Annotated in this window: 59 protein-coding genes and 1 tRNA gene (1 of these 60 only partly in view); 38 read left to right on the forward strand and 22 right to left on the reverse strand. The window is 62.9% G+C overall.

The annotated features are described in order from the left end of the window. Positions 1 to 86: 86 nt before the first annotated feature. On the reverse strand, positions 87 to 551 hold the full coding sequence (locus tag ACX80C_RS14325; RefSeq protein WP_459327216.1) for a trypsin-like serine protease: 465 nt from the start codon (positions 549 to 551) through the stop codon (positions 87 to 89). Between the two features lie 487 nt (positions 552 to 1038). Between ACX80C_RS14325 and ACX80C_RS14330 the strand changes: the two genes are divergently transcribed. Together ACX80C_RS14330 and ACX80C_RS14335 are read left to right on the forward strand one after the other, a co-directional pair. Then, positions 1039 to 2202 carry a hypothetical protein gene (locus tag ACX80C_RS14330; RefSeq protein ID WP_459327128.1) on the forward strand — a complete coding sequence of 388 codons (1164 nt, stop codon included), beginning with the start codon at positions 1039 to 1041 and terminating at the stop codon, positions 2200 to 2202. A 158-nt stretch (positions 2203 to 2360) separates the two neighbouring features. After that, positions 2361 to 2744, forward strand: coding sequence for a hypothetical protein (locus ACX80C_RS14335; RefSeq protein WP_459327129.1), 384 nt, complete (start codon positions 2361 to 2363; stop codon positions 2742 to 2744). A 919-nt stretch (positions 2745 to 3663) separates the two neighbouring features. On the opposite strand, the gene ACX80C_RS14340 is transcribed toward ACX80C_RS14335, so the two are convergent. Both ACX80C_RS14340 and ACX80C_RS14345 read right to left on the reverse strand, forming a co-directional pair. Continuing rightward, positions 3664 to 4326 (reverse strand): polysaccharide deacetylase family protein, encoded by a 663-nt coding sequence (locus ACX80C_RS14340; protein ID WP_459327130.1) that lies wholly within the window; start codon positions 4324 to 4326, stop codon positions 3664 to 3666. Between the two features lie 441 nt (positions 4327 to 4767). Further along, entirely contained in the window at positions 4768 to 5463 is a 696-nt protein-coding gene (locus ACX80C_RS14345) for a lipid II:glycine glycyltransferase FemX (RefSeq protein ID WP_459327131.1), read from the reverse strand. A gap of 526 nt (positions 5464 to 5989) precedes the next feature. On the opposite strand from ACX80C_RS14345, the gene ACX80C_RS14350 reads away from it, so the two are divergent. The 3 genes from ACX80C_RS14350 to ACX80C_RS14360 all read left to right on the forward strand — a co-directional run bounded on the left by ACX80C_RS14350 (position 5990) and on the right by ACX80C_RS14360 (position 9122). Continuing rightward, on the forward strand, positions 5990 to 6916 hold the full coding sequence (locus ACX80C_RS14350; protein ID WP_459327132.1) for a hypothetical protein: 927 nt from the start codon (positions 5990 to 5992) through the stop codon (positions 6914 to 6916). A 296-nt stretch (positions 6917 to 7212) separates the two neighbouring features. Beyond that, positions 7213 to 7614: a hypothetical protein gene (locus ACX80C_RS14355; protein WP_459327133.1), complete on the forward strand. Its 402-nt coding sequence runs from the start codon at positions 7213 to 7215 to the stop codon at positions 7612 to 7614. Positions 7615 to 7697: 83 nt separating this feature from the next. After that, complete coding sequence (locus ACX80C_RS14360) at positions 7698 to 9122, forward strand: class II fumarate hydratase (protein WP_459327134.1); 1425 nt, start codon at positions 7698 to 7700, stop codon at positions 9120 to 9122. Between the two features lie 129 nt (positions 9123 to 9251). Here the strand turns inward: ACX80C_RS14360 and ACX80C_RS14365 are convergent, their stop codons facing one another. After that, positions 9252 to 14717: a rhamnogalacturonan lyase family protein gene (locus tag ACX80C_RS14365; protein ID WP_459327135.1), complete on the reverse strand. Its 5466-nt coding sequence runs from the start codon at positions 14715 to 14717 to the stop codon at positions 9252 to 9254. A 231-nt stretch (positions 14718 to 14948) separates the two neighbouring features. Here ACX80C_RS14365 and ACX80C_RS14370 point away from each other — a divergent pair, with 231 nt between their 5' ends. Both ACX80C_RS14370 and ACX80C_RS14375 read left to right on the forward strand, forming a co-directional pair. Continuing rightward, positions 14949 to 15599: a TetR/AcrR family transcriptional regulator gene (locus tag ACX80C_RS14370; RefSeq protein ID WP_459327136.1), complete on the forward strand. Its 651-nt coding sequence runs from the start codon at positions 14949 to 14951 to the stop codon at positions 15597 to 15599. Continuing rightward, entirely contained in the window at positions 15596 to 17230 is a 1635-nt protein-coding gene (locus ACX80C_RS14375) for an MDR family MFS transporter (RefSeq protein WP_459327137.1), read from the forward strand. The genes ACX80C_RS14370 and ACX80C_RS14375 overlap by 4 nt, the downstream gene beginning before the upstream one ends. Before the next feature lie 99 nt (positions 17231 to 17329). Here ACX80C_RS14375 and ACX80C_RS14380 read toward each other — a convergent pair whose 3' ends face one another. Continuing rightward, entirely contained in the window at positions 17330 to 17800 is a 471-nt protein-coding gene (locus ACX80C_RS14380; RefSeq protein WP_459327138.1) for an NUDIX hydrolase, read from the reverse strand. Between the two features lie 5 nt (positions 17801 to 17805). After that, complete coding sequence (locus ACX80C_RS14385; RefSeq protein ID WP_459327139.1) at positions 17806 to 18309, reverse strand: prepilin peptidase; 504 nt, start codon at positions 18307 to 18309, stop codon at positions 17806 to 17808. Between the two features lie 59 nt (positions 18310 to 18368). On the opposite strand from ACX80C_RS14385, the gene ACX80C_RS14390 reads away from it, so the two are divergent. After that, a complete protein-coding gene (locus ACX80C_RS14390) occupies positions 18369 to 19112 on the forward strand; it encodes a hypothetical protein (RefSeq protein WP_459327140.1) in 744 nt (247 codons plus the stop codon). A gap of 1 nt (position 19113) precedes the next feature. On the opposite strand, the gene ACX80C_RS14395 is transcribed toward ACX80C_RS14390, so the two are convergent. After that, complete coding sequence (locus ACX80C_RS14395; protein ID WP_459327141.1) at positions 19114 to 20526, reverse strand: PhoH family protein; 1413 nt, start codon at positions 20524 to 20526, stop codon at positions 19114 to 19116. Positions 20527 to 20595: 69 nt separating this feature from the next. Here ACX80C_RS14395 and ACX80C_RS14400 point away from each other — a divergent pair, with 69 nt between their 5' ends. Next, the gene (locus tag ACX80C_RS14400; protein WP_459327142.1) at positions 20596 to 20754 is read left to right on the forward strand and encodes a hypothetical protein; all 159 of its coding nucleotides are present in this window, start codon (positions 20596 to 20598) and stop codon (positions 20752 to 20754) included. A 25-nt stretch (positions 20755 to 20779) separates the two neighbouring features. Here ACX80C_RS14400 and ACX80C_RS14405 read toward each other — a convergent pair whose 3' ends face one another. Beyond that, positions 20780 to 21541: an isoprenyl transferase gene (locus ACX80C_RS14405; RefSeq protein WP_459327143.1), complete on the reverse strand. Its 762-nt coding sequence runs from the start codon at positions 21539 to 21541 to the stop codon at positions 20780 to 20782. A gap of 144 nt (positions 21542 to 21685) precedes the next feature. Here ACX80C_RS14405 and trhA point away from each other — a divergent pair, with 144 nt between their 5' ends. Then, complete coding sequence (gene trhA, locus ACX80C_RS14410) at positions 21686 to 22441, forward strand: PAQR family membrane homeostasis protein TrhA (RefSeq protein ID WP_459327144.1); 756 nt, start codon at positions 21686 to 21688, stop codon at positions 22439 to 22441. Here trhA and ACX80C_RS14415 read toward each other — a convergent pair. From ACX80C_RS14415 to mca, 3 genes are all read right to left on the reverse strand, one after another. Beyond that, positions 22438 to 24525: a thioredoxin domain-containing protein gene (locus ACX80C_RS14415; RefSeq protein ID WP_459327145.1), complete on the reverse strand. Its 2088-nt coding sequence runs from the start codon at positions 24523 to 24525 to the stop codon at positions 22438 to 22440. The genes trhA and ACX80C_RS14415 overlap by 4 nt on opposite strands. Before the next feature lie 3 nt (positions 24526 to 24528). Next, positions 24529 to 24873 carry a hypothetical protein gene (locus ACX80C_RS14420; protein WP_459327146.1) on the reverse strand — a complete coding sequence of 115 codons (345 nt, stop codon included), beginning with the start codon at positions 24871 to 24873 and terminating at the stop codon, positions 24529 to 24531. Positions 24874 to 24937: 64 nt separating this feature from the next. After that, on the reverse strand, positions 24938 to 25840 hold the full coding sequence (gene mca, locus ACX80C_RS14425) for a mycothiol conjugate amidase Mca (RefSeq protein ID WP_459327217.1): 903 nt from the start codon (positions 25838 to 25840) through the stop codon (positions 24938 to 24940). A gap of 119 nt (positions 25841 to 25959) precedes the next feature. Between mca and ACX80C_RS14430 the strand changes: the two genes are divergently transcribed. After that, a complete protein-coding gene (locus ACX80C_RS14430) occupies positions 25960 to 26400 on the forward strand; it encodes a DUF4307 domain-containing protein (protein WP_459327147.1) in 441 nt (146 codons plus the stop codon). 218 nt (positions 26401 to 26618) lie between these two features. After that, complete coding sequence (gene greA / locus ACX80C_RS14435) at positions 26619 to 27110, forward strand: transcription elongation factor GreA (RefSeq protein ID WP_459327148.1); 492 nt, start codon at positions 26619 to 26621, stop codon at positions 27108 to 27110. Here greA and ACX80C_RS14440 read toward each other — a convergent pair. The 3 genes from ACX80C_RS14440 to ACX80C_RS14450 are packed head-to-tail and all read right to left on the reverse strand — an operon-like array spanning position 27107 to position 30187. Continuing rightward, positions 27107 to 27718: a rhomboid family intramembrane serine protease gene (locus tag ACX80C_RS14440; protein ID WP_459327149.1), complete on the reverse strand. Its 612-nt coding sequence runs from the start codon at positions 27716 to 27718 to the stop codon at positions 27107 to 27109. The genes greA and ACX80C_RS14440 overlap by 4 nt on opposite strands. Further along, on the reverse strand, positions 27702 to 28898 hold the full coding sequence (gene ilvA, locus ACX80C_RS14445) for a threonine ammonia-lyase (protein WP_459327218.1): 1197 nt from the start codon (positions 28896 to 28898) through the stop codon (positions 27702 to 27704). The genes ACX80C_RS14440 and ilvA overlap by 17 nt, the downstream gene beginning before the upstream one ends. Positions 28899 to 28954: 56 nt before the next feature. Beyond that, positions 28955 to 30187: an AI-2E family transporter gene (locus ACX80C_RS14450; protein WP_459327150.1), complete on the reverse strand. Its 1233-nt coding sequence runs from the start codon at positions 30185 to 30187 to the stop codon at positions 28955 to 28957. A gap of 117 nt (positions 30188 to 30304) precedes the next feature. On the opposite strand from ACX80C_RS14450, the gene ACX80C_RS14455 reads away from it, so the two are divergent. From ACX80C_RS14455 to galK, 3 genes are read left to right on the forward strand one after another with little or no spacing between them, the layout of a single operon-like run. Then, entirely contained in the window at positions 30305 to 31099 is a 795-nt protein-coding gene (locus ACX80C_RS14455) for a DeoR/GlpR family DNA-binding transcription regulator (RefSeq protein WP_459327151.1), read from the forward strand. Beyond that, on the forward strand, positions 31096 to 32232 hold the full coding sequence (galT, locus tag ACX80C_RS14460; protein ID WP_459327152.1) for a galactose-1-phosphate uridylyltransferase: 1137 nt from the start codon (positions 31096 to 31098) through the stop codon (positions 32230 to 32232). The genes ACX80C_RS14455 and galT overlap by 4 nt, the downstream gene beginning before the upstream one ends. Then, entirely contained in the window at positions 32229 to 33371 is a 1143-nt protein-coding gene (gene galK / locus ACX80C_RS14465; RefSeq protein WP_459327153.1) for a galactokinase, read from the forward strand. Before galT ends, galK begins: the two co-directional genes overlap by 4 nt. Before the next feature lie 171 nt (positions 33372 to 33542). Here galK and ACX80C_RS14470 read toward each other — a convergent pair whose 3' ends face one another. Continuing rightward, positions 33543 to 34394, reverse strand: a complete 852-nt coding sequence (locus ACX80C_RS14470) for a Bax inhibitor-1/YccA family protein (protein WP_459327219.1) — start codon at positions 34392 to 34394, stop codon at positions 33543 to 33545. Between the two features lie 187 nt (positions 34395 to 34581). On the opposite strand from ACX80C_RS14470, the gene ACX80C_RS14475 reads away from it, so the two are divergent. The 5 genes from ACX80C_RS14475 (at position 34582) to ACX80C_RS14495 (ending at position 39204) form a co-directional block, all read left to right on the forward strand. After that, entirely contained in the window at positions 34582 to 34878 is a 297-nt protein-coding gene (locus tag ACX80C_RS14475) for a GroES family chaperonin (protein ID WP_459327154.1), read from the forward strand. A 259-nt stretch (positions 34879 to 35137) separates the two neighbouring features. Next, entirely contained in the window at positions 35138 to 36394 is a 1257-nt protein-coding gene (locus ACX80C_RS14480; RefSeq protein WP_459327155.1) for a branched-chain amino acid ABC transporter permease, read from the forward strand. A gap of 10 nt (positions 36395 to 36404) precedes the next feature. Beyond that, positions 36405 to 37388 carry a branched-chain amino acid ABC transporter permease gene (locus ACX80C_RS14485; RefSeq protein WP_167991688.1) on the forward strand — a complete coding sequence of 328 codons (984 nt, stop codon included), beginning with the start codon at positions 36405 to 36407 and terminating at the stop codon, positions 37386 to 37388. Positions 37389 to 37456: 68 nt separating this feature from the next. Then, positions 37457 to 38431 carry an ABC transporter ATP-binding protein gene (locus tag ACX80C_RS14490; protein WP_459327220.1) on the forward strand — a complete coding sequence of 325 codons (975 nt, stop codon included), beginning with the start codon at positions 37457 to 37459 and terminating at the stop codon, positions 38429 to 38431. Continuing rightward, positions 38428 to 39204 (forward strand): ABC transporter ATP-binding protein, encoded by a 777-nt coding sequence (locus ACX80C_RS14495; RefSeq protein WP_459327156.1) that lies wholly within the window; start codon positions 38428 to 38430, stop codon positions 39202 to 39204. The genes ACX80C_RS14490 and ACX80C_RS14495 overlap by 4 nt, the downstream gene beginning before the upstream one ends. Before the next feature lie 81 nt (positions 39205 to 39285). Here the strand turns inward: ACX80C_RS14495 and ACX80C_RS14500 are convergent, their stop codons facing one another. Then, positions 39286 to 40668, reverse strand: coding sequence for an ABC transporter substrate-binding protein (locus ACX80C_RS14500; protein ID WP_459327157.1), 1383 nt, complete (start codon positions 40666 to 40668; stop codon positions 39286 to 39288). A 233-nt stretch (positions 40669 to 40901) separates the two neighbouring features. Here ACX80C_RS14500 and ACX80C_RS14505 point away from each other — a divergent pair. Further along, positions 40902 to 40977, forward strand: a tRNA-Leu gene (locus tag ACX80C_RS14505). A 94-nt stretch (positions 40978 to 41071) separates the two neighbouring features. Here the strand turns inward: ACX80C_RS14505 and ACX80C_RS14510 are convergent. Together ACX80C_RS14510 and ACX80C_RS14515 are read right to left on the reverse strand one after the other, a co-directional pair. Continuing rightward, on the reverse strand, positions 41072 to 42298 hold the full coding sequence (locus tag ACX80C_RS14510; protein ID WP_459327158.1) for a tyrosine-type recombinase/integrase: 1227 nt from the start codon (positions 42296 to 42298) through the stop codon (positions 41072 to 41074). Further along, the gene (locus ACX80C_RS14515) at positions 42291 to 42755 is read right to left on the reverse strand and encodes a helix-turn-helix domain-containing protein (RefSeq protein ID WP_459327159.1); all 465 of its coding nucleotides are present in this window, start codon (positions 42753 to 42755) and stop codon (positions 42291 to 42293) included. The genes ACX80C_RS14510 and ACX80C_RS14515 overlap by 8 nt, the downstream gene beginning before the upstream one ends. Before the next feature lie 134 nt (positions 42756 to 42889). On the opposite strand from ACX80C_RS14515, the gene ACX80C_RS14520 reads away from it, so the two are divergent. From ACX80C_RS14520 to ACX80C_RS14600, 17 genes are all read left to right on the forward strand, one after another. Beyond that, complete coding sequence (locus ACX80C_RS14520; RefSeq protein ID WP_459327160.1) at positions 42890 to 43099, forward strand: helix-turn-helix transcriptional regulator; 210 nt, start codon at positions 42890 to 42892, stop codon at positions 43097 to 43099. Continuing rightward, positions 43059 to 43319: a helix-turn-helix domain-containing protein gene (locus tag ACX80C_RS14525; RefSeq protein WP_459327161.1), complete on the forward strand. Its 261-nt coding sequence runs from the start codon at positions 43059 to 43061 to the stop codon at positions 43317 to 43319. Before ACX80C_RS14520 ends, ACX80C_RS14525 begins: the two co-directional genes overlap by 41 nt. A 74-nt stretch (positions 43320 to 43393) precedes the next feature. Continuing rightward, positions 43394 to 43714 carry a hypothetical protein gene (locus tag ACX80C_RS14530; RefSeq protein ID WP_459327162.1) on the forward strand — a complete coding sequence of 107 codons (321 nt, stop codon included), beginning with the start codon at positions 43394 to 43396 and terminating at the stop codon, positions 43712 to 43714. After that, positions 43711 to 43908 (forward strand): hypothetical protein, encoded by a 198-nt coding sequence (locus ACX80C_RS14535; RefSeq protein ID WP_459327163.1) that lies wholly within the window; start codon positions 43711 to 43713, stop codon positions 43906 to 43908. The genes ACX80C_RS14530 and ACX80C_RS14535 overlap by 4 nt, the downstream gene beginning before the upstream one ends. Beyond that, the gene (locus ACX80C_RS14540) at positions 43908 to 44186 is read left to right on the forward strand and encodes a hypothetical protein (RefSeq protein ID WP_459327164.1); all 279 of its coding nucleotides are present in this window, start codon (positions 43908 to 43910) and stop codon (positions 44184 to 44186) included. The genes ACX80C_RS14535 and ACX80C_RS14540 overlap by 1 nt, the downstream gene beginning before the upstream one ends. Before the next feature lie 79 nt (positions 44187 to 44265). Continuing rightward, a complete protein-coding gene (locus tag ACX80C_RS14545) occupies positions 44266 to 44463 on the forward strand; it encodes a hypothetical protein (protein WP_459327165.1) in 198 nt (65 codons plus the stop codon). A gap of 150 nt (positions 44464 to 44613) precedes the next feature. Next, positions 44614 to 44958, forward strand: a complete 345-nt coding sequence (locus ACX80C_RS14550) for a hypothetical protein (RefSeq protein WP_459327166.1) — start codon at positions 44614 to 44616, stop codon at positions 44956 to 44958. Next, positions 44955 to 46013 carry an AAA family ATPase gene (locus ACX80C_RS14555; protein WP_459327167.1) on the forward strand — a complete coding sequence of 353 codons (1059 nt, stop codon included), beginning with the start codon at positions 44955 to 44957 and terminating at the stop codon, positions 46011 to 46013. The genes ACX80C_RS14550 and ACX80C_RS14555 overlap by 4 nt, the downstream gene beginning before the upstream one ends. A 439-nt stretch (positions 46014 to 46452) precedes the next feature. After that, entirely contained in the window at positions 46453 to 46992 is a 540-nt protein-coding gene (locus tag ACX80C_RS14560; protein ID WP_459327168.1) for a hypothetical protein, read from the forward strand. Further along, entirely contained in the window at positions 46989 to 47144 is a 156-nt protein-coding gene (locus tag ACX80C_RS14565) for a ribbon-helix-helix domain-containing protein (RefSeq protein WP_459327169.1), read from the forward strand. The genes ACX80C_RS14560 and ACX80C_RS14565 overlap by 4 nt, the downstream gene beginning before the upstream one ends. Beyond that, a complete protein-coding gene (locus ACX80C_RS14570) occupies positions 47128 to 47742 on the forward strand; it encodes a hypothetical protein (protein ID WP_459327170.1) in 615 nt (204 codons plus the stop codon). The genes ACX80C_RS14565 and ACX80C_RS14570 overlap by 17 nt, the downstream gene beginning before the upstream one ends. 14 nt (positions 47743 to 47756) lie before the next feature. Next, positions 47757 to 48143, forward strand: coding sequence for a hypothetical protein (locus tag ACX80C_RS14575; protein ID WP_459327171.1), 387 nt, complete (start codon positions 47757 to 47759; stop codon positions 48141 to 48143). Further along, complete coding sequence (locus ACX80C_RS14580) at positions 48140 to 48511, forward strand: hypothetical protein (protein WP_459327172.1); 372 nt, start codon at positions 48140 to 48142, stop codon at positions 48509 to 48511. The genes ACX80C_RS14575 and ACX80C_RS14580 overlap by 4 nt, the downstream gene beginning before the upstream one ends. Then, positions 48508 to 48975 carry a phage virion morphogenesis protein gene (locus ACX80C_RS14585; RefSeq protein WP_459327173.1) on the forward strand — a complete coding sequence of 156 codons (468 nt, stop codon included), beginning with the start codon at positions 48508 to 48510 and terminating at the stop codon, positions 48973 to 48975. The genes ACX80C_RS14580 and ACX80C_RS14585 overlap by 4 nt, the downstream gene beginning before the upstream one ends. A gap of 156 nt (positions 48976 to 49131) precedes the next feature. Next, positions 49132 to 49320, forward strand: coding sequence for a hypothetical protein (locus ACX80C_RS14590; RefSeq protein WP_459327174.1), 189 nt, complete (start codon positions 49132 to 49134; stop codon positions 49318 to 49320). 145 nt (positions 49321 to 49465) lie between these two features. Then, entirely contained in the window at positions 49466 to 50128 is a 663-nt protein-coding gene (locus ACX80C_RS14595; protein ID WP_459327175.1) for a recombinase family protein, read from the forward strand. Between the two features lie 151 nt (positions 50129 to 50279). Then, positions 50280 to 53561 (forward strand): hypothetical protein, encoded by a 3282-nt coding sequence (locus tag ACX80C_RS14600; protein ID WP_459327176.1) that lies wholly within the window; start codon positions 50280 to 50282, stop codon positions 53559 to 53561. On the opposite strand, the gene ACX80C_RS14605 is transcribed toward ACX80C_RS14600, so the two are convergent. From ACX80C_RS14605 to ACX80C_RS14620, 4 genes are all read right to left on the reverse strand, one after another. Next, complete coding sequence (locus ACX80C_RS14605) at positions 53555 to 53788, reverse strand: hypothetical protein (RefSeq protein ID WP_459327177.1); 234 nt, start codon at positions 53786 to 53788, stop codon at positions 53555 to 53557. The two genes, ACX80C_RS14600 and ACX80C_RS14605, sit on opposite strands and share 7 nt — an antisense overlap. 56 nt (positions 53789 to 53844) lie before the next feature. Next, complete coding sequence (locus ACX80C_RS14610) at positions 53845 to 54144, reverse strand: hypothetical protein (RefSeq protein ID WP_459327178.1); 300 nt, start codon at positions 54142 to 54144, stop codon at positions 53845 to 53847. Positions 54145 to 54474: 330 nt separating this feature from the next. Next, a complete protein-coding gene (locus ACX80C_RS14615) occupies positions 54475 to 54753 on the reverse strand; it encodes a hypothetical protein (protein WP_459327179.1) in 279 nt (92 codons plus the stop codon). A 229-nt stretch (positions 54754 to 54982) separates the two neighbouring features. Continuing rightward, on the reverse strand, positions 54983 to 55287 hold the 3' portion of the coding sequence (locus ACX80C_RS14620) for a CHY zinc finger protein (protein ID WP_459327180.1). 10 nt of this gene lie beyond the right edge of the window; 305 of the gene's 315 nt are visible here — the last part of the coding sequence; its start codon lies beyond the right edge, outside the window; the stop codon is at positions 54983 to 54985.

A 55287-nucleotide genomic window follows, 5' to 3' on the forward strand; every position in this document is an offset into this window, starting at 1 on the left:
CGCACGAGAGGAGGAACCCGAACCCGCCACACCATCCGAGAACCACAACTTCTAAACCTCAACAACCTCGAAAAGCCACAGAACGGCTACACCACTCCACGGGACTTGACCACATAATCAGTACAGCGAGCCATATCGACTGTTTCGAGCGGTAGTTGCTTGACCCTGCACGGCGGCACCCCTCCGTCCGTTTGTTGCCCCCAACCCAGAGCTACAACTTCCCTCCCGCTTTCCATGGACCTAGAAGCCAAATCCAGTGCCTGATCCTTTGCGTCACTTGTGAGACGAAGCAGGGAAAGTTGCTCGTTCGGTGGTTCCGCGGTGATGATCTCCGCAACTTGGAGCCGTTCGCCCTGCACCGTTGCCGTGTTGCAGAGGTTGTCGGCACCTATCACCACGTCGACGATCTGGGTGTTCAAGGTAGCTACGCAGTGGGTGACTGTGGCAACAAGGTCCGGTGCGATGAGCACACCACCACAGAACTGAGCGCTGAATAGATCATCCGTCGGCGCAGAACGGTTAATTAGGGCCACCCGCGAACCGGCTGGCATTGAAGGCGCGGCGCAGGAAGAAAGGAAAACCGACAGACACGAGAAGACTACGAACACAGCGAAGAATCGGAATAATGCTTGCGGGATCCTTCTCAATGCACTCCTTCATAAAAAGGTAAGCTAAGTTACTTTTTCTGACCACCATCCCGCTTGTGACGGGACGATTTGAAAAGTGAAAAATTTCGTTCTGCAGCTATTGACTACTTCGATTCAGGCGTGTTCTACTTCACCTACATCTCATCAGAGGTGGGGACTGTGAGATGGAAGACCTAGGCTATTGATGAGTCTATGCCATCTGCGTTCCTATGGACTGAACCTTTCGGAGACCATCAATGCGTTCTACCAGAATTCGCGTTTTTTTGGCCTTAGCCACAACTGCTTGTTTATCGGCAAGCGGCCTGCCGGCATTAGCAACTGGGGAAGCAGAGCCCCTGGCAGAGATAACTGATTCAAGCCAGCTTAGTTCACCACCGGTTGCTTCAGAGTCATGACCGACGAAACCGGAGCAACGGTTGGGGCTGGTGAATTGGTCGTTCTTTACGGCTGGCCCAGCAGCGATATCCTCAGTGCCATGCAGGTGGAAGAGTCAGTCAAACTGTTGCCCGTTGCGAAAGCCTATACACGAACCGACGGTAGTTTTGATTTGCGGGTTGAAGACCCCGCCGTGGTCGAACCTATCGCCTCTTCCACGGACCAAGTGGATTTCGAGATCAGCTCAGATCAAGCTGAAGCCTCATACGTCTACCATTTCGACCGGACTCTATCCCAAACCTCAACCGGTAGCTTTGTTCTGACTGGTACGACTAACAGCGGCAGCGGATATGACACCGGTGGCGGGGGCGGTCATACGCTACCTGTGGAGCCGACACCTACACCACTCAGAGCCGGTACAACTTCCAGTCAGACACAAACTGATGAAGGCGCTACTGCTGAACCTGCAACCGAGACGGTGCATGTCAAACTCGCTCCGATGAGTACCGGCAAGACTCGAGACACTGAGTCAACTGGCGCTTCCGCGGTAGCGGACTTCAAAAACAAGGCCTGCTACTCAAAGAAATTGGTTACTTACTCACCGACTTGGGTCACCGTGGGACAATCATTCGTCAACACCACGAATGTGATTTCGGACTTTCAGTATTCTCACGGAGCAACCTCCTCACTAGGTATAGCCGTTTCCGCTAGCGGTAAGGCTGGATCGTATTCCAGCGGTGGGACTAATTCGATAACATCGTCGGCCACGATTGACTTTCCGCAACAAGGTTCAAACACCGCGAAGCGATTCGAGTCAAGCTTCGTATATGCCAAATTCCAATCGTACTGCCATACCGTTCAACGCGGGAATTACAACTTCAAATACACCATAAAGCCAATTGCATTTGCTGGTGGATCCCGTGTAGTCAACCAGCCATTTCCTAGTGCAAACTATTGCCGCCCACACGCAAGTGGAACGAAGTTCACCAAGGAAACCTCAAGCTCGATCACCTGGTCCAACGGAGTGACTTTGGGTTCGACGGTCGGTGTTCAACTGAGCTCACAGACGGGATACACCGGGAAGGCTAGAGCATTCTTCGACTTCAGGTCCTCCAGGCAGCTGTGCGGCAGTCACGGCTACCCAGCTGACACGCCACGCTTTCTCGTAGCAAAGGGATGACACTAAGGCAACGGCCGCGCTACACCTACCGTTTGGTGTTTGCAATTGCCGTTACATCAGCGCTAGCGGGGTGTACCCCACCCATTCTAGATGGCCCCCTGAGCACGGGGAGCGGGTCTAACGAACTGTGCTTCATCCCAGCTCCAGAGGGCGAAGGAATGAGGGCAGTCGGTGAAGTCGTACGGAACGAGGGTGACGCGCCTGTCACGATTCAGCAGATCGGGTTAACGGATCCCAACGACCTCGTGCTCGAGGATACCTACGTAGTTCCACTCACCGAAGACGACCGATTCTCGTTCGGCGTTATTTCAACTGAAGCCGAAGACCAGCAGATACAAGCGCACTGGGCTAAAGCCGTCGAACCGAAGGACTTTGTACTCGAGCCTGGCGCGTCAGTGAACATCGTCGCCGCAGTGTCAATCAATCCGGACATCACAGAAGGAACGGCGTCCTCGCTTGAAGTGCGCTACACAGATGGTCGTTCTGACTTTCTGAGCAAAACAACCACAACGCTACTCATGACGAACGGGTCTTGCTTTTGAGCTGTCCTGCAAATCATGAATGGTCTCAGTGGCCGAAGCTGAGAACCGCTCGGCTAGGGTGAAGGTGGCCGACCCAGACGAGGGTCGGTCACCTTTGTTGGCTCTTCGTGGTTCGTGGGGAAACGGCCTGCTGAGGTGAGTGTCATGCCGCCGTCCGGGAGGCACTGGTCAACAGAATACGCGATCGGTAGTTGTGCGGGTTGCGGTATCCGCGGCCGGTTCATTCGTTTGTCCGGAGTCGTTTGTATCCAACGGCGCTACCGGCAGTGTCAGTTGGGAGTCGCCGAATGGGATGAGGTGGCGGCCGCGGCAGCAGTGTCACTTGGGTTTGGTCTTGCGGGGCAGCAACTGCCCTCGGCGTAGTTCTGTTGGCGGGCGTTTGGATTGTTGTTGCTTGCCGGAAGTCGTGTGGATACAGCTAGGGCGATGAGCAGCACTGCGATCGCTGTGCAGAGTCCGGTGGTTAGGGCCAGATCGTGTTGGCTTCGTCGAACTCAATGTAGCGCCAAGATCATTATGGCCAATGCCCGGCCCGAGCCCGTAGGCGGGCGTTAAAGTCAGGGCGGAGTTCTTGGGCCGAAGCGTCCCTGGCAGCGGCCGGGAGGTCCCAAGTCACTGTCAGAGGTGTTGGTGGTTCCTGAATCCGACGGCTACGAGAGTGAAGCTTCGCGCCAAACAGGCGGGAGTTCGCTGAGCGGCGCGAAGCCAATGACCGGAAGAATCTCTTTTCCGAACAGCCCTTCGCGCACGCTGGTTACTGTTGCCGTAATGTTCGTCTGAGGGTATTTGCCGATGCTGGGGACGTGATCAACGCGTAAGTCTCGGCAAGATCGTCTGAACGCCAGCGGGGTCCGCTTTTCCGCCTAATGCCCGAGTCCGCCGGCAGCCTTGTCCGGACGGCGACTATGGGTGGTGGTTGCTAAGAGAAGACGTCGTTGAGGGTCACGGTGGCCAGTGCGCGTTCCTGGAGCATGGCTAGCAGCTCTGTGTAGACGCGGGTGACTGGATCGAAGTTGAGGTGGCCGATGATGATGTGTTGAGGCTGAAACCATTGTCTGGCATTGTCGATGATCTGCTGCTCCGTAAGAAGTGCCGAGTCAGCCAGTGATCCGTACCAAAGGGTGGGGCTGGTGTAACCGATCGAGGCGGCGGCTTCGAGCACGAGCGAGCTGTAGTACCCGTATGGTGGGCGGAAGTAGGGGCGTGCGTCTACGCCGTACAGCTCGCCGATTAGGTCGTGGGTGCGTTGCAGCTCATCGACGATGCCTTGAAAGGTTAGCGATGTGAGATCGGGGTGAGTCCAGGTGTGGTTGCCGAGCTGAATTTGTCCGCTGGTGACGAGGGGTTTGAGTGCGTCCGCGTTTGCCGTCCACGCAGGATATGACCCGGTTGCGAACAACGTCAGCCGGGTTCCTGTATCGGCCGCGAAGTCCGCGTAGGCGGCGACGACTGAGGAATCAGTGCCATCATCGACCGTCCAAGCCAGTAGGTTACCCGTTCCGGGTAAACCCGTGATGACTCCCTCCGGTACCGGTATCCGCGCGTTTCCCGGCACGGGCGACAACGACAAAGGGGCCGGCATTGGCGTTGGGGTGGGCATCGGTGTTACGGGCGGTGGCATGCTCGATGGCTTCAGCGGTGGGGTCGGGGCAGCGGGTGAGGAGGCTGATTCTGGTCGTGTGGTGCACCCGGTAAGCCATACGGACGCGGAAGCGATGGTGGCGGCCAGAGCGGTCCGGCGGGTAACAATGGAACCTGGGAACGGGCGCGACAACGGGGATGGGTTGGATGGTTGACCTTCAGTCACAATTCGCCTCCTCGGGTGCTCGCGCCATAGTGAACGATATATCCGCGTTGTTCGATGGCCGCGGCTGGTCGTGGTAATCGCTGCTTTGGGTCGTGTTTCACATATTCAGCACGCACCAGAGTGGTGCTGACTGATAGCGAAAAATGCTGGTCGCCGCCGCAAGGTGCGGGGTTGTAGGTCAAGGAATCAGCACATCATCTAGCCGGCTCAAGGGAGTTAGTAGTAGTTCTCTCCGGTGCGACGTCGGTGCAGGCCAAGAGTGATGCGTTCTGCTGCCCGGGTCCACAGGGCGTAGCGTGCGGGTTGGATGGGGTAGTCCCAGGTTCCCACGTAGTCGGTGATGGCGGGTTGGAAGCCTCTCATGAATGCTCCGACGCCGTATAGTGCGTGGGATCGATCGTCCGCTTCTGCGGCCGGTGGTGTTCCGCAGAGATCATATTCGGTCGCGTTTTGCTGCTTCAGCCAGGTGATCACTTCGATCTCAAGTAGGGCGCTGGCGCCGCGTACCGGCCGTTCGCGTACGCTGGCGGCGTCCTTCCGGCTGGCTTTTCTGCCCAGCAATAGCACGAAGACCGCCGCAACCACCCGGTCTCCGGAGTAGGCGAAGAACATTTGACCGGATCCAACGCTTTGGTGGTCCTGCCAGAACGCGCGGTAGTACTCTTCGCTTCTGATTTGGAACTGGCCGGCTGCGGTTTCCGCCAGCAGCCGGTAGAACAGGCGACAGTTCTCGTCGGTGGATGCCACTTTCGACGTGGTGGCTCCCTGGCGGCGTGCAGCGCGGATGTGGGAGCGGGTCTTGGCGGAGAAACTATCTTCGATGCTCTCTGTGTCCGCATCTCCGCCGCGGCAGGGCCGACATCGACCATCAACAGGGAGGAACAAGCGATGGTCGTAACGAACATCGTCCAACGCAGTGAAGCTTTACCAGCAGCGGTTTCAGGCGCAGCAAAGAACATGAGGAACCCCAAGGGAGGCGAAGGGACCACCGCCAGAGCGACGGCAGAAGTGAACGGTAAGAGGAAACGGATTACCTGCCGCTCAGCGAGTTCCGGAAGTCTTCTTGAGAGGTAAGTCACATGAAGATAACTGATGAAGATGAGAGACAGGAACTCTTCAAGACGAAGGAGTACCACAAGATCGACGCAGGAAAACATAACAGTCGTCTGGACGCGACCCTAGGAGAGCCGGCGGGAGACCTTGCATGGTCTCTTTAAACTACGCAAGGCGGCGTTTAGTCGTTTAGTCGAGCTTTATTGCCGCCACTATAATGGTCGGACGCCGAAGGTCTGCCCGGCTCGGGTGATGTTATTTGGTCTTGAGGGGTTGAGAGTTCGCGCGGGCGATGCGGACTAGTGTTGGATAATGGCGAGATGGTCGAGGACAAGACCGGCGCGATGTCGTAGGTGATCTTGAGAAGCTGATTCACAGCGAGCTATTGAGCAAGCTGCCGCCCTGTGCCAGCGGTGAACTGGCGGCGATGGGCATGGCAGACCTTCTGATTGTCTACCTTAATTGGCGTGGTCGGTTCGTTGAAGCAGTACCTCGTCGCGTACATGTGGCGCCCGAGTTGGTAGCGTCTGCCGGCTATGCAAACCACAAGGGTGTCGTCGACGAGCTTGCGAGCAGAATTGTGGCAGGGAATGACCTCACGCCCCAGTTGAGCCGGGGTGTAGCTGTCGTGCGCACTCCGAAGGAGGTCAGAAACCGACGAGCGACAAGACGGGATCTGGATCGATTGCTCGCCGAGTGGGACGTTCACCATCTGCACCTCTCGCTCGAGCTGGAGTCGGGGGGCTTCGCTCGCCGCACTGGCCATCTCCTATTCGCTGTGTTTCAGCCGGTCGACGCATACCTTATCGGTGTGTTTCCCCACGGTGCGTGGACGAAGAGGGCGTTGGCGGAGACGTGCGTCCGAAACTGGCCATCCGCAGGAATATTCCAGCCAGCGCAGGGCTTGGCCAAGCTGGCCCACCAGGTGGATGAGGCGGATCAATCAGCGCTCCGCGCCGCGGGCATCACGACGCTCTTGGAGATCGACGGGCGGATCTGGATGCCACAGGGACAGACCATAGCAGGCACTCCGCTCAGAGCAGCTCAGCATGCGGGCGTACTGATGCGCGCCTTGAACGAACTGAATGAGCTAGTCAGTGACGCCTCGGACAGATTGGTGGAGGTTATTCACAAAGAAGGTGGTGATCTCGCTGGACGATCACCTCAGGTAACTGCTGAGGTTAAGGATGGTTGGTTTGGGATCAGAGAGACGCAAACGCGCGTCTTCATTCCTTGGGTCCGAGTCAACGGTGACCGCAGAACTGTCTTCAACAGGGACGAGATGAGGCGATGGTTCTGCGACGGGCAGTAAGGCTTTCGGCGCGCCCTTTACCTGACTTTCAGTCTAAGATCTCTGGAGCCAGGGGGCACTTCCGCACACACGCACGACAATTGGGTGAGGCGTACCAATGAGTCCCGCTCTTCCACGTTTCGCCATTGGACCACTTCTACTGGCACCTCTGCGTATCAAGGTTGGACGTATTTTCAGCAACGAAGCGGGCAGAAGGGCGGCATGATCAATGTCCTGACCCTGGCAGAGCGTCGCGTTCCGGGGATCACTGGAAGAGGCGGCTGCTGTTTTTTCGGCGTGCCGAGGAGACCGTCGAGGTGCACCTTGACTTCGTTATCGACGGCAAGTCGCTGCGTACCTGGATTCAAGAATGGGAAGGCACAGATTGGGCACCGGAGGAAGTTTCCCTCCTCACCCCAGCTCGGCCGGATCTTGCAGTCGAACAGATTGACCGGCTTCTCGGGCGTCTTCCGCACCAGTATTGGAACCGGGGCTGGCTGCTGTTCTGCCCTGGCTGCTGGGATGAAGGCTGCGGTGGGGTCACCGCCGACATTCGCCGCGCGGACGGAAACGTCCACTGGTCGGGCATCGGCTGGGATGACTCCCTCGATGAGGACACTGACCGAATCGAGAACGCAGTCGACTTTGTGTTCGACGAAGCCGACTACGAACACGTCCTGCTGAAGGCGCGGGAGCAGTTCACCGGGAAGCTGGCGTAGCGTTCTCCCTCTGGCCGGGTTAGGGCTGGAGCGCATGTGCCGGCAATTTGTAGCGCAATAGGGCTACAGACGAGAATTGGCGCATGACGACTGATTCCCAGGACCTCGAATACCGCATCGAACACGACACCATGGGCGAGGTGCGGGTGCCCGCGAACGCTCTCTACCGTGCCCAGACACAGCGTGCCGTGGAGAACTTCCCCATCTCCGGCAAGACGCTCGAGCGCGCCCACATCGAGGCCCTCGCACGGATCAAGAAGGCGGCAGCCACCGCCAACGCCGAACTCGGTGTGCTCGATGCCGAGCTGGCACGCGCCATCGAGACCGCTGCTGACCTGGTGGCCACCGGACAGTACGACGGCGATTTCCCGATCGACGTGTTCCAGACCGGTTCCGGAACGTCCTCCAACATGAACACCAACGAGGTCATCGCCGAACTCGCCTCACGGGCGCTCAAGGACGGCGGCAGCGACAAGGTGGTTCACCCCAATGACCACGTCAACGCCTCGCAGTCATCGAATGATGTCTTCCCCACCTCAGTCCACGTCGCGGCTACCTCCGCGCTGATCAACGAGTTGATCCCGGCGCTCGAGTACCTCGCCGCGTCACTGGAGCGTAAGGCCGAGGAATTCAAGGGCGTCGTCAAGTCCGGCCGCACCCACCTGATGGACGCCACACCGGTCACCCTGGGCCAGGAATTCGGCGGGTACGCCGCACAGGTCCGCTACGGCATTGAGCGCATCAACGCCTCGCTCCCCCGCGTCGCCGAAGTTCCCCTCGGCGGGACGGCCGTTGGCACGGGGATCAACACCCCGGCCGGTTTCTCCGCCAGGGTCATTGAACTGCTAGCCGGAGACACCGGCCTGCCGCTGACCGAGGCCCGCAACCACTTCGAGGCGCAGGCAAACCGTGACGGCCTCATCGAGGCTTCTGGACAGCTGCGCAACATCGCTTACTCGTTCATGAAGATCAACAACGACCTTCGCTGGATGGGCTCCGGGCCCAACACAGGCCTTGGCGAGATTGCCATTCCCGACTTGCAGCCCGGCTCCTCCATCATGCCCGGCAAGGTGAACCCCGTGATCTGCGAGGCGGCCATCATGGTTGCAGCGCAGGTTATCGGCAACGACACCACCATCGCGCTGTCCTCCACCAACGGGGCGTTCGAGCTGAACGTGGGCATTCCGGTCATGGCAGCGAACCTGCTCGAGTCCATCCGGCTGCTCGCCAACACCAGCCGGGTGATGGCCGACAAGATGATCGACGGCCTGACCGCCAACGAAGAGCGCGCGCGCTTCCTCGCCGAGGCATCGCCGTCGATCGTGACTCCGCTGAACAAATACATCGGCTACGAGAACGCCGCGAAGATCGCGAAGAAGGCCGTCGCGGAGGGACTGACGGTCCGGGAGGCCGTCGTCGCGCTCGGTTACGTTGATCGCGGCGAGTTGACCGAAGCGCAGCTCGATGAGGCGCTCGACGTCCTGTCGATGACGCGTCCGCCGCAGTAAACGCTCAATCGAGTCAGCAGGAAAGACCTACTTTCGGCTCAATTCCTAGCCATTTCTGTTGACTCGATCTGGGAATGGCAGAGCCCGGACGGTTCGCAACCGTCCGGGCTCTGTGTGTTCCAGCTGCCGTCAGCGCCTGACCGGCGGCCCGACCACTTTCAACCGGTCCCAGCCGTGCAGGTCACCTGCGGCGGTGTGGATAACAAGCCGGTTGTCACCAGGCCGGGTGTCCTCCGGCGTCGTCACTGTGACTGTGCCGTCGTCGTTCGCCAGATGCCAACCCAGTGCGGTCCCGCCGAGGTAAACGTGAAACCACTGACCTGCCGGCAGGTTGGATAGGACAACTTCCGACGCCCCGCGCGTGAACTTCTCCTTGCCGAGCCCGAGATTTACCTGGTTCTTCTTCGTCAGCTCCTTCTTATCCGCCGGTTCCGGAACGAAGGACGGCTTCACAAGCTCGCCCGGCGCCGGTTCCTCACCCGTATAGGCGATGCTCGGCGCCTCCGGCTGTTCCATTCCTGCTCCCAGGAAGTAGGAGGTGTGCGGCGGCTGGTTGTAAGCGGTGTTCTGCCATGCCACGCCGAGACGGTACACCGGATCGGACTGCAGCGTGCGGAGCCGGTGGTCGGTTACATTCACCGTCGTGGCGATGCGCAGGGCCGTGGAATCATCAGTGCGCGTGACAATTTCTTCGCGCCAGTCACCGAACATATCTGCCTGCAGTGCCGGGGTCCCCTTGGTGTCGTTGTTCGTCAGGGTGCCCGTTGCCCGGTAGATTTCCTCCTCCGTGCTGGTCTCGGCGTTCCACTTTGAGATGGTTGGCACGCCAGTGCGGGTGGCCTCCGTCCAGTCGTGATCGGTGATCTCCCGAAGCAGGTCACCGTCCCACCAGGTGAGGAAGTTCGCCGCCGGAATCTGCTCGGAAAGCAGCTCACCGGTTGCCGACTTCAGCTGGCCCACGGGTGAGTTCCACGCAGCGTCGCCGCCGATGGCCCACCCCTCCGAGCCTGCATGCCTCGGATCGATGTCGCCCATGACGGCCCGCCCGGTATCCCTTGTTGCCGGAATGGACCAGATGACCTCACCGGTCGCAGCGTCACGGTACGTCGCACCCGCGCCGCCGGAGGCACCGAGGTCCTCATGCGCAGCGAACACTTCAAGTCCCGGGCGGGCCGGGTCGAAGTCCGAGACATGCAGCGCGTCACCGTGGCCGAGGCCCGTGTTGTAGAGCGGCGTCCCGTCGTCGTCGATCGTCATGGAGCCAAAGACAATCTCGTCCTTTTGATCCCCGTCAACATCCGCCACCGACAATCCGTGGTTACCCTGGCCGCGGTACTCATCGCCGGACTCGTTGGAATCGAAGGTCCATCGCGAGGTGAGCGACGTGCCGTCGAAATCGTAAGCTGCGATTACGGTCCGGGTGTAGTAGCCGCGGCTGAAGACCAGGCTCGGCTTCTCGCCGTCGAGGTAGGCGACGCCGGCCAGGAACCGGTCCACGCGGTTACCGTACCCGTCCCCCCAGGAGCCCACATCCCCACGTGCCGGAATGTAATCAGCCGTGTCGATCGCCGCACCGGTGGCACCAGAGAAGACCGTGAGGAATTCCGGCCCGGTGAGCACATAGCCGCCTGAGTTCCGGTAATCCGCCCGTGCATCTCCAATCACTGCACCGGTTCCGTCCACGGTTCCGTCCGCAGTCTTCATGGTGACTTCGGCCTTGCCGTCCCCGTCCAGGTCATAGACCTGGAACTGGGTGTAGTGGGCGCCGGCGCGGATGTTCTTTCCGAGGTCGATGCGCCACAGGCGGGTGCCGTCCAGCTTGTAGGCGTCCACGAACACGTTGCCGGTGTAACCTCCCTTGGAATTGTCCTGCGAGTTGGTCGGATCCCACTTGAGCACGATCTCGTACTCGCCGTCGCCGTCGAGGTCACCGATCGATGCGTCATTTGCACGGTAGCTGTAGGGCTGTCCGTCCTTGGTGTAGGCATCGGCAGGCTTGTCCAACGGGATATCCAGGGTCTGGGAGTCCCACACCGTGAACTCCTCGGTGGCCCACCGTTCGGTTCCGTTGAGGACCGTGCTGATGCGATAGGTTGCATCGGCAGTGCCGTCGGCATCGAGCAGGTTGGTGCTCGCTGTCACCGGCGAGGGTGTGATCCGCTCGCCGTTTCGGTAGACGTGGAACGCAATCTCCTCGGGATCCAGGCCGAGCAAGCGCCAACCGATGTAGACGCCGTCTTCGGCTGCCACGGCAACCGGCGAACGGTCAAGCCGTTCGGCCTGCCGCACCAGCGTGGTGACCGCCGGTGAGGTGACGGTCTCCGACTTCGGGGATACGCCGCCGGCGTTGACTGCCGCCACCGCATAGACGTACTCGACGGTGGTCAGCACGGTGGAGTCCGTATACGTGGGTTCCTCCGCCCGTCCGATAAGTTCGAGTTCACCAACTGAGCCGTCCGCCGATGGGTCGGCGCGGAAAACCTGGTAGAAGAGCGCGCCTTCCGACGGCTGCCAGGTAAGGGTTACATCGTGTTTGTTCACCTCACCCAAACCCAGTCCCGTGGGAACCGGTGCCTTCGTCGCGTCCGGGTCCACCGTCGTGAGTTCCAGCGCGTTCGAGGGGACCGATTCTGCGCCGGCTGCGTCCAGCGCAACCACCGTGTAGGTGTACTCGAGCCCAATATCCGCTGTTGTATCGACGAAGGACGTTCCGTTCGCGTCCCCGAGCGCTTCAGCTTCCGTCGCTCCCGCCGACTGGCGGTAGACACGGTAGCCCGCGGCGTCGTCGTTTCCCTTCCAACTAAGTGACACCGCAACGTCACCACCCTCGATAACGACGTCGTCCGCCGTGAGCTCGTTCGGTGCCAGCAACAGCGGCGTGATCTCGAGTCCGTTGAACCAGCCCGTGGCCTTGATGTTGATCTGACCATCTGTCACCAGTACCGGCTGCAGGAGTCGGTCGCCAATGGTGCCGCGACCGGCGTTGGAAGAACCGTAGTCCTTGCCTTCTGCCTGCAGCGCGAGCCGTCCGCTTCCGAGCGGGTCGCCGTAGTATGCCTTGAGTGCGTAGGAACCGTTCGGCACATCGATGACAAGTTCGTGCGCATTCGCGTCGGGCAGCAGGAAGTCCTGCTGGAGTGCAGTGGGCACAGGGTCAAATCCGGTGCCACGGTCGCGCCCGCCAAGACCATCGATGGAAAGGAAGCCATACCCGATTTCGGGTGTGTAGAGGCTCGTGTTGTCGATGGCGGTATAGCCGTCCATCACCGGGTTTCCGGCGAGCTGCAGGTCGAACTTGTACAGCGGTGCCTTGGTGGTGATTCTTACCGGGTTCGACGGCGCCGAGTCGCCACGTCCGTTGACCGCGGCTACGCGCAGGTCATAGGAAGCACCCTCCTCCAAACCGGTGACGTTGGCGAGCGGGACGGTCGAGGTGGTGACGAGAGCATACGCTTCGTCCCCGGTGTCGGCCTTCTTCGCGAAGACCTTGTAGATGTCAGCTCCCTCGACGGCATCCCAGGTGAGCTGCGCGCCGGCGTTCGAAACGCTGCCCGCGACCAGCCCCGTGGGTGCGGCCGGAACTTCGGCGGGCGGCTCTGCAGCTTCAACCTCGGCTGCGAGCGGGATGTCCAACTGTGCGATATCAGCGGCAACGAGGCGGGCCATCTGGATGGCGCCGTACTCCTGGAAGTGCGTGTCGTCAGCAGTCCCGTTCGGCCGGTTGGGATACACACCCGCCGGAACATGCAGGAAGACCGACTTCGCTGCCTCGGGACCGATGTCCGTCAGATGGGCGCGGCTCGACGCGGACAGGTCTATCAGCGGCGTGCCGGTGTCGGCAGCAATGTCCGATGCTGCCTGGACGTACTCAGGGAAGGACACATTCGCCTCCCCGGTCTCGCCGTTGTAGGACCTGCGGGACACCGGCGTCACGATGACCGGGGTTGCACCGCGCTGTGTGGCTCCGTCAATGAAGGTGCGCAGGTACTCCGCGTAGTCCCCGGGAGCGGCCCAGCGGTCGTCAACGCCGAAGCTGTTGTCATTGTGGCCGAACTGAACAAAGAGGTAGTCGCCCGGACGGATGTCCAGCAGCACCTCGTCGAGGCGGCCCTGGCTGATGAAGTTCTTCGAACTGCGCCCGCCGATCGCCTTGTTCTCGATCGTCACGTCATCCGAGAGGAAACGGTCGATCATCTGACCCCAGCCGGCCTGCGGCGCGAATCCGGCTGTGTAGGTCTGGACGGTGGAGTCACCGGTAATCCAGGCGGTCGGCTGCGAACCGGCCTCCAGCGGGGTCTGCTGCGTAAGCACGAGCGAGTTCAGGTTCGCTGCGGTGCCAGCGAATTCGAGGTTGAGCTGGCCGTCCACCACTGCAATGTCGAACGCCATTTCGAGAAACTCACCGGCAGGCTTGGCAGTCTGCTGAACCTTGGCCATTTGCTCTGCGGTGATCGCGATGTCGGTTGCTCCCTCGGCATCACCGGCAATCAGGTTGGCCGTGTAATTGCCGTTCGGCAGATCGATTACCAGCTCGGTATCCCCCACCGTGACGAAGTCTGAACGCGTGGCGTCCTGCGTACCGCGGTCTGTGGCGGATACCTGGGACACATCGACGAAACCCGCACGGTTCTCTGCCGTGAATGCGGTGGTTTCATCGATCCGGACCGCGCCGGGGGCGGTTTCTCCATTGCCTAGGTCGAGCGAAAGAACATCACTTTCCGGGAGCGCGGGGACCTCGGTGCTCAGGCTGGAGACGGCAGCAGCCGACGACGGCGAAAGACCGTCTGCGCCACGTGCCTGCACTTTGTAGTAGTGGACTTTCGTCGTGTCCACGGGGTCAGTCAGGTAGACAACCCGCTCCGCGGTTTCTGCAACCCTGGTGTACGGACCATCGACCGTGTCGGCGCGGCTTACTACGTAACCGGTGGCTCCTGTGACCAGGTTCCAACGCAGTGTTACCGCCTCGGAGGTCACGTGGGACATGCGCACGGACTGGGGTGCGGCGAGCGTGGAAACCGGTTCTTCCGGCTCCGGCTCCGGCTCAACCTCCGTCACGACCACGCCATTGACGTAGGCGCCGGCTCCGTCGCCGCTGAGGTCGATGGTGAGCTGGCCGTCGTCGACCGTTGTCTGCCAGGTCTGCTCGGAAACGGACTGGCGCGACTGGACAGTTCCTGCGGCGACCCCTTCCAGGCTTACGCGGGTTTTGGTGGTACTGGTGCCGGGCAGCTTGTCGCCCGAGAGAACCCGCACACTGTACGTGCCGTCCGGAACGTCAACCGCGAAGCCCCACGCAGTGCCCAACACGAAATCGTCGTTCAGCGGATCAACGGGATCCGAGGCGCGGTTGCGGGAAACAGGCGAGACACCCTCAACGGGCACAATCCCGTATCCGGACCCCTCCGAGTATCGGTTGACCTCAGAAATACCGGTCCACCCTTCAGCGACCGGGCTGGCGGTTGTGCCGAAGTCGAAGGACCAGGAAGCTGGATCTTCGGCGGCAATGGCTGGCGTCGTCGCCGTACAGAGACCGAGTATTGCGGTCCCCGCGATCAGTGCGCGCACCGGCTGCGGGCGCAGGAAGCGGAGGGTCATGGCATCACACCTTCTTGTTTCGACAGTGAAATTTCTCGGTGGTACGTGGGTCCATGCATCTTTGCCGTTCATTAATGAAACGATTCATGAGTGCTGGACCTTCGCCAGCCTATACGTGAGAACGGTCACACACAAGAGCTTTACGTCAAATGTGGAAAGCGTTTCCCGGGCTGTCGGTCCACCTTCTAGGATATTTTGCACTTTTCGTATAAAAGTGCAAAAATACACTTTATGGATAATAGTGCAGATAACGACGACGGCGGCCTGCGCGAACGCAAACGGCGCGCCACGCGCTCGGCCATCTGCACAACCGCCCGTCGGCTTACCGCGGAACGTGGCCTTGCCGGGTTCACCGTCGAGGAATTGTGTGAGCACGTGGGCATCTCGCGCCGCACCTTCTTCAACTACTTCCCCTCCAAGGAAGATGCGATCCTCGGTCATGACGAGGACGCCCACTTCCCCGAAGACCTCGTCACGGAGTTCCTCGAGAGCGCGGGGCGCGTTTGTCTCCTCGAAGCCCTGACGGAGTACACGGCGAATGCCGGCGAGCGCCTCGCGCTGACCCGCGAGGAATTCGCCCAACTGCACGCTGTGATGCAGAAGGAGCCGGAACTGCTGGCGAAACTTTTCGGCGAATCCGCGGTCCGGCAGAAGGAATTCGCCGCGCTGATCGCACGCCGGGAAGGCATGGAGCCGGACGATCCGCGCGCTTCGATGGCAACGCACATCCTGAGCCACATCGCGTGGACCTCCACGCACACGTTCCTGACCTCGGAATCCCCGCAAAGCTACCGGGAGATCCTCACCACCAATATCGACGCCGCCAGGTACCTGTTCAGCGAGCAGAGCCGACCCGCAGCCACCTCCGAAGGAAAACCATGAGTTCGCGTACTGAGACCTCCGGGCCGCTGCTGCTGACGCAGCGCCGCATCTGGATCATCTTCTCCGCCCTGATTGCCGGCATGCTGCTCTCCAGTCTTGACCAGACGATCGTGTCCACGGCAATGCCGACGATCGTCGGCGAGCTCGGCGGCGTGGAGCATCAAACGTGGATCACCACGGCGTATCTGCTGGCCACAACCATAGTGATGCCGATTTATGGGAAGTTCGGCGATATTCTCGGACGGCGCAACCTGTTCCTGTTCGCCATCGCACTGTTCACCCTGGCATCTGTCGGGTGCGCGTTCGCCACCGACTTCTGGGGCTTCGTGATCTTCCGCGCCATCCAGGGCCTCGGCGGCGGCGGCCTGATGATCCTCTCGCAGGCCATCATCGCCGATATTGTTCCGGCCAACCAGCGCGGCCGGTACATGGGTCCCCTCGGAGGCATCTTCGGCCTCTCCGCCATCGCGGGTCCGCTGCTCGGCGGCTACTTCGTGGACCACCTCACGTGGGAGTGGGCCTTCTACATCAACATCCCGGTAGGGATCGCAGCCTTCTTCATAGCGTGGTTCGCCCTGACCCTCCCGGCCAAGAAGGCGCAGCACCGCATCGACCTGCCCGGAGTGCTCCTGCTTTCGATCGCAACCACATGCCTCATCTTCTTCACCGATTTCGGTGCCGATTCGGAGCACGGCTGGACTTCCGCCCTGACCTGGGCGTTCGGCGTCGGTATGGTGCTCGCTGCAGTGGGCTTCGTCATGGCAGAGAAGCGCGCAGCGGATCCCATCATCCCGCTCAGCCTCTTCCGCAACAGGGTCTTCATCAACAGCACCGCCATCGGTTTCACCCTGGGCCTTGGCATGTTCGCGGCGCTGGCCTTCGTGCCGACGTTCCTTCAGATGTCCTCTGGGACAACAGCGGCGGCTTCGGGCCTGCTGATGCTGCCCATGATGGTGGGCCTGATGGGCACCTCCATCTACTCCGGCATCGCGATCTCCCGCACCGGCAAGTACAAGCTCTACCCGATCCTCGGCACACTCTTCACCATCGCTGCCCTGCTCTGGATGACCACCCTTACGGCCGCCACCCCGGTCTGGGTAATCTGCGTCCAGTTGTTCATCTTCGGTGCCGGGCTGGGCCTGATCATGCAGGTCATCGTGCTCGTAGTCCAGAACGCGGTATCGCCGAGCATGATCGGTACCGCCACCAGCACCAACAACTACTTCCGTGAGGTAGGCGCGTCCCTGGGCGTCGCGGTGTTCGGTGCGATCTTCACGAGCCGCCTCACCGAATCGCTGACGACGACGTTCGCCGGCTTCGGCGCCTCAGCCGAGCAGGCGGACCAGACCGCTTCGACGCTAAGCCCGGCAGCCCTCGCGGAGTTGCCGGAACCGGTGCGGAACGCTGTCGTGGAAGCCTATGCACAGTCCCTTGCGCCGGTCTTCTGGTACCTCGTACCGTTCCTCGTTATCGCCCTCATTCTCGCGCTCACCCTGAAGGAAATCCCCCTCTCGGAAACCTCCGGCATGGTGGCCCGTGGCGAGGCCGTCGGTGGCGAGGAAGCTGAGCGGATGGAACGCGAACTGGCCGCCGCGCGCAACGACCTCACCCCGCCTACGCCCCGGCGCTGAGTAACCACACCGCGTAACCCCACATCGACTAAGCAGGACACGCCGTGTATGAGCGGTCATTCACGGTGTGTCCTGCCAACTCGATTTCTGTTGCGGCCGCTACCGCACGAAGTAGGGCACACCGTCCGAGCGCCGGGCTGTCCGCGCATGGTGCCGGTGCAGGTCGTTCAGCGGCGGCAGGTCCTGCAGGTCGAACCAGCGCACCTCGCTCGATTCGTCGTCGTTGACCCGCGCTTCGCCTGAGACATAGCGGCACCGGAAGACCAGGCTCAGGAAGGTGGACACGTCCCCGTTCGGGAACGTCACGGGCCCGACGACGTCGACGCCCACCAGGTGCTCCACCTCGACCGATACCCCGGTTTCCTCCATCACCTCGCGCACGATGGCCTTCGCCGGTTGTTCACCCGGGTCGATGATCCCGGTGATGATCGTCCACTGACCGTTGTCGGCGCGGCGTCCGAGGAGGACGCGGCCGTCGTCGTCGTACACCACCGCGGCGGCGCCGGGAAGCCAGAGCGGGTCATTGCCGATTTTGGCACGGAGGGCCAGCACGAAGTCGGGTGTGGGCATGGTCTTCAGCCTAGTGCGAGTACCAGGGACGCACCGACGATCATGAATGGCCCGAAAGGAATGGCGGATTTCGCGGTTCCTCGTCGGCTCACGATGAGCAGAACGCCCCAGAGTCCACCCAACAGAAACGCGGCGAACGTCCCCCAGAGCAGATTGGGCCAACCGGCGAAGCCAAGATAAAGCCCGAGCAACCCGGCCAGTTTCACATCCCCGAAGCCCATTCCAGCCGGATAAATCAGGCGCAGAAGAAAATAGAAGACCCACAGCGCGGCCGCCCCGCCCGCGAGGGATACGAGCCTGTTCCAGTCCTGTGCGGCCGCCGCTGCAGCAACCAGGAGAACTGCGGCGGCGGGATAGGACGGGAAGATGATCCGGTTCGGCAGACGGTGGGTCAGGATGTCGATGACGCTGAGCCAGACGCCCACCACGGCAAGCAGGGACAGCGCCGCCGCGCAGAGCCAGAACGCAACAGGTGCGCTACCCCAGTACTCCCCCATCAGTGCCAGCATGAGCCAACGGTAACCGACTAAAGCCGGTGGACAGGCGAGGCCCTGACTAGACTGTGGATATGTCGGCTACGAGCAGCTCAAACCCGGCGAGCATCTTCCGGTCCCTCTGCCGGTCCTCGCCCTGGCGCTGGGACACCGTGCGGTTTTCCGTGTCGTGGGTAACACAGGACGGCGAATCGGACCCCCTGCGTGCCTGGATTCGACGTCCGGCCGCGCTCCGGGTGGAGACCGCCGACGGTGCTGTGCTTCACAGCAGCACCGGCAACGAACAGTCGCGTGATGCTCTCTATGTCAGTGCGAGCAAGAAGTCGTGGCTGGTGGCGCCCCGGCTGGTCTCGCCGGTCTATAACGACGTCGGCTACGTGCACCGCCGTCCCCAGGCGGCCTACGGCGACCCGGCGTTCGGCGACCCCCGCTGGACCGCCATGCTGGACCCCGTGGAACTCGCCGGCGCTGCGCCGGTGCCCTTCGAGACGCCGTTCGCGAACCGTGTGGAGCTGGAGGACGTCGCCGAGGAGACCTACGAAGGACGGGCGGCACTGGCAGCCACCGTTACCCCCAACGTTTCCTATCAGCCGTTCACCCCGGGCAGGCCATTGATCGGCACGGGTAACACGCGGGTGGTCGTGGACATTGCCACCGCGATCTGTGTGTCAACCACGGCGCTCGACGGCGAGCTGGCCGGATGCGGACACCGGCTGGCCATCAGCGGCGTGGACGAGTACATGGTCGATGATCTGTTCATCGACGCCCCGCCCACGCTCACCGATGTCCGCGAGCACATGCCGTGGCAGGTCTCCTGAGCTAGATCTCCGCTCCCTCGAGCAGTTCGGTCACGAGCGCCGCGATCGGCGAGCGCTCCGAGCGGGTGAGTGTGATGTGGCCGAACAGGGGATGCCCCTTGAGGGTTTCGACGACGGCGGCAATGCCGTCGTGACGCCCGACGCGGAGGTTGTCCCGCTGTGCCACGTCATGGGTCAGGACAATTTTCGAGTTCTGCCCGATGCGGCTCATGACAGTCAGCAGGACGTTCTTCTCCAGCGACTGCGCCTCGTCAACGATCACGAATGAGTCATGCAGCGACCGCCCCCGGATGTGAGTCAGGGGCAGGACCTCCAGCATGCCGCGGTCCATCACCTCCTCGACGACTTCCTGGGAGACCAGCGCTCCGAGGGTGTCGAAGACTGCCTGAGCCCACGGGTTCATCTTCTCGGACTCGCTCCCGGGCAGGTAGCCCAGCTCCTGGCCGCCGACTGCGTACAACGGACGGAATACCACTACCTTGCGGTGCTCCTGCCGCTCCAGCACCGCTTCCAGTCCGGCGCACAGTGCCAGCGCCGACTTCCCCGTTCCCGCCCTGCCACCGAGGGAGACGATACCCACTTCCGGATCCAGCAGCAGGTCGATCGCCAGCCGCTGTTCCGCGGAGCGTCCGTGCAGACCGAACACATCCCGGTCCCCGCGCACCAGCCGGACCTGCTTGTCGGCGCCTACCCGTCCCAGCGCCGATCCCTTGCCGGAGTGGAGGATGACGCCGGTGTTCGCCGGCAGTTCAGCGGCGGCCGGCAGGAAGACGGGCTCGTGCGCGTAGAGGGTGTCGACGTCGTCGTCCGCAGTGTCCAGCTCGGCGACACCGGTCCAGCCGGAATCCTTCACCAACTCATTGCGGTACTCATCCGCCTGCAGGCCCATGGCGGAGGCTTTGACCCTCATGGGCAGGTCTTTGGAGACCACCGTGACGTTCCGGCCCTCGTCGGCAAGGTTCTTGGCGACCGCGAGGATACGGGAGTCATTGTCACCGCTGCGGAAACCAACTGGCAGAACCTCGGTGGATACATGATTGAGTTCGACACGCAGGGTGCCCCCCTCGATTCCCAGCGGTATTGCCTGATTCAACCCGTTATGTTTCACGCGCAGGTCATCGAGCAGTCGAAGCGCCTTGCGGGCGAAGTAGCCCAGTTCGGGATCATGGCGTTTGCCTTCGAGCTCGGTGATCACCACGATCGGCAGGATCACCTCGTGCTCGGCGAAGCGCGTGATGGCGCGCGGATCCGACAGCAACACGGAGGTATCCAACACGTAACTGCGGCTGCCGAGGCTCTCCACAACAGAAAGGCCCGCCTCTGCGAGCACCTGTTCATCCTGTGCTGCCTGGCGGGCCTTGTTGTTGTTGGGCGTTTCGCTTGCGGATCGCTGGGTGGTGCGAGATGTGGCCACTTCAACTCCACTTCCCCGGGCGCCAAACGCCCGGGAATTCCTAGGGCTTTGGTGAGGCGGGCCGGCCCGATGGCCGCACGCGGCCTCCCCTACTCAGCGCGTGTGCTGTGGAGCACGTCGTCTGCATTGGTGGCCTCCCCGATCAGTCGGCGGGTGCCGTCTGATGGAACCGACAATACGCTCTACTACGACGACGGCGGCACCCACCCGGGCGGGCGTGTCGCGTGAACTTCGGGTTAAGTCCGAACCGGTTTCAGGAACCGAAGCGCCGCTGGCGGCGGCCGTAGTCGCGCAGGGCGCGAAGGAAGTCCACGCGGCGGAAGTCCGGCCAGAGCGCCTCACAGAAGTAGAATTCGCTGTACGCGCTCTGCCACATCAGGAAGCCGGAGAGCCGCAGCTCACCCGAGGTCCGAATCACCAGGTCGGGGTCGGGCTGCCCGCGGGTGTAGAGATACTCGGAGATCTGGCCGACCGTGAGGCTCTCCGCGACCTCGGGCAGGGATGATCCGTCCTTCTCAGCGTGCAGCAGGAGTTCCTTGACGGCGTCGACAATTTCCCGCCGCCCTCCATAACCCACAGCAACGTTGACGTGCAGCCCTTCGATGCAGGCGGTACGTTCTGCAAGTTCGGTGACCTTCGTGGCCAGGTGCTCCGGCAGCAGGTCCAGAGCACCCACCGGCTGGACCCGCACCCTGCGGGTCTCCCCGAGCCGGTCCAGGGTGTTCCCGATGATGTCGAGCAGTTGCTCGATCTCATCCGGTGAGCGGTTCATGTTGTCGGTGGAAAGCATGTACAGCGTGACCATCTCGATGCCGAGTTCCTCGCACCAGCCAAGGAATTCGAGAATCTTGTCAGCGCCGGCCTGGTGTCCGTGCTGTGTGGGGGCGCCCGCGAGTTTTGCCCAGCGCCTGTTGCCGTCCACCATGACGCCGACATGGTGGGGAATGCGGTCCGGTGCCAGTGTGCGCTGGAGCTTACGTTCGTAGAAGTCGTAGGCGAACGTCGGAAACTTCACGGCACAGCCCACCCGTCCTTTGATCCTGTTTGATAATCTGCGGTCCTGATACTTGTCCTACCGTACCGGCACGGACCGTGCCTGATCGGGAAGCGCCTTGTTACTCATTAGTAACTTACGCTCCCGTAAGTTAGGATGGCGCCCATGAGCCGAAGCGTTTCCCCTCCGCCCGGTGCATCAGTTCCTCCCCCTGACGGCGACGAATCGGCGCCGACGCAGGGCCCCGTGGAATCGGCTGTAGACCGGGTAGCCGACGCCCTGAACATCAAGCCCAAATGGCGCGGCTGGATCCACGCCGGCGCTACCCCGCTGGCTGTGGCGGCAGGCATTGTCCTCATCAGCATCGCTCCGACCACGGCGGGAAAAATCACCTCCGCCATCTACGCCTTCACCGGCGTCCTGCTTTTCGGAGTGAGCGCCGTCTATCACCGCGGAAACTGGCAGCCGCCCACAAAAGTGGTACTCAAGCGCCTTGACCACACCAACATCATGCTGGTCATTGCCGGCAGCTACACCCCGTTGTCCTGGGCGCTGCTGGAGCGGAACACAGCCGTTCTCCTGTTGTGGCTCATCTGGTGCGGCGCCATTGCAGGAGTACTTTTCAGGGTGCTGTGGGTCAACGCACCCCGCTGGCTCTATGTACCCATCTACGTTGCGCTCGGCCTGGCCGCCCTGTTGTTCCTGCCTGATTTCCTGGCGGCCAGTGTGCCCGCCACCGTGCTGATCTGCGTTGGCGGCGCTCTCTACATCGCCGGTGCGGTGGTGTACGGCCTCAAGCGTCCCAACCCCAGCCCCGAGTGGTTCGGGTTCCACGAGCTCTTCCACGCGTTCACCGTCGCGGCGTTCACCGCGCACTTCATTGCGATCATGATCGCCGTCCTGGACCCGGTCTACTTCTAAGGCTCACCGGAGGGGCGTCCCAACAGCGCGGCAAGTTCCTCGGGTTCCGACACAGGGCGCCTGCACACCATCGCCTCACAGACATAGGCGAGCGGTCCGCCGTCGTCCGCTGTTCTTCGCCCGGTCAGCAGCGGCACGGCTGACTCGTTCCCCTCGCCCACTGCGAGCGCAATCCCGGCCTTGCCCCGCCGTCGTGCGGTAGCCGCCAGCCGCTCACGGGCGGAACCGGGAGGCCCGACGACGGCGACTTCCTGCGGCCCGTTGACCGCAGCCTGCGCAACAGCGAGTGCCCACCCGATCGCCCGCGGCGCGCGGGAAGCCAGCGCGGACACATGGGCCAGGAGCTTCTCGGCCAGCCCGCGCCGCTCGGCTGAGCCGTTGTAGGCAGCGGAGGTCACCAGTGCTCCTGCCAGCAGCGCGATGCCCGACGGCGCGGCGTTATCGAACGGATCCGCCGCCTGCTGGGCCGCCTGTGCAGCGAGGAGCGGACGGGCCAGCGTACCTGCGTCAACGACTGTCCCGTCCGGCCGTACGAAGATGCACAGGGCCCTCTCGAGGAGCTGCTCCGACGCCTGGTACCACCGCAGGTCCCCCGTGGCGGCGTACAGGGCCTGGAGACCGTCGACCACGCCGGCGTAGTCCTCGAGCAGCCCGTCGATCCCCACTGCCCGCCCCCGGTGGGAAACCCTGCGCAATTGTGTACCGTCCCAGTGCACCTCCAGCAGGTACGCTGCCGCCCGCTCAGCCATCGCGAGCAGGGCCGGATCCTCCAGCAGGGCGCCGGCTTCGGCGAGGCTGCCGACCGCCAGTCCGTTCCAGCCCGCCACCACTTTTTCGTCCCTGGCAGGTTGCGGTCTTTCGTTTCGTGCGCTCAGGAGACTGGGGGCCACCTCGTCCCAGAGCGTCCATTCCGCCGTGCTCCAGCTCCGCCCCGCGTGCAGCGTGAAGGCTCCGCTCTCAACGCTGCCCGCCCGCACATCGAACAGGTCCAGCACCGCTTCCGCGCGGTTGCCGAGGATTTTCCGAAGCTGGTCCCGGGTCCAGGTGTATGTACCGCCCTCCACCCGCGCGCCGTCGATCACCGTGTCGGCGTCCAGTGATGAGGCGAAGGCTCCCCCGTCGACTGCCAATTCCCGTTCCAGCCAGCCTGCTGCGCCGCGCGCAACCCGTTCAGCCAGCCGTTTGCTCTCCGGGCTGTCCGCCTGCACGGCCCAGCGCGCGTAGACGCGGATCAGCTGCGCGTTGTCGTAGAGCATCTTCTCGAAGTGCGGCACAGCCCAGGCGGCGTCCACTGCGTAGCGGGCGAATCCCCCGCCCAGCAGGTCGTGCATTCCCGAGCCTGCCATGGCTTCAAGCGTGCGGGCGGCCAGCGCCGCCGCTTGGCCCCCGGGGTCATCGGACCGGGCCCTTGCCAGCAGGAAGGCAAGCGACGACGACGGCGGGAACTTGGGCGCGTCGCCGAACCCGCCATGAACGGGGTCCTCCTGCGCTGCCAGTCCGGCCACCGCGGCCGGAAGTGCGTCCTCGAGCGGGGAGGCGCCGTCGTCGTTGTTCCGGGGAAGGAGCAAGCCCGCGCTGCGGCGCTGTGCCTCCCCCAGGCTGCCTGCCAGTTGATCGGCGCTCTGTTCGACTTCCGTGCGGCGATGGGTCCACGCGTCCTGCACCGCCTCGAGCACCTGGCGGAAAGACGGAGCCCCTCGAATCGGTGACGGCGGGAAATAGGTGCCTGCGAAGAAGGCCCGCCCGTCCGGGAGAGTGAAGACGCTCATTGGCCAGCCGCCCTGGCCCGTCATGGTTTGCGTCGCTGCCATGTAGACGGCGTCGACGTCGGGGCGTTCCTCACGGTCAACCTTGATGGAGACGAAGTGCCGGTTCAGGTAGCCGGCAACCGCTGCGTCCTCGAACGACTCGTGCGCCATGACGTGGCACCAGTGGCAGGCGGCATAGCCAACCGAGATGAAAACGGGGACGTCCCGGCGCCGCGCCTCGTTGAACGCTTCATCGCTGAACGGCCACCAGTCCACCGGGTTCTCCGCATGCTGCCGGAGATAGGCCGAAGCTTCGGTGCGTAGCCGCTCAGCCATGGGTCACGGAGCGTCGGGGCCGTATTTGCCGCCTGGTGCGTGACGCTGCGGCTTGCCGTCGGGGTCCTCCGGATGAGAAACCGGCAGCCCGGCCTCCGCGGTAGGACCGTCCGCGGGCCGCTCGAGCTGCGCCTGCGCCTCCTCCTCGGCCATGGCCTTGTAGCGCACCCGGCGGATCCGCTTCACCATGTCACGGATCAGGAAGATGACGGCCACCACGAGGAAGAGCGTTGCAAGGAAACCCAACAGGCCCGGTGTTACCTGGGCGGGGTCAAGGCCCGGCCGCAATGATCCTTCCTCACCCGGCGTGGGGGTTACGGTTGCGGCCAGGTTGAGCAGGGAGAACACTCCAGGGCACCACTTTCGACAGGTTCGCGGCGGTAAGGGGCAGAAACGGGAAAAGGCCGCAGGACTATTCTATGCCCGCGAAAAAGTCAGTTTCGGGGAGGTCCTGGGGCACACGGGAATGGATCAGCGAGTAATCCTCCCAGGGCCAGACCTTCCGCTGCAGGTCGGCGGAAACAGCAAAAAAGAAGCCGCCGGGGTCCACCTGGGTGCGGTGGGCAAGAAGTGCGCGCTCCCGGTGTTCGAAGAAGTCGCCGCAGTCGATCTGCGTGGTGGTGGCATGGGTGGGACGGGCAGGTTGGTGCCCCTCGGCGTCGGCTTCCAGCCACGCCGCAATGCGCTCCGCATACGGCGATTGCAGACCCGCCTCCTCCAGTGCGAAATGGAGTGCACGGAACCGCTCCGGGTTGAATGCACGGTCATAGTAAAGCTTCGACGGCGACCACGGTTCGCCCAGGCCCGCGTAGCGGGAGGGGTCCCCCGAGGCCTCATACGCTTCGACGGCTACCTTGTGCGCCATGATGTGGTCCGGGTGCGGGTAGCCGCCGTTCTCGTCATAGCTCAGGATGACGTGCGGCCGGAACTCGCGGACCAGCTTCACCAGCGGTGCCGCGGCGCGTTCGAGCGGCTGGAGAGCAAAGCACCCGAAGGGCAGCGGAGGCAGGGGATCACCTTCAGGCAATCCCGAATCGGCGAAGCCGAGCCAACGCTGTTCAACGCCCAGCGCACTGGCCGCCGCCGCCATTTCCAGCCTCCGCAACCCGCCGAGGTCACGGCTGGCGTGGGGATCTCCGGCCACCTGCGAATTGAGGATGTCGCCTCGTTCGCCGCCGGTGCATGTGGCAACCAGGACCTGGACTCCGGCAGCTGCGTAGCTGGCCATCGTAGCGGCGCCTTTGCTCGACTCATCATCCGGGTGGGCATGCACCGCCAGCAGGCGGAAGCCTCCGTTGCGGGCTGCGCCGGACACTGAAGTGTCGGAAGGGTACTCGGGGCTGGGCACTGGAATGCTCCTGAATCTGCACTGGTCTGACCCGGGATCGGATGCCCCGGTCAGGGGTGGAAGGCTGAGGCGGTAAAATCGAGGTGATGAGCACCGACCACGCGCCAGTACCAAGAGTAGCCAATCGCTACGGTGCTCCCAAGCCTGCGCGCCTGCGGTCTGGATCACGCCGATGGCTGCTCTGGGTGTTTCTGGGGATCGCCGTCGTCGGTACCGCCCTTTTCAGTCTGTCCGTCGGCACACCCGCCGTGTCATCGAAGGATGTCGGGTTCAAAATCGATGGATCCGGCATTGCACGGGTGGACTTCGAAGTCACCAAGGACCCGGAAGCCGCTGCGCAGTGCGCGGTGCAGGTGCTCAACGAGTCCTACGCGATTGTGGGCTGGAAAATTGTGGACATACCTCCCGTCGGGTCCGGGCAGGGCTTCAACGACGGCCGGACCACCTCGCACAGCGTTGATATACGCACCGAGTCGGACGGCGTGAGCGGCGGCGTTAATGCCTGTTGGATTGTGCGGGGTTCCTGACGCAGACTCGCTCCAACCGCACCATTGTTGGGTTATCAAAGCGTGCTGACTATAATGGACTGATACGTTCCGCCCCGCCCTAGTCGGTGGCCCTCCAGGAAGAGGCCCCTACGCAGGCGGGGTCTTTGCTTGTAGATGCTTCGCACAGTGTGCGTGCAACCGCAGGCAAAGTTCCCAGCCGAACCCGCCATGGGCTTCGACGTACCTAAGGAGATACCGTGTCCACCAACAGCGCATCCGTCGCATGGCTCACGCAGGAGTCCTACGACCGCCTCAAGGCTGAGCTGGAACACCTGTCCGGTCCAGGCCGCACCGAAATCGTCGCCCGCATTGAGCAGGCCCGCTCCGAGGGCGATCTGAAGGAGAACGGCGGCTACCACGCGGCCAAGGAAGAGCAGGGCAAGGCCGAGGCCCGCATCCGCCAGCTCACCGAACTGCTGAACAACGCCCACGTCGGCGAAGCACCGGCGGACAACGGCATCGTCGAGCCGGGAATGCTGGTGGAAGCAAAGATCGCCGGGGACAAGGAGACATTCCTCCTTGGCAGCCGCGAGGTGGCCGGGGACACGGACATCAACGTCTACAGCGAGAGGTCCCCGCTCGGTGCGGCGATCCAGGGCCACAAGGCCGGAGACAAAGTCACCTACACCGCTCCCAACGGCAAGGACATCACGGTGGAGATTCTCTCCGCAAAGCCCTACGCGGGCTAGGGATTGACGGCGTTACGGCGGCTTGCTCCAGACGGGGCGGGCCGCCGTTTCAGTATCAGGGCTGCCAGCACGCCTCCCAGCGCACCGAAGAGGTGAGCCTGCCATGAGATGTTCGAGCCGAACTGCGGGAGGATGCCCCACAGAAGCGAGCCGTACACCAGGAAGAGGACGACGGCGAGCAGTACCTGCTTGAAGTCCCGGTTGTAGAACCCCCGCACCAGGAGGTAGGCAAACAGACCGAACACCACGCCTGATGCGCCGATGGTCAGCCCTCCGCCGAAGATCCACACCCCGAGTCCAGAGGCCAGCCAGCTGGCTCCGAGGGCGATGGCAAATCGCTTGGCGCCTTCGAGGAAGGCAAGGAAACCCAGGACCACCAGCGGCAGCGTGTTGCTGAAAAGGTGCCCGAAATCTGCGTGCAGCAGCGGTGCGAAGATCACGCCGTCCAGGCCGTCCAGTTCGCGGGGCTCAATACCCAGCAGGCGGATCAGGAAGAAACCCGTCAGGACGTTGAGCAGCTGCACCGCCCACATCAGACCGGCGAGAACGGCGACGGTCGCCAGGCCGCTGCGTGCCCGTTTCGCCAGCACGTCAGCCCTGGATGACAACGGGCTGGAAACCTTCCGCCCGAAGGTTGTTCAGAACCAATTCGCAGTGCTCCTCACCCTTGGTTTCCATATTGATGGTGATCGCTACGTCACCCATGCTGATCGAGCCGCCCACCCGGGTGTGGTCCACGCCCGTCACGTTGGCATCCGATTCGGCGATGATTCGCGAAATGGTCGCCAGCGAGCCCGGGCGGTCATCGAGCAGCATCCGCACCACCATGAACCGTCCCGCGGCGGCGAGGCCGCGTTGGATCACCTTCAGCATCAGCATCGGGTCGATATTTCCACCCGATAGTACGACGGCGGTGTTCCCGGGGTTGGCCCCGTTCTCAGTCAACTTGCCGTCCAGGAGCGCCGCGACGCCCACCGCTCCAGCAGGTTCAACCACCATCTTGGAGCGTTCAAGCAGGAAGATCAGCGCACGTGCGAGGGAATCCTCGCTGACTGTGACGACGTCGTCGACCAGCTCCTTGATGATCGAGAAGGGAAGTTGCCCTGGACGGCCCACGGCGATGCCGTCCGCGATCGTGGAAACCTTCTTCAGCGGCACCAGCGCATCCGCCGCCAGTGAAGGCGGGTAAGCTGCGGCGTTCTCAGCCTGGACTCCGATGATCCGGATCTCCCGGCCGAGCTCCCGGGCGCGCGCCTTCACAGCCACAGCCACTCCGGCCAGCAGTCCTCCACCGCCCACGCCCATCAGGATGGTGTCCACGTCAGGTACCTGCTCGAGGATCTCCAGGCCAATGGTGCCCTGGCCTGCCACAACGTCCACGTTGTCGAACGGGTGGACAAACACCGCACCGGTCTCGTCCGCGTAGCGCTGGGCTTCCGTCAAAGCCTCATCGACGTTGTGGCCGTGCAGCACAACCTCGGCACCGTGGCCCCGGGTTGCCGCGAGCTTCGGCAGGGCAACTCCCAGCGGCATGTAGATCCGGGCTTGAATGCCCAGCCTGCTTGCCGCAACGGCGACACCCTGGGCGTGGTTTCCTGCCGACGCCGCGACAACCCCGTGAGCCCGCTCCTCGGCGGTAAAGCGTGCCATCCGGACGTAGGCGCCACGCACTTTGAAGGATCCGGCACGCTGCAGGTTCTCGCACTTGAGGGAGACCTTCGATCCGGTCAGCCTCCCCAAGGCCCGGGAATCCTCGATGGGCGTGTACGCAATGACCCCCTCGAGCATCTTCTGCGCTGCGAGGACGTCCTCGAGGGTTACTGCCAATTGGGCGAGGTCAGTTCTCACGTGGAGGCTTCTTTCGTGGAGGGGTCCGGTTCGGTGAGTTCACCTGTCGTCGGCGCGAGCGCCGTCCCGGGCTCTGGATGACGGGGCGCCGGAGCGCCAAGTGCGGGATCGGTTTCCCAGGAGCGCGCAGCAATGTAGCGGACCACCGTGTTCAGGATGGCAAGGACCGGCACGGAGAACAACGCCCCGGGTATTCCGGCAAGCAGCGAGCCGCCTGCGACCGCCAGTACAACCGCCAGCGGGTGCAGGGATACCGCCCTACCCATCACGAACGGCTGGAGGATATGCCCCTCGACCTGCTGGACCAGCAGGACGATGGCGAGCATCACCAGTGCATTTACCCAGCCGTTGGCAACCAGCGCCAGAAGGACGGCGACCAGGCCTGTAAATAGGGCCCCGATAATCGGTATGAAGGATCCAAGGAACACCAGGACAGTCAGCGGAAGGACCAGCGGCACACCGATGATTGCGGCGCCGAGACCGATGCCGACGGCGTCGATGAAGGCCACCAGGATCTGGACGCGCACATAGTTGGCCATGGAGGTCCAGCCACGTTGTCCGGCCCCTGCCACGGCCGCCCGGGCGCGCCGGGGTGCCAGGCCGGCGGTGAAGCGCCAGATGCGCTCGCCGTCGAGCAGGAAAAAGATCAGCGCGAACACGGTGAGCAGCAGGCCCGCGAGGAAGTACCCCGCACTGCTGCCGAAGGACAGCGCACCACTGACGATCACGCCGCTGTTGTTCTCTACGGCGATCGCTGCCTCGTCAATGAAGTTGTCGATCTGCGCCGAGGTGAGGTGCAAAGGACCGTCCGAAAGCCAGTCCTGGATTTGCTGGATGCCTGCCAGCGCCTCATCCCAGAGGTCTGCGAACCCCACGGCAAGCTGTTGGCCGACGAGGGAGAGCGTTCCGCCGACCACAAGGAGGAAGCTGATGACCGTGGCCGCAACGGCAACTCCGTTCGGGAACCGGTGGCGGCGGAGGAAGGTGACCAGCGGGGTGAGCAGGCTGGAGAGCAGGCCCGCAACCATCAGCGGGATGACCAGCAGGGAGATGTGGCTCAGAAGCCAGATGAGCACACCGGAGACCACGATGACCAGGCCCACCCGCCATGACCAGGCCGCGCTCACCCGCAGTGCGTAGGGCACGTCTTCACCGGCCGACCGCCCCGCGGGCGCGGCAAAGGCGTTCTGGAAGGCCTGGTGCGTTTTCCGCCGCGATGGACGCGTCATGAATCAATCTTTTCACAACCAAGCGCGGATGCAGTTGCCGTGACGTCCCACCCCATGTTTGAATTTGTTAGATATAGTGTTATTTTGTTTAGCCCGTTATCGTTCCCTGGAGAGACCATGCTCGCCGCTGACCGCCATGCCGCGATTCTGGACACACTGCGCGTGCAGCGCACGGTCCGGGTGAGCGAAGTTGCCGTGGCCCTGGGCGTTTCCGAAATGACTATCCGGCGGGACATCGACAGCCTCGATGCGGCGGGAACCCTGCGGAAGGTCCACGGCGGCGCCGTATCCCGTGCAACGCTAAGCACGTTGGAGCCCGGTTTCGGCGTCAATGCCGACCAACACACAGAGGCGAAGGAAGCCATCGCCTCGGCGGCCGCTGAGCTCGTGGAGCCCGGCATGACCATAGCGCTGACCGGCGGTACCACCACCTACCGTCTGGTCGAACACCTCACAGGACCGCTGACCATCATCACCAACTCCCTTCCTGCTGCCGAAAAGCTGCACCGGAGTGCAGCTTCGGGCATCACTGTGCTGCTCACGGGCGGCGAACGCTCACCCTCAGAGGCGCTCGTCGGTCCCATCGCCACCTCCACCGTGCGCTCCTTCAACGTGGATCTGTGCTTCATGGGTTCCCATGGCGTCGATGCAGACGCCGGGATCACCACGCCAAACCTTGCCGAAGCGGACACCAACCGCGCGTTCGCCGAACAGTGCGGACGGCTGGTCATCCTCGCCGATTCCACCAAGTTCGGTACGGTCAGCCTCGCCCGGGTGGCCGGTCTCGCCGCGGTGAACTGCATCGTCACAGACCAGCCGCCCGGCGACTCCCGCTATGCCGCACAGACCACCGTCATCACGCCTGATTCCTACTCCAGCCCCTCCACGCAGATACTCCAGGACACCCCATGACCCAGATAACGCCCACGCGCCTGTCCGACGGCCGCGAGCTGATTTACTTTGATGCTTCCCCGGAAGCGGCCGCGGCGCATCGTGACGCCGCCGCCGTGGCTGACCGTCGCGGCCTCCCGCCGCGCGGCGGGACGGGCGACGTGCGGTACGACCCCCTCACCGGTGAGTGGACTGCGGTAGCCGCGCATCGACAGACGCGCACCCACCTGCCGCCGGCCAATCAATGTCCCCTGTGTCCGTCGTCGTCGGTCAACCTGTCGGAGATTCCTGCCGGAGACTACGAAGTGGTCGTGTTCGAGAACCGCTTCTCATCGTTCGGTCCCGATCTCGGCACCCTGCCCGGCCCCGAGGCCGGCAGCACCGGCTGGGGTACGACGACGCCGGCCTATGGTCGGTGCGAAGTGGTTGCTTTCGATTCATCCCACGAGGGCTCCTTCGGATCGCTGCCGCCCGAGCGGGCACGCACGGTCATCGACGCGTGGGCGCAGCGGACCGAGGCGCTCTCAGCGATGGAGGGAATCCGGCAGGTTTTCCCGTTCGAGAACCGCGGCGAGGACATCGGCGTGACCCTTCTGCATCCACACGGGCAGATCTATGCGTACCCCTTCGTTCCCCCGCGGGCTGCGCTGATGGGACAGGCCGCCCGCCGCTATTTCGATGCCGTCGACGGCCGCGGGACACTGATGGGTTCAGTGCTGAAAGCAGAGCGGAACTCCGGCGAACGTATGGTCCTCGAAGGAGAACACTTCAGCGCCTACGTCCCGTTCGCTGCCCGCTGGCCGCTGGAAGTCCATCTTGTGCCTCACCGCCATGTGCCGGACCTCGCAGCGTTGTCTGACCAGGAACGGGATGAACTCACTACCCTCTACCTGGATCTGCTGGCCCGCGTCGACGGGATCTACAGCACCCCCACTCCGTACATCTCAGCCTGGCATCAGGCCCCGTTGGTGCCTGAACTCAGGGAATCCGGCTATCTTCACCTGCAGCTCACCTCGCCCCGCCGGGCCGAGGACAAGCTGAAGTTCCTGGCCGGTTCCGAGGCCGCGATGGGCGCTTTCATCAATGACACCACCCCCGAGAAGGTCGCAGCCACCCTGCGCGCCGTTACCCCTGCAGGGAAGGAAGCACAGTGACACTTACGCAGCAGTTCGAGGGCCGTTTCGGGCATCCTCCGGCCGGCGTCTGGGCAGCGCCCGGGCGGGTGAACGTGATCGGCGAGCACACCGACTACAACGAGGGCTTCGTGCTCCCGTTCGCGATTGACCGGTCCACGCAGGTTGCGGCCTCGGTGCGGAATGACGCGACCGTCCGGGTCAGCTCCACGTTCTCCCGCAAGAGCGAGCAGGTGATCAGCGAGCTGGACGGCTTGACGGCCGGCGGCGTTGAAGGTTGGGCCGCATACCCGGTCGGCGTCCTGTGGGCGCTGCGGGAGGCCGGTCAGGAGATTCAGGGCATGGACCTGCTGATTGATTCGCAGGTCCCCGTCGGCGCGGGGCTCTCCTCCTCGGCCGCAATCGAGTGTGCCGTCGCTGTTGCCGCCAATGAACTTTTCGGCCTGGGGCTCAGCGGGTCAGAGCTGGCGCTGATCGGCCAACGCGCTGAAAATGAGATGGTCGGCGCACCGACCGGCGTCATGGACCAGTCAGCGTCACTGCTGGGAAAGCACGGGCACGCCGTGTTCCTGGACTGCCGTTCGCAGCATGCAGAGCTGGTTCCCTTCCCGCTGCAGGAAGAGGGCCTGGCACTGCTGGTGATCGATACGCGCGTGAGCCACTCGCACGCAACCGGCGGTTATGCGGCGCGACGGCGCTCCTGCGAGGTGGGCGCCGACGTCATGGGGGTAGCTGCGCTGCGTGACCTCGGCGAAGGTGACCTTGCGGAGGCTTCGGGCCTGCTCGACGAGGAGACTTTCCGCCGCGTTCGCCACATCGTCACCGAGAACGCCCGGGTGCAGGAAACTGTGGAGCTCCTTCGCTCGGAGGGACCGCGCGCGATCGGCCCGCTACTGGATGCGAGCCACGTCTCCATGCGCGATGACTTCGAGATTTCCTGCGCGGAGCTCGACCTCGCCGTCGAGTCATCCCGGGAGGCCGGAGCTCTTGGAGCCCGCATGACGGGCGGCGGCTTCGGCGGTTCTGCGATAGCGCTGACCCCGGTGGAGGACATCGATCGGGTGCGCGCCGCCGTCATGGAAGCGTTCGCGGCAGCGGGCAACACCCCGCCCGTGGTCTTCGCGGTCTCTCCCGCGGACGGCGCTGGCCGCGTCTCGTAAAAGCCTGGGCGCCCAGCCCGCCCGGGTCGACTCCTCAATAGGTGACTCTTTGAGCGCTCAAAGAGTCACCTATTGAAGAGTCGATGGTCCTCGAAGGCAAACGAAAGGCCCCCGGCGGTTCTGAACTGGTCAGTTCGCCCGGGGCCTCACGTGTTTGTTCTAGCGTTCTGCTTACTCGCTGCCGCGCAGGATAGCGATAATGCGAAGGAACTCGATGTAGAGCCAGATCAAAGTCATGGTCAGACCGAACGCTGCGGTCCAGGAGTATTTCCGCGGTGCACCATTCTTGACGCCGTCGCTGATCATGGTGAAGTCGATGACCAAGGAGAAGGCAGCGAGGCCGATTGCAAGAACACCAATCAAGACTCCGAGCGGAATGCCGAAGATGACCACCTCGGAACGCAGTCCCCAGGGGTCGTCAGTCACTCCAAAGAGGATCAGGCCAAGGTTCACCAGGCTGAACAACGCGTACCCAACCATTGCGATCATGAAGATCTTCATGGCCTTGGGCGTGGCGCGCACCTTGCCGCTCTTGAAGAGCAGCAGCGTCACCGCGAATACCGACAGCGTGCCGAGCAGTGCCTGCAGTGCGATGTTCGGGAACTGCATCTCCAGAATGAGAGTCAGCCCACCCAGGAACATGCCTTCAAAGAAGCCATAGGCGAGGATGAGCGCAGGCACAGGCTCACGCTTGAAGATGTTCACCAAACCGAGAACGAATCCACCGATCAGGCCGATGACCATCAGAGGCAACAGAAGGCCCGGCAGCAGGAACGCCGGTACAGCCGCGCCAATCAGAACCATGCCGATAGTGGCGATGGTCTTGACGATCACGTCGTCGAAAGTCATCCGCCCCGTTTCGGCAGGACCCGCCGAGGGCTGGTTGTAGAGGTTCTCCAGCTGCTGCTGGTTCATTGCCGACTGGCCGGCCAATGCTGTTGAACCGTATGCTGCCGGATTGTTGCCGCGGGCAGCGGTACGGAAGTTCTTACCGTTGAAAACCGGGTTACCGCCGAGTGCCATGGTGATGTAGTCCTCCATCTGGGGGCTGAGATGTTTCAACCCTACCAATATCAACGGTTTCGGGCGCCTTTTGTTCCTCACCTGTGGAGGACGGGCCAACAAGGCCAAACGGTAGACTAACCGGGTACGGAAAACCCCAATCCCTTCGACAACGAGAGCCTCCATGCCCGACGCCCTGCCACTGAAAATGCTTCACGACCGACTCCTGGTGGTCCTGGACAAGGACGGCAGCGAGCGGCGGTCGTCGTCGGGCATTGTGATCCCAGCGACCGCGGTAATGGGAAAGCGCCTCGCCTGGGCCGACGTCGCCGCGGCCGGTCCGAGCGTCCGCCAGGTCTCGCGGGGCGACCGCATTCTGTTCGATCCCGAGGACAAATCCGAGGTCGATGTCGGCGGCACCGACTACATCCTTCTGCGCGAACGCGATGTCCATGCCGTCGCGCAGCCGGAGCCCGACGACGCCGGCACCGGGCTCTATCTCTAGGCGAACGTCCGCCCGGGTTTCCCAACCTGCACAGTTGTTATCCAATCGCTATCTGGATGCCCCGGTTTGGCGATTTGCGGTAACCCCGCACGGGTAACATGTTCTCCACACTGAGTGACTTCGATCACAGGCTTTAGGGCCGTCGTACCTCGACGGACAAGCCACCATCGTGGAGGTTCATAACTTGATAACCAAGCCGACGACGGCATGGCGCAGGAGACTCCTGCTCCTGGCAGCCGGCCTCCTGGCCGCTTTATTCATGAGCGCACCTGCGGCCGGGGCTTTCCCCCATCCATCGGGAAGCAGTCCAGGCACCCCAGCCTCCATCCAGGCGGGTGAGTTCGAAAACCGGATCAGCGGCGTACTTCGGAACGCTGAAGGCCCGCTCGAAGGCGTTCAAATAACCGCTACGGGCGAGAGCTTCGAAGGCGAAGCCACCTCGGACGAGAGCGGACGCTGGGTCATCGAGGTCCCCGAACAGGGCGCCTATGAAGTGGAGCTCGATGAGTCCACTCTCCCGGAAGGCGCACAGCTGGCCGAAGGCCAGGAGAATCCCCGCACCGTCACGTTCTCGGGCACCACCAACATCACCACCCTCTTCCTCTTCGGTGAGGGAATCGTGCTGGAGACCACCAGCTTCTGGAGCGTGCTGGCCGACCGTGCGGTCGCCGGACTGAGCTTCGGACTACTTCTCGCGCTGAGCGCCGTCGGCCTCTCGCTGATTTTCGGCACAACGGGGCTCACGAACTTCGCCCACGGCGAGATGGTGACCATGGGTGCGGTTCTGGCGTTCGCCTTCGCGGCGCTCGGACTCCCGGCGATCGTCGCGATCATCCTCGCTGTAATCGGCGGCGGCGCATTCGGCTTCGTGCAGGATGCCGGGCTCTGGAAGCCGCTGCGGCGCAAGGGCACGGGCCTTGTGCCGATGATGATCGTCAGCATCGGCCTGGCGCTGGCACTGCGCTACATCATCCAGTTCAACTTCGGCGGACAGACCCAGCAGCTCCCGGGCGCGCAGGGGAACATCCTGGACTTCGGTCCGGTGTCCATCTCACAGAACAACCTGAACTCGCTCATCACCAGCCTCGTCGTGATTCTCCTGATCGCCTTCCTGCTGCTGCGCACCCGGGTCGGCAAGGCCACCCGCGCCGTCGCGGACAACCCGGCGCTCGCGGCCGCCTCTGGTATCGATGTGGACCGCGTCATCCGCCTGGTCTGGGTAGTCGGCGGGGCCTTGGCTGCCCTCGGCGGCATCCTGTGGGCCTACTACCGCCCGGGCGTGACCTTCAATATGGGCCAGCAGATCCTGCTGCTGATCTTCGCAGGCGTGGTCCTCGGTGGGCTTGGTACTGTCTTCGGTGCGTTGCTCGGGTCAATCATCGTTGGGCTCTTCGTGGAGATCTCCACGATCTGGCTTGAAGCCGACCTGAAGTACGTCGGCGCTCTCCTCGTCATGATTCTTGTTCTTCTCTTCCGGCCCCAGGGAATCCTGGGCCGCCGTGAGCGCGTAGGTTAGGGGCACCAGCATGGATTTCGCTAACATCTTTTCCCTCGCTTTCGGCGAGATGATCAGTCCGACGACGGCGGCATATGCCCTCGCCGCACTTGGCCTGGCCGTTCACTTCGGTTACACCGGACTGCTCAACTTCGGCCAGGCAGGGTTCATGGCCATGGGCGCGTACGGTTACGCCATCTCGACCCTCACGTTCAACGCTCCGCTGCCTGTTGCAGTGCTGGTGGCGTTGCTCGCTTCGGTGATTTTCGCCGTCGTACTGGGTATTCCGACGCTGCGGCTACGCGCCGATTATCTGGCGATCGTGACGATCGCGGCCGCTGAAATTGTGCGGTATATCGTTACGACGAACGGACTCACCAACGTCACGGGGTCGGCGAACGGTCTTGCCGGCGGTTTCGAGAACGGGTTCTTCGCGCTCAATCCCTTCCCGGACGGGAACTACAACATCGGCCCGGTCGGTATGAACGAGGACGGCTTCTTCATCCGGGTTGTCGGCTGGACAATCGTGGCGCTGGCATGCGTGGCCGTCTGGCTGCTCATGCGCAGCCCCTGGGGGCGTGTGCTGAAGGGCATCCGCGAGGACGAGAACGCCGTCCGCTCACTTGGGAAAAACGTGTACGCCTACAAGATGCAGGCACTGATTCTGGGCGGTCTCATGGGTACCGTCGCCGGGATGATCTTCACGCTCCCCCGCGGTGCCGTGCAGCCCGCGAACTATTCAACCGAACTGACGTTCTTCCTGTACACGGTCCTGCTGCTCGGCGGCATGGCCACGGTGCTTGGCCCGGTCCTCGGCGCCATGATCTTCTGGGTGGTTCTCTCGCTGACCCAGAGCCTCCTGTTCGGTGCCATTGAGATCGGCGCCATCACATTCCTCACCAACGTCCAGGCTGGACAGCTCCGCTACATCCTCGTGGGTGTGGCGCTCATGCTGCTCATGATCTTCAGGCCGCAGGGCGTGCTCGGAAACAAGAAGGAGTTGGCGTTCGCATGAGTGAACACGCTTCAAGGGAACAACAATCGCCGGAACGAGGCGAAGCCTCGCCCGAGGCGGTAGACCATATGACCGATGCACGGCCCATCGCGGCCGAGACACCCGGCCCTGGGTGCCGCAAGCGGGACCCAATCGTCACCGCGAAGAACGTGACTCGCACCTTCGGCGGCATCAACGCCGTCGACGTCGAGTACCTCGAAATTCCGCGCAACAAGATCACGGCGCTCATCGGACCGAACGGTGCGGGCAAAACCACGCTCTTCAATCTCCTGACCGGGTTCGACACACCCCAGAGTGGCGAGTGGGAGTTCGACGGACGCTCACTCGCAGGCGTAGCGCCCTATAAGGTGGCGCGCCTTGGCATGGTGCGCACGTTTCAGCTGACCAAAGTGATGGGCAAGCTCACCGTCATGGAGAACATGCGGCTGGGCGCCAAGGACCAGCCGGGGGAGAGCCTGCTACGGGCACTGTTCAAGGGCTTGTGGGGCGGCAGGGAGAAGGAGATCACTGCGCAGGCGGAGGTCCTGCTCAAGAAGTTCAAGCTGGACACGAAAACCGATGACTACGCGGCATCACTCTCGGGCGGCCAGCGAAAGCTGCTCGAAATGGCCCGTGCGCTGATGGTCCGCCCGCGGCTGGTCATGCTCGACGAGCCAATGGCCGGAGTGAACCCTGCGCTCACGCAGTCGCTCCTTGACCACATCAAGAACCTGAAGGCAGAGGGCATGACGGTCCTCTTCGTGGAGCACGACATGCACATGGTCCGCCATGTTGCCGACTGGGTGGTTGTCATGGCGGAAGGCCGCGTGGTGGCTGAGGGAACTCCCGGCGTCGTCATGAAGGATCCGGCTGTGATTGACGCCTACCTGGGTGCCCACCACGACGTTGACCTGGGCGACTCTCACGGCGTCGAGATGCTGGAGGTCGAACTCTCCCATGACAAGGAATCTGTGATCGGAACCGACAACGCGGGCCTCCTTGATCACCACCACACCAAGATCACTGAAGCGGGACACCGCGGCACGGAGGAGAAGCGGTCATGAGCGAAGCAGCAGAAACCCCAGGCGGGGCGGGCTCAGCGGAACCGGCAGGAAAGTCGGTCGTCAAGGTCACGGACCTGGTGGCCGGATATCTTCCCGGTGTGAACATCCTCAATGGCTGCTCGATCGAGGCACGATCGGGAGAACTGATCGGCATCATCGGGCCCAACGGCGCAGGCAAGTCCACGCTGCTCAAGGCCATGTTCGGGCTGGTGAAAGTGCATTCCGGCACCGTGGTGGTCCGGGATCAGGACATCACCGGGCTGAAGGCCAACAAGCTGGTCAGCCGTGGTGTGGGGTTCGTTCCGCAGAACAACAACGTCTTTGCCACTCTCACCATCGAGGAAAACCTCGAGATGGGGATGTACCAGCGGTCCAAGGACTTCAAGAAGCGGTTCGAATTCGTCACTGACCTGTTCCCCGAACTCGGGAAGCGGCGTGCACAACGCGCGGGATCCTTGTCCGGCGGCGAGCGCCAGATGGTTGCCATGGGCCGCGCGCTCATGATGGAACCGGCTGTGCTGCTGCTGGACGAGCCCTCCGCCGGGCTCTCCCCCGTGAAGCAGGACGAATCCTTCCTGCGCGTACACGAGATCAACCGTGCCGGTGTCTCGGTCATCATGGTGGAGCAGAACGCCAGGCGGTGCCTGCAGATCTGCGACCGCGCCTACGTCCTGGACCAGGGCAAGGACGCCTACACGGGCACCGGGCGTGAGCTCATGAAGGATCCAAAGGTCATCCAGCTTTACCTCGGAACCCTCGCAGACACCGCTTAGAACGGCTTACAGCAAAGAAGCCCTTCCCCTGCCGGGGAAGGGCTTCTTTGTCTGTGCGAGTGATTAGCTACTGCTGCTGTCCTACAGCTGTCCGGACTCGGAACGGTAGGGCTGCGGTACGTTGTTCTCGTCGAACTCGTAGATGCCGATGAAGGCTTCTGTCGGGTCACCGTTCTCATCGAATGTGATGGGACCGGAAATACCCTGGTAGTCGATATCTTCACCGCCGCGTTGGAGTGTGATACAGCCCGCGAAGTCGAAGCACTCTGTGCCTTCCTTCGATACGGCCTCAAGCTCCGCTGCGATGTCCGCTCCCTCGATGCTTCCCGCAGCGTCTGCTGCCAGAGCGATGATGTTCACGGCATCATAGCTTTCGCCTGCGTAGTTCCACACATCCAGGTTGGGATCGATTTCGGCGAGGGCGGCCTTGAACTCGTCACCGGCGAAGGAACCGGGCTGGGTGCCCTGCGCGCCTTCCATGGTGCCTGGATCAAGGTCTTCGCTGTAGTCCGCGGTGTTGCCGTCCACGAAGAACATTGCGTTCGGATCCACGCCCGCGCCCGTCATGAGCGGGATGATGCTGTTGGCCTGGTCGAAGCTGATGACCACGTAGGCGTCAGGCGCGGCCGCAACAAGTCCGTCCACCTGGCTGCTGAACTGCGAATCGCCCTCGTTGAACATCTCCTCGGCCACGATCTGCCCGCCTGCGCTCTCAACCGCTTCGGTGATGCTGGCTGCGAGGCCGGTACCGTAGGCGTCATTCAGGACGATCATGCCGACGGTCTGGGCGCCACACGCCATGATGTAGTTGCCGAGCACACGGCCCTGCAGAACATCGGAGGGAGCCGTACGCCAGTAGAGCCCGTTGTCGTCAGCGGTGGTGAAGTCAGGCGACGTATTCGCCGGGGACATCTGGATGACACCCGCGCCGGTGATCTGCTGGATAACTGTCTGCGAAACGCCGGAGGACGCCGCACCGATGATTGCGCTGACATCCTGTGACAGCAGGTCGGTCACGGACTGGGTGGCGATGTCCGTGGTGGTGTCACCGGAATCCCGGTGGATGATCTCGATATCCTGGCCCAGCACGCCGCCGGCCTCATTGATTTCCTGGACTGCGAGGTTTACACCCGCGATTTCCGGCGGGCCGAGGAACGCGAGGGCTCCTGTGGTGGGCAGGATGGACCCCAGGACCAGCGGAGCGTCGGAGGTGGTTTCAGCCTCGGGCACTGCGCTTGGATCACCCTTCTCGCCGGGAGGGGGCGCTTCGCCGCCCTGGCTCTCGGGGCAGGTCAGCCCCGTTGCTGCCGGTGCCGAAGACTCTCCGCCTTCTTCTTCGGGGGTGGGGTTTCCACCGCAGGCAGACGCGAAGAGAGCGACGCCCAAGCTGAGGGCGGCAATCTTCGCAGCGCGCGGAGCACTTCCCCCGATGCTGAACCGCGCGGAGTTACGTGTTGCTGTCATGGAATTTATCTCCTCGATCGAAAGGCATGATGAGCCTTTGATGCGATCACCAGGTGTTCCTGGTATGTGAAAAAGCTAATGCAAAAAAGCGCCCAAGATAAGGGAATCTGATTACATCCTTGTAACGCTCATCACAGCCGTTTTGGATTGCGCTTTGCACCACGCTGGAGCGCGTGATGGCGTGACGGGGTCGCGTATCCTTGATGGGACGCATGAGCAGGTGATGCCGTTCCGCCCCAGTAGCCCAATGGCAGAGGCAGGAGACTTAAAATCTTCACAGTGTGGGTTCGAGTCCCACCTGGGGCACCACTCATATCCGCGCCATTGCTGGGAAGCGAGGACACGGAGCTACCTCCGGTCCGGTCGTGGTTCCGCCAGTGGTTCCAAACAGCTTGAAAACGGGTCACGCCGACCCCATCAGCGACGCCCAGGTCGACGCAGCCTCGGCCTGCATCCCAGGCAGAACGTGTTGGTACACGCGCAGCGTCGTCATAACGTCCGTGTGGCCCAGCCGCTCACTCACTACCTTCGCCGGCACATTCGCCCGCAGCAACGCCGTTGCATGAGTGTGCCGGAGATCGTGCAATCGGACGGTCGGCACCGCATCGGTCGCCGGTTTGTCCTTCGACCCGAGATGCACCTGCGCGGCCGCAACCTGCCGCACGAAAGCATCAGCCACGGCATCAGGGTTTGATGCCGAGCCGTCGAGCTTCCCAAACACATGAGCTGACTGGCGGACCAGGCCCAGCCCCACGGTGCCGCGATCAGCCTTCCACTTACGCAGCATCACCACATCGTCAACGCCTATGTTCACGGTGCGGGATCTTCCCGTTTTCGTGGGCCCCTCGACCAGCCGTGTTGTCCCGTCCTTGATCACGCCCACCGTCCGGCGAACTGAAACAGCCGAATTGACCAAGTCGATGTCGGACCACCGGAGGCCGATGAGCTCCCCGCGGCGCATCCCCGTTGAGAGCAGCAGCGACCACATCGGCGCATGGTTCGGGCGGTTCTCCCACGCCCAGGTCAGGAAGGTCCGCGCCTGGTCTGGCGACCATGCGTGCATCTCCGGCGCCTTCGCTTCCGCAGCCGTGGGCGGCTTCGACTTGTCGGCCGGATTTACCACCAGTAAGCCCTCGTGGACGGCGTCGCGGAGCGCGGCGGAAATGATTGTGTGGATGTACCGGACGGTTCGGGCTGAGAGCCCCTTCGCTCCCCCGCGGTTTCCCTTGCCGCCGGCCGTCTCGAGGTCTTTGTAGAGCTTGGTGAGCCGGGCGCCGGTCACCGCCTCGAGCTTCAATGCCCCAATGTGCGGGATCACGTGCAGCCTAATGTTCCGCTCGTAGGATGCCACGGTCGACGGCCGCAACCGCAGACCCTCAGTCCACACTTGCAGCCAGTCGGCGACGGTTCCCCTTGACGGCTTCACGTAGGTGTTCCGCTCGATGTTTCGCTGAATGTCCCGCAACGCCTTCGCCGCGTCCTTCCGGGTGGTGAACCCGCGCTTCTGCGCCCGCTTAGGGTGCCCATTCTCATCCGGCACATAGAACAGAACCGAGTACCTGACGCCGGCCTTGGTCACATACTCGTTTATCCCACCCTCACCCGCCTGCCGGCGCCGCGGCTTAGTCATCGGCCTGCTTTTCCAGCGCATCATTTACGGCTTTGCTTATGGTCTCTCGCCGGAGCTTCACAAAGTCCTCCACCTTCAAGAGCGCCTGGATCTCGCCAGAGGCAACCCAGTTCATCATATCGACCTTCTTCGATCCAAAGGGACGGAGGCTACCCTCCATCGCAGTAACGTGCATTTCGTAGCCCTTGCCGGCAGGCGTCTCTACCCACTCGATGCCCGGGGGCGCCACGAACAGATCCGCCAGTGACTCTCCAAGCGCCAAGCACAGCGCAAACAAATCGGCGGCAGCATAGGAACGGCGCCCTGCTTCGGCTTGGGAAACCGCCTGCCTAGACCAAGGCTTTCCCGTGAACGGTTCCAATTTTCTGCCCAACTCAGATTGCGAAAGCCCGCGCCTAATTCGGAAGGACTCGACGTTCTTACCGATGATCTGTTCGAGGGTGAGGCTGTTCTCCATGCGGTCTCCTTCGTTGTGTCATGCTCAGTTTGCCACAGTGTGCAGAAGCTTGACAATGCCTACTGAATCGCCCTACTCTGAATTCAGTGTCACTCCAGAACGGACACCGCAAATCCAGATGATGGGAGATTCAGATGAGTCAAAAGGGGGCAACAGCGGCAGAGGATCGTCTACTCACTTTCGATGAAGTAGCTGACTACCTCAGCGTCTCGAAGAGCACCCTCTACTCGTGGCGAAGCCGAGAAAAGGGACCGAAGGGCATTTCAGTCGGTCGCTTCGTCCGATATCGCCGGAGCGATGTTGATGCTTGGCTGCAGAGCGAGAGCCGAGCATCCAGTGAGTAGACCCAGTCGAATCACTCTCGCTTCTGTGCGTGAGTCCGAGTGTGCGGCGCTCACCCGCGCTGAGGTCGCGAACCTATTCGGAGTCGATCCCAGGACTATCACAAGGGCAATTGAAGCCGGCGATATCCCGAGCGTGCGACTCGGGAACCGGATCCTGATCCCACGCGAACCGCTGCTCGCATTGCTCACCGCATCAGGAACACCCGCGAGTGTTGCCTGACCAAAAGAAGCGGCCCCGGGGGTAACCGGGACCGCTTCAACAAATCCAACCCGACCAAGGAAAGAAGATTCGCTATGTATGAGAATACGCTCGACCACCCAGTTCCGGCGGAGGTTTGCCCCGAATGGTGCGATCACCACGGTCTTCCGCACGAGAATTTCTGCGCCGGCTTCGACCGGACGGTGTCGCTCGCGCTTGTTGAGCCGGAGATCGACAGCGACGGCGTCACGCCAGGCTACGTCACTGTGTACCCCCAGCAACTCCTCAATGAACGGCCTGTCGTCTACATGACGGACCACCACGGCAACAACTGGGAACTCACGCCAACGGAAGCCCGCTGGATCGGGGCCGCCCTGCTGGTCGCCGCCGACGACGCGGACGGGAGTCGGTCATGAACACGACAGTGAACCGTCCCGGGGCTCTGACCGTGAACAAGCACCACGTTCTCGACGGCAGGACGCAGGCCTGCGTCGATGAGGGTGACCAGCACGCCGCGCTATGGCTATGGCTCACCCCTGAGGTTGCCGCGCAGTGGATCACCGCGCTGCAGCCCCTCGCGGATCAGGCTAAGGCGGAGGTGCCGTGCTGATGGCTAAGAAGCCGGAACTCTGGGGGGTTCATCAGGGTGAAGTCATGCCGACGATGCCGCACGGGTGGGCACTGATCTGGGATGTGACCGTGGAACAGATTGAAGCCTTACCTCGCAGCTCTTGGCCGATTGTTGACGGTATGCACGACATCCCGCCGCACTGGAAGGCCCGCGGTCGCATTCGGATCAGTGAGGCCAGGGACGCACTCGGGCTCATCGAACGGATGGAGCATACCGACTGGCCGAAAGTGCTCGACTGGTTGAAGGTCCGCCAATGACCGCCCCGCCCATCCCGAGCGTGAAACCTGACCGCCTGTTCCCGAGGGGCGCCCGGCATCCGGCCGGGTGCGTCGTGCAGTGTCCGCACTGTTCGGAGCGCCACTGGCTGGCGCTGAGCGCGGCCAGCCGGTCAGCCAGGTGTCCGCGAACCTTCGCAGAGTTCGCACTCGACTACGAAGTCGGTGGCTCCCCGTGATCGACCTCGAAGAACTCGCCGTGATCACCGAGGCGTTCCTCGTTGAGGTGCAGGCCATCCGCGACCACATGCCGCCCTAGACCTTCGAGCTTCCCCCTACCGCCCTTGCGTGCCACTGAGCCCCAGACCCGTCTGGGGGCGCGCAAGGGTCCACCATCCGAAACCTGTAGAAAGGCCTCACACCTCGTGACACCCGAGACTCGCATCCGGCCCGAACGAAAGGTGCGGTGATGCTCAGAAATCCGCGCCCTCAACCACCTGCCCTAGTACAACCCCGCGGCGGATCGACCGTCCGCACAGTCCTCGAAATCGACGTGCGCGACTACCGCGCTGCAGCCGGTTTCGACTACCACGAATTCGAGCGCCGGGCCGGGGAAACCCTCCGCCGGCTCACTCCCGGAACAGTGATCAGGTTGCATGTTGGCGCCGTCATGCCGCCGGCGCAGGAATGGCATCAACTCCCGTTCGGACCCCGGCATTACGTCGAAGTCTGCGGATCCGACCCGGACGTCCTCGCAGCCTGGCACCGCGCCCTCACCGCCGTGACACCCGCTGTGGCTGGTGGAGCCGCATGAACGAGGACGAGGAGGGTGTCACTACTAATGACACCCCAGACCCTCGATTCACAGACGGCGGGGCATTCATCTTCGACATCCCAGACACCATCCCCGCGGTGTGGGGCACCGGGCAAGAAGTGGTGTGGGCAGAAGGCGAAGCACTGATGATCGTCGGCCCCTCCGGCGTTGGGAAGACCACCCTCACCGGGCAGCTCGTGCGCGCCCTGCTGGGCCTCAGCCCCGAAGTGCTCGGATACCCCGTGCAACGAGTGCAGGGCAAGGTCCTCTACCTAGCGATGGATCGGCCCCGGCAGATCGGGCGGTCACTCCACCGGCACTTCCACCCAACCGAACGGGATGTTGTCTCTGAAAGGCTTGTCATCTGGGAGGGACCACCACCCGCCGACCTCGCCAAGAACCCACAGCTTCTCAAGAATATGTGCCTGACGGCTGGGGCGTCCGTCGTCATCGTGGACAGCCTCAAGGATGCCGCGATAGGACTCTCCGACGACGCTGTGGGCGCCGGGTACAACTCGGCCAGGCAGCTCGCTCTCGCTGCCGGCGTCGAAGTCCTCGAACTGCACCACCAGGTCAAGCGCGGGGCGAACGGCACGAAACCCAACACCCTCGCCGACGTGTACGGCTCCACCTGGATAACCGGCGGCTCCGGTTCCGTTGTCCTGCTCTGGGGCGAAGCTGGAGACCCGATAGTGGATTTGCTCCACCTGAAACAGCCTGCAGAACCTATTGGTCCGCTCAAAGTCAGCCACGACCACCACGCCGGCCGCTCCACAGTTTGGGAGCAGGCGGACGCCGAAACCATCGTCGCTGCCGCGCGCGGCGGCGTCACCGCACGCGACTACGCCGAGCAGATGTTCGACACCGACAAGCCGGATCCTTCCCAGATTGAGCGGGCACGCCGGAAACTCAATTCGCTCGTCAAAGCAGGCCGGATCGACTTCCGAGAGATCCCCGCAGCGGACGGGGCAAATCCCAGCAAGGTGTATGTCCCACGGGGGTCCACGCAGGGGTCCACGCACCTATTCGGGCGTGGACCGTCCACGGCAGCATGAGCGCCCCACGGAACCGCGCAAACAAGCCCCACGCAGGGGTCCACGGGGTCCACGCGGCAGGGGTCCACGTTCCCCTCCTCCCCTGTAAGGGGGAGGGGACGTGTGAGGGACCCATTCAGACCATCAAGTTCAATCGGAGAATCATTCATGAGCACCCTTGACCGGAAAATCCGTGACGGCGACGCCTGGCCCACCCACCGCCACAAAGAACGGCAACGGCGGAAGAACAAACGCCTCAACCAAGACCGTGAGGAAGCCCAGAGACGCCGGTTCGGGATTGAATCCCCCTTCCGACCGGTCAGACCCCGCCGAGGGTGAAAACGGGCGATCTGAACAACGCTAAGAACCTCTACATTTTTGAGAATCCGCTGCATTTGGAAGCGGAGTGACACCGGACCGCATCCCCCACGGGCAAGTCGTAAGCGTTGAAAGTGAAGCCATGAGACCGACTACAAGTTTCAAGAACGTAGAGCTCTGCAGGGCTGGCCGCTGGAACACCGGCTTGGATGAGAAAGTCATCACCCGACAGCATCTGGCATCCGCTGTTGAGGCTGCCCGTGACCCGCAGACGGATAGGGCGCCGATCAAGCTCACTCACACCGGGAAACTGGTGTTGGGCGATTCCCTGCCAGCGGCAGGGTGGGTTACGAACCTCCGCCTCTCCGAGGACGGGAACGTCTTGTTCGGTGACTTGGCGGATGTGCCAACCCGCCTGGCCGAGGTGGTGCCCGCTGCGTTCAAGCGCCGGTTCGTGGAAATGGATCTGAACGTAACTACTCCCGCTGGCAGGAAGCACGGCGCGGTGCTCACTGGTCTGGCTCTCCTCGGAGCGCAGGCGCCACCGGTTGAGTCGCTCACCGATGTGCTGAGCATCTACGCCTCGGAAGACGACACCGGTGTCACCCGTACCGCCATCATTCAGGACGACGAAGAAGACCCCGGCTGGACGGAAGAAGATTTTAGGGCGGTGGGGTTATGAGGCAGTCCCTGACCGTCCGGTTAGCGCCGGCGAACCTCGACCGGGTGACCTGTACCGCGGCCCGGCTGGGCATCAGCCTCTCCGCGGCAACGAACGCTTTGATAGCCAATTCATCAACCGAGAAGGAAACCGACAATGACCACGAAGACTGAAACGACAGCCCTTGATTCGGCTCGTGAGGCGGCTGCTACGGCCGGTGAGCGTGCGGAGGAAGCGCAGCAGGCAGCGAACGATGCCAACGCGGCTCTCACCGACATGGAGCAGGCCGCGGCCCGTGGCGACGCTGTGGATGCGCAGGCACTGACCATTGCTCGAACCGAGTTCGAGATCCGGTCATCTCGCTACCGGACCCTGGACGCCGAATCGACCGCCGCCGCAAGCGAGGTCGCACGCCTCGAGAAGGAAGTCGAGTACGACGCCCTGATCGTCCAGTTCGACGCAATCGACGCCAAGCGTCGTGCAGCAGAGAAAAAGCGTGATGACGCGAAGAAAGCCTGGGAAGCCGCAGAGGCCGCCGTGAAGGAACTGGCAGCCGCCGCGCACTCCCAGCTGAGCGGCATGGAAATGCCTGTCGTTGACGTGGCAGGCGAAGACGACGGCGAGGTAGCGATCCGTTGGCAGGTCAAGGGCTACGCGCCACGTCTGAATCCGTACGACGCAATCGGCCGAGTTTTCCGTATCCGCGGCCGGATCTACGACCGCGACGGACGCAACACCACGCACACCGGAAACCGACCACACCAGAGCTGAAAGGCACAAACACCATGGCATACCAAAGCAACCCCGCGTTCGAGTACTTCTCCAAACCTGACCGGGTGACCTGCGAAGCGGCGGCAGCGGTCGTCGGTAAGACGTTCGTGAAGCTTGCCCCCGGCGGGGCGGACCAAGCACCCAAAGTTGTTACCTGCGGGGCAGGGGAACGCCCGTACGGTGTCGCTGGCTGGGACGTCCCCGCCGGGAAGAAAGTCATCGTCCACCGGATCGGAATCATCTCCGTCACGGCGGGGGCGAACCTGGCCGGCGCGGCGGCTGTCGCTGTCGGCGCTGAGGGCAAGGCCGTACCCGTGGCAGCGGCTCCCGCCGTCGCTTACGGAGACGCCCACGCCGACACCACCGCTGGCGACGACGCAGCTATAGCACTCTCGCTATGACGGTCCAGTACCGCGACCTCGAACAGATGGTAGAGGAACTCACGGTCCTATCCCGGCGTCTCAGCGGTACATCTGGGCCGAAGATCGCCGCGAGCCGGGGCAAGGGTGAAAAGCACGCCTACACGGTTACCCGGCGTGCATTGGACCGGCTCGGGCTTGCAACACTGGAGGATTACCGGCCGCACCAGCGCCACCACTTGGAGCACCTGAGGGACACCTGCCACCGGGTAGCTAACACACCCGGGGCGGACCGCGCCGACCTGAGCACCGCAGCTGTCGGGCTCGTGTCCGCGGACATCCTCATCGCCGGGTTGGACGACATCGTTGACGAACCAGCGCACCACATCGCATTGGAGGCCGCACGATGACCAGTCTTAGATTTGAAGGCGCGGGGTTCGACCCGTTCACGGCGATGCTGGAGCGGTTCGGGTTCAACGTGCAGAACGCGGCCCCCGCGTTCGAGAAGATGGCCGACCACCAAGCCGGCGTATGGCGCGGTGCCTTCCGATCTGAGGGCGCGAGCATGAAGGAAGGCCCCTGGGATCCACTGAACCCTGACTATGGCGGTTGGAAAGCCCGGCACTTCCCAGGACGGGGGATCCTGGAACTGACTGGCGAGCTCAAGGACTCGCTGACGCAGAGGCCGTTCAGTGTGGAAGTCATCAACGACCACCAGATGATCATCGGCACCGCCGTGGAATACGCCAGCTACCACCAAGACGGGAAGGGCAACAACCCGGTACGCAAGATGGTCGGTGACCCGCGCCGTGAAGACATCAAGGTTTTCGCGAAGATCCTGCACCGGCACGTTTTCGAAACGGACCCGATCTGATGCTTGGTACGCGCTGAACGCGTACCTCAGAAACGTGCGGACCCCGCTTGCTGCGGAGCTTCCCGGGGCCGCACCCGCTGAGCCCGCCGGCCTTCCTTCCCCGGCGGGCTCAGTCACGTCCACCCTCTCAACCGGCCGCGGTGGCACCATTGGGGTATGGAGATGCTAGAGCGGATGAAGGCGATCCTCGCCCCGCTGAACGCCGACGACATCGCTTCCGTGATGGCAATGTTCCGCGGTGTCCTAGAAGCCATGCCAGACGATGACGCGGACGGCAACGACGGTCCGGTGCGGGGCAGGATCGAAACGCTGCTGCTCGGGTATGAGGCGGGTTTGAAGCGGTAGGGTACGCAGATTTTGCGTACCCCCGGCGGCGGGCAGACAGAGGTGGCGTAAATACGCCACCTCGGATGTCGCGGCGAACGGTGTCCTTAGCCCGGCTGGCCCACTTATCTATACATAAAGGGAACCCTTTGTGTATGATTAGAATATGGAAGAAAGTCCGGCACCCCTGAAAATCCTCGGATACGTGCGCGTTTCCACGAACAAACAAGACATCTCGCCCGAGGTTCAAGTAGCCGCACTGGAGGCAGAAGCAGCCCGTCTCGGCTGGAACCTCACCATCCGGCGGGAGAACGCGGCGTCAGCGAAATCGTTACGGAACCGGCCAGTCCTGGCCGAAGCGCTCGCAGACCTCAAGGCACGCCAGTTCGACGGCCTGGCTGTCTCCAAGCTCGACCGCCTCAGCCGCAACGTCGCGGACTTCGCCGCCGTACTCGAAACCGCGGCTCGCCAACGCTGGGCGTTGATCTGCTTGGATCTGAACATCGACACCAGTTCCATCACCGGATCCGCGATGGCCCAAATCACGGTGACGTTCGCTGAGCTGGAGCGAAAGAAAATCGCCGAGCGCACCCGCGAAGGCATGGCCCGCATCAAGCGGGATGACCCTGACAGGCACATGGGCCGTCTCAGCGTGCTCCCAGACGCCACAGTTGCCCGTATCCGTGCAGAACGGGAGGGCGGGGCATCCATGGCCCGGATAGCGGACACTCTGAACGCTGAGGGCGTCCCAACGGCGACGGGTGGCCGCTGGCACGCCTCCACCGTCCGCCAGGTACTCAGTCGCCCAGTCGCCGGTCTGGGTCAATGATTCCCCGGCGCCGGGAACTCATTCCACGAATCACATGTTCCCGCCTCCGGGGGGGAACATGGTCACCGCTCCCACGCTCTGACACCTCGCCCCTCCCACTGAATAGCCCGGATTCCCGCGATTCTCAAGGTCACAGACCGAGGGAGAAGCGATGGCAAGCGAGGAAGGCCGCGTCACACTGATCGCGGAGCTGCGCGACGATATCAGCGCAGGCGTCGCCGACTTGGAGGAGAACCTCGGGTCCGCCACGAAAACCGTCGAGACCGCCGGTAAACGGCAGTCCAAAGCAATCGAAGATTCAAGCCGGAAGTCCCAAACCGCATGGGACAAGCTCAACGCAAAAACCTCCGCTATGGAGAAGGTTTTCGAGAAGGTCGGCGGGAAGAACGCGTTCTCCGGTATCAAGGACGGCATCGACTCGGCTGCCCGGCGGGTGCGGGACACCGTCACCGGGATGTCCGACGACGCGAAGAAGCGACTCAAGACCGGGTTCGCGGCCGCTGGCACAGCGGCAGGGATAGCCCTAGCTGCAGGTATCGCTGGCGCGGTTGCTAAGGACTCGGCGGTGTCCCTGCTCGGCGCGCAGATGGGCTTGGATCCGAAGCAGACGAAACGGTTAGGCACACTCGCCGGGAAGGCCTACGCGGACGGCTACGGGGCTTCCATCACGGAGGTCGGGGACAGCTTCCGTGGGGTGCTCGGCGCGTTCGGGCCGATGGGAGACAAAGCCCTGACCGATGCCGCGAAGAACGCCGTAAGCATCGCGGCGATCATGGGCGAAGACGTCAGCAAGATCACCACCACCGCGGGCCAGCTCGTCAAAAACGGGCTCGCAGGGTCCGCAACAGAAGCTTTCGACCTCCTCACCGCAGCCTCGCAGAACACCGGGAAGGGCTTCCAGGGCGATCTCCTCGACGCCACCAGCGAATACGGGACGTTCTTCGCGTCCCTCGGCTTGAAAGGCCCCGAAGCGCTCGGCATCCTCACTGCGGCGTCCAAGGACGGAACCATAGGGCTCGACAAAGCCGGCGACGCCCTCAAAGAGTTTTCGATCCTCGCCACGGAAACCGACAACACCGCTGTGACCGACGCATACAACTCGCTCGGGCTGAATGCCCAGGACATGGCCGGGAAACTGTTGGCCGGCGGGGATACCGCCCGGGGTGCGTTCGACCGGATCGTGTCCGGGCTGCGGGGCATGAAAGACCCCGCAGAGCAGGCGATGACCGCCGTAGCCCTGTTCGGCACCCCGCTGGAGGACCTGGACAAAGCCAAGATCCCTTCCTTCCTCGGGTCCCTGTCCACGATGGACAGCAAGCTCGAGAACACCGCGGGGAAAGCCAGCGACGTAGCGAACCGTCTCACGACAGGCCCGGCGTCTGCCCTAGACAAAATCAAGCGCAAGGCGATGGACGCGGTGTCTGGGATCGCGGAAGCCGTGCTGCCCGTCGTTGAACCGGTGCTCGGATTCTTCACCCGGGCGGCACCGCTGATCCTCGGCGCGGCAGTGGGCTTCGGTGTTCTGGCTGGTGCGACGTGGGCGGCGAACGCGGCCCTGACCGTACAAGCCGCCGGCGGGCTCGCCCCGTTCCTGAAAACCCTGCCCCTCGTCCGGGGGATGACGATGGCGTGGGCGGCAGCGCAGTGGCTCCTGAACGCCGCGCTGAACGCGAACCCCATCGGCATCGTCGTGCTGGCCCTCGCCGCCCTGGTGGCTGGCGTCGTCTGGGCTTACCAGAATGTCGAATGGTTCCGCGACGGAGTGAACGCGGTCTGGTCTGGTATCCAGACGGCCGTGGGCGCCGTGGTCGATTGGTTCACCACCTACGTGTGGCCCGGGATCAAAGCGGTCCTCGGGTTCCTCGGCGGGGCGTTCAACGCCTTCTGGATGCTCGCCTCTGGTGTCTTCCAACTCCTCGGCGCGGCCATCGGCATCTGGTGGACGAACACTGTCCTCCCGGTCTTCGACGCCGTGGTCTGGTTCATGGAGACCATTCTCGGCCCGGCCTTCGAGTGGTTGTACGAGAACGTCATCAAACCGGTCTGGGATGGGATCTCCGCGGTCATCTCCGACGTGTGGGAAGCCCACATCAAGCCGGTGTTCGACACGATGATGTGGTTCATTCAGGAGGTCATCCCCGCCGCATTCGGCAAGGGCGTTGAAGCTGTGGGGGCGATCTGGGAGGGCATCAAAGCTATTGCTTCAGCCCCAGTGAACTTTGTCATTGACACGGTCATTAACGACGGGATCATCAAGACCTTCAACAAGGTTGCCGGGTTCCTCGGCGTCGACCCGCTCCCTTACGTGCACAACCCGCTCAAAGCTGCCAAGCATACGGGTGTGTCCACGTCGGGCGGGCCGAAGCGTGCGTTCGCGCTGGGCGGGTACACGGGCGACGGCGGCGTGCACCAGGAGGCCGGTGTGGTCCACGGCAAGGAATACGTGTTCGACGCGGACACCACCCGCCGGGCTGGTGGCAAGCGGGGCATGGATGCCCTCGCAGCTTCCCTCAAGGGCGGTGTTGGGGCGACCCCGGACATGAACCACCACATCGTGAACATTCTCCGCAAGCAGGGCAAGATGTCCGTGTCCGCGATGGGTTCCAATATGAGCCAGTGGCAGCTACCGTCCGCCACGGCCGCGTGGAACGGGCTGTCCGCACTACAGACTTACATGGGCAAGGACTACCCAGGGGTGTACGGGTACAACGCGTTCATCCCGAACTCGACGTTCGGGTATCACGCCCTCGCCATGGCCGGCGGAAACGCGATCACCTACAACACAGCCGGGATGGGTCCGGGCATGTCACCGGGCATGAAACGGGCGGTCTCAATCCACGAGCTCGGGCACATCATGGGGTTGGGTCACGACAACGGGCATTCGATCATGCAGCCGATGATGTCCGGCCGGATCCTGAATCCGACCTCGCGGGACATCGGCAAGCTGCAGGGCATCTATGGTCCACCGCGCTCCGGGCAGGCACGCAGTATGTCAGAAGCGCCACCGGGGGACAGCGGCGGCGGGGATTGGTTCAACCCGTTCGCGGGGATCATGGACGGCCTGGTGTCCATGATCCGGGACAAGTTCAGCGACACGTTCATCGCTGACCTGGCCGTCGGTGTGGGGCAGAAGATTTTCGACACCATCGGCTCGAAGTTCGGGATCTTCGACACCGGGGGCATCCTGCAACCCGGCCGGGGTGCGGTGAACCTATCCGGGAAGCCGGAGCGGGTCCTCTCCCCAGAGGAGACAGTGAAGTTCGATGACCTGGTCAACACGTACCGGGGCGGCGGTGGAGCTGGCACTGTGGTCAATTTCAACCCCACCCTGAACCTGACCGTCAACGGAGACGCCGACCCCGAAGCCATCCGCGAAGAATGGGAAGACTGGCTCGAAGAGAAGTTCGAGGAACTGGAGAGGACGGCTTACTGAGCCGGAAAGCCCTGATCATCCGGTTTGGCGTGGGGATCGAGAAATCTGGCAGCTTCCTCTTCGAAAGTGCGTTGGGGTCGTGGCGGCAGTGGAGGTCTGTCGAATATTCGCTGGCCCATGTTGAACATGTCTTCGGTAATATCGTCCACCTCCTCGCCCGTGAGACACCCCGGACAGACCATGTCGGCGCCGAATGCTTCCCAGTCGTCGTGCTCGGCATCATCCATACTTGGTGCCGGTCGGCGGCATCTGCAGCAGATCTCTGGCGGCAACTCACTGCCCATCACTTACTCTCCCTGTTGGTCCGCCGAGAAGACCTCTTGGTCTTCGACGTAGGTATAGCGAGCATTTCCGCCAACTGGTCAACGAGTTGTGGAACTGCTGCAGGATCGGCCTTGCTGGCGGAACGCATCTCAGAAAGAACGGCGGCTATAGCTTTCGCATCGTCCTTGCCCAGCCACTGTGCAACGCGAAGCCTCGCCGGGTTGGTGAAGTGCTCCGGGTAAAGAACATGCGGCGCGACACCCTTCGACTTGGCCTCTTCCTCCATCGCCTCGCGCTCGCGGAGCTGCTCCTGGTGCATCGCCCTGACACCTTGAAACTTGTTCGGCATAGCGTTTCAGCCCTTCCCTTGTAGATATTGTTCGACGTCATCCAGGCCCATCCCATAGCCCTGCTGCAGGGTATGGTTCGCGAGGACGATTGAGTCAGTCCGAGTGTCGGCGAGTTGGTATGTGCCGTATAGCAGTGCCCTCGGGTCCCTGACCCTGGATTTCATGAGCCTGAGGCCTTGGCGCTCGGCGGCGCGTCGCAAACGGTTCTCTCGTACTTTTTCATCAGTCACGGCTATGCTCCTAACAGTGCTGGAAGTGATGCTAGAAACTATACCCGAAGTGATGCCAGTAAGTCGAGACTAGCCATCCTTCGGTGCATTCCTTCGGTGGAGCGCCCTTGACCGGGAGGTCATTCGCAGGGTGCTGTCCTGACGACGCGGTTCGGGTTTCGCCGGCTTACGGGTTAAGTGCTCGATGAGAGCTTGGACTTGGCTGTCAGTCAGTAGAACTTTTCCCCGGCTGCCGCGCACATGCTCAATCTCCGAGCGGCGCGCAAGCCGGCGGATTTCATATGCGGTCAGGTGGCCCAGATGCTCGGCAACTTCCTCGGGCGTGCGGAGGCGTGGTGTCTCATTCATTTGGATCTCCCTGGGTCGGTGATAGGGACTACAGGAACTATAGGGAAAGCCGTGGTTCCGAATCTGGTTCCGCCGCGGATGCAGAATGCCGCCGTCGTATGTCTCCTCCAGACTCCCGACGCCGGCGGCAAAGCGCCGAATACGTAGGAATGCGTGATCCAACGGCGCTAGATGTGGACGCGGGAATAGGAGTTCGAGTCCCACCTGGGGCACAACTAAGCAGAACCGGCTAATCCTCGAAGTAGAGGTGCTTGTGCAACCTGCACCGCGGATTGAACGGCGCGCTGCACGAGGGACACCCGTCCAACTCGAAGTACATTTCAATGCTCAGCGTTTCCCGGCACACTCCGCACAGGATCGCCTCCGTGTTCCACTCCGTCTGCGGCCACACCGCAGCCTCGTGCCCGGTGCTTTCCCCGTGGCACAGGCGGCAGGGGTAGAACTCACCGCAGCACTTGAAGCGGATCGCGACAACGTCGAGCTCCGTGCGGTAGTGAACGCACCGGGTCTGGCCGTCGACGGTGCTGCCGAGGA

It is taken from the genome of Arthrobacter tecti, assembly GCF_054511355.1.

Bases quoted from the DNA above. Each gene is read 5' to 3' on its own strand.
- ACX80C_RS14325 (WP_459327216.1), bottom strand. From the start codon at position 551: ATGCCAGCCGGTTCGCGGGTGGCCCTAATTAACCGTTCTGCGCCGACG.
- ACX80C_RS14330 (WP_459327128.1), top strand. From the start codon at position 1,039: ATGACCGACGAAACCGGAGCAACGGTTGGGGCTGGTGAATTGGTCGTT.
- ACX80C_RS14335 (WP_459327129.1), top strand. From the start codon at position 2,361: ATGAGGGCAGTCGGTGAAGTCGTACGGAACGAGGGTGACGCGCCTGTC.
- ACX80C_RS14340 (WP_459327130.1), bottom strand. From the start codon at position 4,326: ATGCCGGCCCCTTTGTCGTTGTCGCCCGTGCCGGGAAACGCGCGGATA.
- ACX80C_RS14360 (WP_459327134.1), top strand. From the start codon at position 7,698: ATGACGACTGATTCCCAGGACCTCGAATACCGCATCGAACACGACACC.
- ACX80C_RS14365 (WP_459327135.1), bottom strand. From the start codon at position 14,717: ATGACCCTCCGCTTCCTGCGCCCGCAGCCGGTGCGCGCACTGATCGCG.
- ACX80C_RS14370 (WP_459327136.1), top strand. From the start codon at position 14,949: ATGGATAATAGTGCAGATAACGACGACGGCGGCCTGCGCGAACGCAAA.
- ACX80C_RS14375 (WP_459327137.1), top strand. From the start codon at position 15,596: ATGAGTTCGCGTACTGAGACCTCCGGGCCGCTGCTGCTGACGCAGCGC.
- ACX80C_RS14380 (WP_459327138.1), bottom strand. From the start codon at position 17,800: ATGCCCACACCCGACTTCGTGCTGGCCCTCCGTGCCAAAATCGGCAAT.
- ACX80C_RS14385 (WP_459327139.1), bottom strand. From the start codon at position 18,309: ATGCTGGCACTGATGGGGGAGTACTGGGGTAGCGCACCTGTTGCGTTC.
- ACX80C_RS14390 (WP_459327140.1), top strand. From the start codon at position 18,369: ATGTCGGCTACGAGCAGCTCAAACCCGGCGAGCATCTTCCGGTCCCTC.
- ACX80C_RS14400 (WP_459327142.1), top strand. From the start codon at position 20,596: ATGGCCGCACGCGGCCTCCCCTACTCAGCGCGTGTGCTGTGGAGCACG.
- trhA (WP_459327144.1), top strand. From the start codon at position 21,686: ATGAGCCGAAGCGTTTCCCCTCCGCCCGGTGCATCAGTTCCTCCCCCT.
- ACX80C_RS14415 (WP_459327145.1), bottom strand. From the start codon at position 24,525: ATGGCTGAGCGGCTACGCACCGAAGCTTCGGCCTATCTCCGGCAGCAT.
- ACX80C_RS14430 (WP_459327147.1), top strand. From the start codon at position 25,960: ATGAGCACCGACCACGCGCCAGTACCAAGAGTAGCCAATCGCTACGGT.
- ilvA (WP_459327218.1), bottom strand. From the start codon at position 28,898: ATGCTCGAGGGGGTCATTGCGTACACGCCCATCGAGGATTCCCGGGCC.
- ACX80C_RS14450 (WP_459327150.1), bottom strand. From the start codon at position 30,187: ATGACGCGTCCATCGCGGCGGAAAACGCACCAGGCCTTCCAGAACGCC.
- ACX80C_RS14455 (WP_459327151.1), top strand. From the start codon at position 30,305: ATGCTCGCCGCTGACCGCCATGCCGCGATTCTGGACACACTGCGCGTG.
- galT (WP_459327152.1), top strand. From the start codon at position 31,096: ATGACCCAGATAACGCCCACGCGCCTGTCCGACGGCCGCGAGCTGATT.
- ACX80C_RS14470 (WP_459327219.1), bottom strand. From the start codon at position 34,394: ATGGCACTCGGCGGTAACCCGGTTTTCAACGGTAAGAACTTCCGTACC.
- ACX80C_RS14475 (WP_459327154.1), top strand. From the start codon at position 34,582: ATGCTTCACGACCGACTCCTGGTGGTCCTGGACAAGGACGGCAGCGAG.
- ACX80C_RS14480 (WP_459327155.1), top strand. From the start codon at position 35,138: ATGAGCGCACCTGCGGCCGGGGCTTTCCCCCATCCATCGGGAAGCAGT.
- ACX80C_RS14485 (WP_167991688.1), top strand. From the start codon at position 36,405: ATGGATTTCGCTAACATCTTTTCCCTCGCTTTCGGCGAGATGATCAGT.
- ACX80C_RS14490 (WP_459327220.1), top strand. From the start codon at position 37,457: ATGACCGATGCACGGCCCATCGCGGCCGAGACACCCGGCCCTGGGTGC.
- ACX80C_RS14495 (WP_459327156.1), top strand. From the start codon at position 38,428: ATGAGCGAAGCAGCAGAAACCCCAGGCGGGGCGGGCTCAGCGGAACCG.
- ACX80C_RS14500 (WP_459327157.1), bottom strand. From the start codon at position 40,668: ATGACAGCAACACGTAACTCCGCGCGGTTCAGCATCGGGGGAAGTGCT.
- ACX80C_RS14510 (WP_459327158.1), bottom strand. From the start codon at position 42,298: ATGACTAAGCCGCGGCGCCGGCAGGCGGGTGAGGGTGGGATAAACGAG.
- ACX80C_RS14515 (WP_459327159.1), bottom strand. From the start codon at position 42,755: ATGGAGAACAGCCTCACCCTCGAACAGATCATCGGTAAGAACGTCGAG.
- ACX80C_RS14520 (WP_459327160.1), top strand. From the start codon at position 42,890: ATGAGTCAAAAGGGGGCAACAGCGGCAGAGGATCGTCTACTCACTTTC.
- ACX80C_RS14525 (WP_459327161.1), top strand. From the start codon at position 43,059: ATGCTTGGCTGCAGAGCGAGAGCCGAGCATCCAGTGAGTAGACCCAGT.
- ACX80C_RS14530 (WP_459327162.1), top strand. From the start codon at position 43,394: ATGTATGAGAATACGCTCGACCACCCAGTTCCGGCGGAGGTTTGCCCC.
- ACX80C_RS14535 (WP_459327163.1), top strand. From the start codon at position 43,711: ATGAACACGACAGTGAACCGTCCCGGGGCTCTGACCGTGAACAAGCAC.
- ACX80C_RS14540 (WP_459327164.1), top strand. From the start codon at position 43,908: ATGGCTAAGAAGCCGGAACTCTGGGGGGTTCATCAGGGTGAAGTCATG.
- ACX80C_RS14550 (WP_459327166.1), top strand. From the start codon at position 44,614: ATGCTCAGAAATCCGCGCCCTCAACCACCTGCCCTAGTACAACCCCGC.
- ACX80C_RS14555 (WP_459327167.1), top strand. From the start codon at position 44,955: ATGAACGAGGACGAGGAGGGTGTCACTACTAATGACACCCCAGACCCT.
- ACX80C_RS14560 (WP_459327168.1), top strand. From the start codon at position 46,453: ATGAGACCGACTACAAGTTTCAAGAACGTAGAGCTCTGCAGGGCTGGC.
- ACX80C_RS14565 (WP_459327169.1), top strand. From the start codon at position 46,989: ATGAGGCAGTCCCTGACCGTCCGGTTAGCGCCGGCGAACCTCGACCGG.
- ACX80C_RS14570 (WP_459327170.1), top strand. From the start codon at position 47,128: ATGACCACGAAGACTGAAACGACAGCCCTTGATTCGGCTCGTGAGGCG.
- ACX80C_RS14575 (WP_459327171.1), top strand. From the start codon at position 47,757: ATGGCATACCAAAGCAACCCCGCGTTCGAGTACTTCTCCAAACCTGAC.
- ACX80C_RS14580 (WP_459327172.1), top strand. From the start codon at position 48,140: ATGACGGTCCAGTACCGCGACCTCGAACAGATGGTAGAGGAACTCACG.
- ACX80C_RS14585 (WP_459327173.1), top strand. From the start codon at position 48,508: ATGACCAGTCTTAGATTTGAAGGCGCGGGGTTCGACCCGTTCACGGCG.
- ACX80C_RS14590 (WP_459327174.1), top strand. From the start codon at position 49,132: ATGGAGATGCTAGAGCGGATGAAGGCGATCCTCGCCCCGCTGAACGCC.
- ACX80C_RS14595 (WP_459327175.1), top strand. From the start codon at position 49,466: ATGGAAGAAAGTCCGGCACCCCTGAAAATCCTCGGATACGTGCGCGTT.
- ACX80C_RS14600 (WP_459327176.1), top strand. From the start codon at position 50,280: ATGGCAAGCGAGGAAGGCCGCGTCACACTGATCGCGGAGCTGCGCGAC.
- ACX80C_RS14605 (WP_459327177.1), bottom strand. From the start codon at position 53,788: ATGGATGATGCCGAGCACGACGACTGGGAAGCATTCGGCGCCGACATG.
- ACX80C_RS14610 (WP_459327178.1), bottom strand. From the start codon at position 54,144: ATGCACCAGGAGCAGCTCCGCGAGCGCGAGGCGATGGAGGAAGAGGCC.
- ACX80C_RS14615 (WP_459327179.1), bottom strand. From the start codon at position 54,753: ATGAATGAGACACCACGCCTCCGCACGCCCGAGGAAGTTGCCGAGCAT.